This window comes from Actinomadura rugatobispora (genome assembly GCF_042656285.1).
Lineage (GTDB): Bacteria > Actinomycetota > Actinomycetes > Streptosporangiales > Streptosporangiaceae > Spirillospora > Spirillospora rugatobispora.
Genome location: NZ_JBHSON010000032.1, coordinates 57,265 through 104,431, shown reverse-complemented (window position 1 = coordinate 104,431; position 47,167 = coordinate 57,265). Strand labels below are relative to the sequence as shown.

General features: G+C 69.8%; 38 protein-coding genes and 1 pseudogene (1 of these 39 cut by a window edge). 21 read left to right on the top strand and 18 right to left on the bottom strand.

All coding sequences use genetic code 11. The features are described from left to right. Positions 1-185: 185 nt before the first annotated feature. Together ACFPZN_RS23125 and ACFPZN_RS23120 are read left to right on the top strand one after the other, a co-directional pair. A complete protein-coding gene (locus ACFPZN_RS23125) occupies positions 186-1,079 on the top strand; it encodes a transposase (protein WP_378284181.1) in 894 nt (297 codons plus the stop codon). Between the two features lie 331 nt (positions 1,080-1,410). Beyond that, positions 1,411-4,695 carry an AfsR/SARP family transcriptional regulator gene (locus ACFPZN_RS23120; RefSeq protein ID WP_378284180.1) on the top strand — a complete coding sequence of 1,095 codons (3,285 nt, stop codon included), beginning with the start codon at positions 1,411-1,413 and terminating at the stop codon, positions 4,693-4,695. Positions 4,696-5,086: 391 nt separating this feature from the next. Here the strand turns inward: ACFPZN_RS23120 and ACFPZN_RS23115 are convergent, their stop codons facing one another. The 3 genes from ACFPZN_RS23115 to ACFPZN_RS23105 all read right to left on the bottom strand — a co-directional run bounded on the left by ACFPZN_RS23115 (position 5,087) and on the right by ACFPZN_RS23105 (position 8,183). Next, the gene (locus ACFPZN_RS23115) at positions 5,087-5,815 is read right to left on the bottom strand and encodes a D-Ala-D-Ala carboxypeptidase family metallohydrolase (RefSeq protein ID WP_378284179.1); all 729 of its coding nucleotides are present in this window, start codon (positions 5,813-5,815) and stop codon (positions 5,087-5,089) included. Positions 5,816-6,258: 443 nt separating this feature from the next. Then, the gene (locus ACFPZN_RS23110; protein WP_378284178.1) at positions 6,259-6,630 is read right to left on the bottom strand and encodes a hypothetical protein; all 372 of its coding nucleotides are present in this window, start codon (positions 6,628-6,630) and stop codon (positions 6,259-6,261) included. An 887-nt stretch (positions 6,631-7,517) separates the two neighbouring features. Beyond that, entirely contained in the window at positions 7,518-8,183 is a 666-nt protein-coding gene (locus ACFPZN_RS23105; protein ID WP_378284177.1) for a DUF6461 domain-containing protein, read from the bottom strand. 758 nt (positions 8,184-8,941) lie between these two features. Here ACFPZN_RS23105 and ACFPZN_RS23100 point away from each other — a divergent pair. Beyond that, positions 8,942-9,265 carry a hypothetical protein gene (locus ACFPZN_RS23100; RefSeq protein ID WP_378284176.1) on the top strand — a complete coding sequence of 108 codons (324 nt, stop codon included), beginning with the start codon at positions 8,942-8,944 and terminating at the stop codon, positions 9,263-9,265. A gap of 504 nt (positions 9,266-9,769) precedes the next feature. On the opposite strand, the gene ACFPZN_RS23095 is transcribed toward ACFPZN_RS23100, so the two are convergent. From ACFPZN_RS23095 to ACFPZN_RS23075, 5 genes are read right to left on the bottom strand one after another with little or no spacing between them, the layout of a single operon-like run. Continuing rightward, positions 9,770-11,200 (bottom strand): MATE family efflux transporter, encoded by a 1,431-nt coding sequence (locus ACFPZN_RS23095; protein WP_378284175.1) that lies wholly within the window; start codon positions 11,198-11,200, stop codon positions 9,770-9,772. Positions 11,201-11,205: 5 nt separating this feature from the next. Further along, a complete protein-coding gene (locus tag ACFPZN_RS23090) occupies positions 11,206-12,234 on the bottom strand; it encodes a cysteine synthase family protein (RefSeq protein ID WP_378284174.1) in 1,029 nt (342 codons plus the stop codon). A 30-nt stretch (positions 12,235-12,264) separates the two neighbouring features. Next, on the bottom strand, positions 12,265-13,629 hold the full coding sequence (locus tag ACFPZN_RS23085; RefSeq protein ID WP_378284172.1) for a Y4yA family PLP-dependent enzyme: 1,365 nt from the start codon (positions 13,627-13,629) through the stop codon (positions 12,265-12,267). Then, the gene (locus ACFPZN_RS23080; protein ID WP_378284171.1) at positions 13,626-14,642 is read right to left on the bottom strand and encodes an ornithine cyclodeaminase family protein; all 1,017 of its coding nucleotides are present in this window, start codon (positions 14,640-14,642) and stop codon (positions 13,626-13,628) included. Before ACFPZN_RS23080 ends, ACFPZN_RS23085 begins: the two co-directional genes overlap by 4 nt. A 9-nt stretch (positions 14,643-14,651) precedes the next feature. Continuing rightward, positions 14,652-15,668: a TauD/TfdA family dioxygenase gene (locus tag ACFPZN_RS23075; protein WP_378284170.1), complete on the bottom strand. Its 1,017-nt coding sequence runs from the start codon at positions 15,666-15,668 to the stop codon at positions 14,652-14,654. A gap of 346 nt (positions 15,669-16,014) precedes the next feature. On the opposite strand from ACFPZN_RS23075, the gene ACFPZN_RS23070 reads away from it, so the two are divergent. From ACFPZN_RS23070 to ACFPZN_RS23055, 4 genes are read left to right on the top strand one after another with little or no spacing between them, the layout of a single operon-like run. Then, positions 16,015-17,556, top strand: a complete 1,542-nt coding sequence (locus tag ACFPZN_RS23070) for an ABC transporter substrate-binding protein (RefSeq protein WP_378284169.1) — start codon at positions 16,015-16,017, stop codon at positions 17,554-17,556. Between the two features lie 38 nt (positions 17,557-17,594). Continuing rightward, positions 17,595-18,575 (top strand): ABC transporter permease, encoded by a 981-nt coding sequence (locus ACFPZN_RS23065; protein WP_378284168.1) that lies wholly within the window; start codon positions 17,595-17,597, stop codon positions 18,573-18,575. Continuing rightward, positions 18,572-19,399 (top strand): ABC transporter permease, encoded by an 828-nt coding sequence (locus ACFPZN_RS23060; RefSeq protein ID WP_378284167.1) that lies wholly within the window; start codon positions 18,572-18,574, stop codon positions 19,397-19,399. Before ACFPZN_RS23065 ends, ACFPZN_RS23060 begins: the two co-directional genes overlap by 4 nt. Then, the gene (locus ACFPZN_RS23055; protein WP_378284166.1) at positions 19,396-20,841 is read left to right on the top strand and encodes an ABC transporter ATP-binding protein; all 1,446 of its coding nucleotides are present in this window, start codon (positions 19,396-19,398) and stop codon (positions 20,839-20,841) included. Before ACFPZN_RS23060 ends, ACFPZN_RS23055 begins: the two co-directional genes overlap by 4 nt. Before the next feature lie 295 nt (positions 20,842-21,136). On the opposite strand, the gene ACFPZN_RS23050 is transcribed toward ACFPZN_RS23055, so the two are convergent. The 5 genes from ACFPZN_RS23050 to ACFPZN_RS23030 all read right to left on the bottom strand — a co-directional run bounded on the left by ACFPZN_RS23050 (position 21,137) and on the right by ACFPZN_RS23030 (position 27,340). Beyond that, a complete protein-coding gene (locus tag ACFPZN_RS23050) occupies positions 21,137-23,800 on the bottom strand; it encodes an FtsX-like permease family protein (protein ID WP_378284165.1) in 2,664 nt (887 codons plus the stop codon). After that, a complete protein-coding gene (locus ACFPZN_RS23045) occupies positions 23,797-24,489 on the bottom strand; it encodes an ABC transporter ATP-binding protein (RefSeq protein WP_378284164.1) in 693 nt (230 codons plus the stop codon). The genes ACFPZN_RS23050 and ACFPZN_RS23045 overlap by 4 nt, the downstream gene beginning before the upstream one ends. Continuing rightward, positions 24,486-25,181 carry an ABC transporter ATP-binding protein gene (locus ACFPZN_RS23040; RefSeq protein ID WP_378284163.1) on the bottom strand — a complete coding sequence of 232 codons (696 nt, stop codon included), beginning with the start codon at positions 25,179-25,181 and terminating at the stop codon, positions 24,486-24,488. The genes ACFPZN_RS23045 and ACFPZN_RS23040 overlap by 4 nt, the downstream gene beginning before the upstream one ends. Further along, positions 25,178-25,657 carry a hypothetical protein gene (locus ACFPZN_RS23035; protein ID WP_378284162.1) on the bottom strand — a complete coding sequence of 160 codons (480 nt, stop codon included), beginning with the start codon at positions 25,655-25,657 and terminating at the stop codon, positions 25,178-25,180. Before ACFPZN_RS23035 ends, ACFPZN_RS23040 begins: the two co-directional genes overlap by 4 nt. A 372-nt stretch (positions 25,658-26,029) precedes the next feature. Next, positions 26,030-27,340, bottom strand: a complete 1,311-nt coding sequence (locus ACFPZN_RS23030) for a HAMP domain-containing sensor histidine kinase (RefSeq protein WP_378284161.1) — start codon at positions 27,338-27,340, stop codon at positions 26,030-26,032. 67 nt (positions 27,341-27,407) lie between these two features. On the opposite strand from ACFPZN_RS23030, the gene ACFPZN_RS23025 reads away from it, so the two are divergent. The 4 genes from ACFPZN_RS23025 (at position 27,408) to ACFPZN_RS23010 (ending at position 31,130) form a co-directional block, all read left to right on the top strand. Beyond that, positions 27,408-28,100 (top strand): response regulator transcription factor, encoded by a 693-nt coding sequence (locus ACFPZN_RS23025; RefSeq protein WP_378284160.1) that lies wholly within the window; start codon positions 27,408-27,410, stop codon positions 28,098-28,100. Positions 28,101-28,427: 327 nt separating this feature from the next. After that, a complete protein-coding gene (locus tag ACFPZN_RS23020; protein ID WP_378284159.1) occupies positions 28,428-29,063 on the top strand; it encodes a DedA family protein in 636 nt (211 codons plus the stop codon). Positions 29,064-29,264: 201 nt separating this feature from the next. Beyond that, the gene (locus ACFPZN_RS23015) at positions 29,265-30,389 is read left to right on the top strand and encodes an AbrB family transcriptional regulator (protein WP_378284189.1); all 1,125 of its coding nucleotides are present in this window, start codon (positions 29,265-29,267) and stop codon (positions 30,387-30,389) included. A 339-nt stretch (positions 30,390-30,728) separates the two neighbouring features. Then, the gene (locus ACFPZN_RS23010; protein WP_378284158.1) at positions 30,729-31,130 is read left to right on the top strand and encodes a hypothetical protein; all 402 of its coding nucleotides are present in this window, start codon (positions 30,729-30,731) and stop codon (positions 31,128-31,130) included. A 78-nt stretch (positions 31,131-31,208) separates the two neighbouring features. On the opposite strand, the gene ACFPZN_RS23005 is transcribed toward ACFPZN_RS23010, so the two are convergent. Next, a complete protein-coding gene (locus tag ACFPZN_RS23005) occupies positions 31,209-32,321 on the bottom strand; it encodes an alpha/beta hydrolase family protein (protein WP_378284157.1) in 1,113 nt (370 codons plus the stop codon). Positions 32,322-32,604: 283 nt separating this feature from the next. On the opposite strand from ACFPZN_RS23005, the gene ACFPZN_RS23000 reads away from it, so the two are divergent. Beyond that, entirely contained in the window at positions 32,605-32,964 is a 360-nt protein-coding gene (locus ACFPZN_RS23000; RefSeq protein WP_378284156.1) for a hypothetical protein, read from the top strand. On the opposite strand, the gene ACFPZN_RS22995 is transcribed toward ACFPZN_RS23000, so the two are convergent. Continuing rightward, a complete protein-coding gene (locus tag ACFPZN_RS22995) occupies positions 32,961-33,890 on the bottom strand; it encodes a fumarylacetoacetate hydrolase family protein (protein WP_378284155.1) in 930 nt (309 codons plus the stop codon). The two genes, ACFPZN_RS23000 and ACFPZN_RS22995, sit on opposite strands and share 4 nt — an antisense overlap. Beyond that, a complete protein-coding gene (locus ACFPZN_RS22990; RefSeq protein WP_378284154.1) occupies positions 33,887-34,477 on the bottom strand; it encodes a VOC family protein in 591 nt (196 codons plus the stop codon). Before ACFPZN_RS22990 ends, ACFPZN_RS22995 begins: the two co-directional genes overlap by 4 nt. A 465-nt stretch (positions 34,478-34,942) precedes the next feature. On the opposite strand from ACFPZN_RS22990, the gene ACFPZN_RS22985 reads away from it, so the two are divergent. Then, positions 34,943-35,701 carry an IclR family transcriptional regulator gene (locus tag ACFPZN_RS22985; RefSeq protein ID WP_378284153.1) on the top strand — a complete coding sequence of 253 codons (759 nt, stop codon included), beginning with the start codon at positions 34,943-34,945 and terminating at the stop codon, positions 35,699-35,701. Between the two features lie 88 nt (positions 35,702-35,789). Here ACFPZN_RS22985 and mhpA read toward each other — a convergent pair whose 3' ends face one another. Beyond that, positions 35,790-37,337, bottom strand: a complete 1,548-nt coding sequence (mhpA, locus tag ACFPZN_RS22980) for a bifunctional 3-(3-hydroxy-phenyl)propionate/3-hydroxycinnamic acid hydroxylase MhpA (protein WP_378284152.1) — start codon at positions 37,335-37,337, stop codon at positions 35,790-35,792. Positions 37,338-37,821: 484 nt separating this feature from the next. Here mhpA and ACFPZN_RS22975 point away from each other — a divergent pair, with 484 nt between their 5' ends. Continuing rightward, entirely contained in the window at positions 37,822-38,919 is a 1,098-nt protein-coding gene (locus ACFPZN_RS22975; RefSeq protein WP_378284151.1) for a serine hydrolase domain-containing protein, read from the top strand. 653 nt (positions 38,920-39,572) lie between these two features. Continuing rightward, a pseudogene (locus tag ACFPZN_RS22970) lies at positions 39,573-39,938 on the top strand (ISAzo13-like element transposase-related protein); the annotation flags it as partial. Between the two features lie 9 nt (positions 39,939-39,947). On the opposite strand, the gene ACFPZN_RS22965 reads toward ACFPZN_RS22970, so the two are convergent. After that, positions 39,948-41,942: a TerD family protein gene (locus ACFPZN_RS22965; RefSeq protein ID WP_378284188.1), complete on the bottom strand. Its 1,995-nt coding sequence runs from the start codon at positions 41,940-41,942 to the stop codon at positions 39,948-39,950. Between the two features lie 784 nt (positions 41,943-42,726). Here ACFPZN_RS22965 and ACFPZN_RS22960 point away from each other — a divergent pair. The 6 genes from ACFPZN_RS22960 to ACFPZN_RS22935 form a co-directional block, all read left to right on the top strand. Then, complete coding sequence (locus tag ACFPZN_RS22960) at positions 42,727-43,893, top strand: acyl-CoA dehydrogenase family protein (protein ID WP_378284150.1); 1,167 nt, start codon at positions 42,727-42,729, stop codon at positions 43,891-43,893. Further along, a complete protein-coding gene (locus tag ACFPZN_RS22955) occupies positions 43,890-44,339 on the top strand; it encodes a hypothetical protein (RefSeq protein ID WP_378284149.1) in 450 nt (149 codons plus the stop codon). The genes ACFPZN_RS22960 and ACFPZN_RS22955 overlap by 4 nt, the downstream gene beginning before the upstream one ends. Beyond that, positions 44,336-44,737 (top strand): MaoC family dehydratase, encoded by a 402-nt coding sequence (locus tag ACFPZN_RS22950; protein ID WP_378284148.1) that lies wholly within the window; start codon positions 44,336-44,338, stop codon positions 44,735-44,737. Before ACFPZN_RS22955 ends, ACFPZN_RS22950 begins: the two co-directional genes overlap by 4 nt. 38 nt (positions 44,738-44,775) lie before the next feature. Continuing rightward, a complete protein-coding gene (locus tag ACFPZN_RS22945; RefSeq protein WP_378284187.1) occupies positions 44,776-46,434 on the top strand; it encodes a class I adenylate-forming enzyme family protein in 1,659 nt (552 codons plus the stop codon). A 138-nt stretch (positions 46,435-46,572) separates the two neighbouring features. Then, positions 46,573-47,025: a hypothetical protein gene (locus ACFPZN_RS22940; protein WP_378284147.1), complete on the top strand. Its 453-nt coding sequence runs from the start codon at positions 46,573-46,575 to the stop codon at positions 47,023-47,025. Between the two features lie 65 nt (positions 47,026-47,090). After that, positions 47,091-47,167, top strand: partial view of an aldehyde dehydrogenase family protein gene (locus tag ACFPZN_RS22935; protein WP_378284146.1) — the 5' portion only. It continues 220 nt past the right edge of the window; the window shows 77 of its 297 coding nt (coding positions 1-77); it begins with the start codon at positions 47,091-47,093; its stop codon lies beyond the right edge, outside the window.

Genomic DNA, 47,167 nt, shown 5'->3' with positions numbered 1-47,167 from the left:
GCCGGGGCGGCCTGAGTCTCTACAAGATTCTCAAACAGCTCCAAGTGCTGCTCGCCACCTGGAGCGGCCGATGCCCCACATGCCACCAGCACCCACCATGACGAACTAACAAAGCCCTACTAGATCGTTGATGGGTTATTGCTGAACCGGCCGCAAGCATGGTGAAGGGCGCCCAGGATCGGTGTGTGAAGACAGATCTAGACGCCCTTCTGACCGCACTCTACGTGCACCTGGACGACGATGTCCTGCCATCGCGGCGGCTCGGGCCGGGCAGGCCCCGCCTGCTGACCGACGCCGAGCTGATCTGTGTGGCCACCGCCCAGGTCCTGCTGCGCTGTGATGACGAACGCCACTGGCTGCGGCTGGCCCCCGCCCGGATCGGGCACCTGTTCCCGCGGCTGCCGCGTCAGTCGCAGTACAACCGACAGTTGCGGGATCTGGGCCCGGTGCTGCAGGTGGTGGCGCTGTGGCTGGCCCGCGCGGTCCCGACCTGGTACGACAACCTGCGGCTGATGGACGGCACCCCGGTGCCGTGCGGCGCCTCCCGAGTCACGGTGAACCGCTCGGCGCTGGGGGAGATCGCCGGCTACGGCCGCGACACCTCCCACCACGCCTTCTACCGGGGTGCCAAGCTGATGCTCATCACCACCGCCGAGGGAACGGTCTCGTCCTTCAGCCTGGCTCACCCCAAAGAACTCGACGAGCGCAAGCAGGCCCTGCACCTGCTGCACGTCCGCCCGATCGCCGACGGCCCCTGCCCCATCGTGTGCGACAAGGGCTTCGCCGGAGCCGGGATCGAGAAGGCCGCCGCCGACCTGGGGCATGTGCTGATCCGTCCGGTGCGCGATGACGAGCCCGAACCGGCGGTGAAGGTGTTCCCGCCCTGGCTGCGCCAGCGGATCGAGGGCATCATCTGGACCCTGAAGAACCAGCTCGGACTGGAACGCCACAACGCGCGCACCACCGAAGGGCTGTGGGCCCGCGTCGGCCAGCGCGTTCTCGCGCTCAACGCCGCCATCTGGCACAACTGGCTCATCGGCGCACCGGTGAAACGCTCACTGACCGCCTACGACCACTGACCAGCACACACATTTCCCATCAACGATCTAGGACCCGCCGTGCCTGGCCGTAACCGGGCTCGGTCCCGAACTACGGCGGGCATCGCCGACTGGGCGTAGTCCCGCCCGTCGCGTCCGGGCTACCCGCGGGGAACTCCCGCACCCAGCGACTGTTGCTACGCGCAAATGGCCGGATCGGCCGGCGGCTTCGACCGGGCCGCTTTTGCTGCGTCTTCGTAACCAGAGGGGGCTCAGGATGTCTCTGAGGCATGGGAGCTGACATTGTGCTCCCAAACGCGCGGCGGACCAGGTGGCCGTCCAGGTCTATTGTGCGTCCAGCCAAGGAGGCGCGGTGAAATTTGGGATACTGGGTCCGCTGACGGTGTGGCGCGAGGGTGAACAGCTCGATCTCGGCACGCCCAAGGAGCGTGTGCTGCTGGCGGTTCTGCTGTGCCGAGCGGGTAACCCTGTTTCTGAGGATCAACTGGCCGTGGCCCTGTGGGGGAGCACCCCACCGAAGAGCGCCACCAAGAATGTGCAGACCTACGCGCACCGGCTCCGGCGGCACCTGGGCGACCCGGCTCGCGTGGTGCGGCAGGGCTCCGGCTATCTGATGCCGGTGGTCCGGGACGAGCTGGATGCGGCGAGGTTCGAGCACCTGGCCGCCTCAGGGCAGGCGGCGGAGGCCGCCGGTGACCAGGCGGAGGCCGGCCACCGCCTGCACGAGGCGCTGAGTCTCTGGCGCGGGGCCGTGTTCGCCGGCATGACCGACGTCGCGATGCTGGCCGCGGAGGCCGCGCGGCTGGACGAGGTCCGCCTGTCGGTCTTGCAGTCGCGGATCGCCGTGGACCTGAGACTCGGGCGCCACGCCGGGCTGCTGGGCGAGCTGACCGCGCTCACCAACGAGTACCCATTGCTGGAGCGGCTGCGGGCGCAGCTGATGTTGGCGCTGTACCGCTGCGGCCGGCGGGCGGATGCGCTTGCTGAATACACGCGTGCCCGCATGACTCTGATCGAAGAGACCGGGCTGGACCCGACCGAAGAACTGCAGGACATGCATCGGAGCATCCTCACTCAGGACCCCTCACTCGACCTCGTTCTTCCCGTCAGGGCGACGATCACGGGCCCCGCTGGGGGATCGGGCCCGTACAGCGCGGCGGAAACCCGACGGGCCTACCATGCACTCGCTGCGCGCATGTCGGACGAGCTGGGCATCGAGCCGAGCGAGAATGTGCACCTTGCGCATGTCCATGTCCTGGCGGCCGACCGTCCGGTGCTTGCCACGGCGCCGCCGATGCCTGAAAGCCGGGCGGCTCCGACCCCGGCCGAACTGCCGCCGGATATCGCGGATTTCACGGGCCGGGACGGCGAGGTGGCGCACCTCACCGAGGTCCTTACCGAGCCACGGCCGGCCACTGTCGCCATGGCCGGCATCGCTGGTCTGGGCGGCCTGGGTAAGACCACGCTCGCCGTGCACGTCGCGCACCGGATCGCGGGTTCCTTTCCCGACGGCCAGCTCTATGCGGACCTGCGCGGCGCCTCCGCCGACCCCACCCGCCCAGAGGACGTGCTCAGCCGGTTCCTGTTCGCACTGGGCATCAGCGGCACCGGCATACCCGAATCCCTGGAAGAGCGCGTGGCGCTTTACCGGAGCTGTGTGGCCGGACGCAGAATCCTCGTTCTGCTCGACAACGTCGCCGGGGAGGAGCAGGTGCGGCCGCTCCTGCCCGGGGCCCCCGGCACGGCCGTGATCCTCACCGGACGCGTCCGCCTGATCGGTCTGGAGGGCGCGAGCCTGCTGGAACTCGACGTCCTGTCGTCGGCCCAGGCGATGGACCTGTTGAGAAGGATCGTCGGCGACGAACGCGTCCAGGACGACCCGGACACGGCTCTGGAGATCGTCCGGCTGTGCGGCCGGGTCCCGCTGGCGGTGCGCATCGCGGCGGCCAGGCTGCTCGGCAGACGGCACTGGAGTCTGTCCCATCTCGCCGGCGTCCTCGGGGAGGAACGGCACCGGCTGGACGAACTCGTGGCGGGCGACCTCGACGTCCGCGCGGGATTCGAGATGAGCTACCGGACGCTTCCCGCCGGCGCACAGCGGGCGTTCCGGCTGGCCGGGCTGCTGGACGCGCCCGATTTCGCGTCCTGGCCTGTGGCGGCCCTGCTGGATGTGCCGGTGCGGCAGGCGGAACGCGAGATCGAGATCCTGGTCGACGCTCATCTGCTGAACCCCACCGGGACGGACGAGACGGGCGCGCTCAGATATCGGTTCCACGATCTGATCCGGTTGTACGCGCGTGAGCGCGCCCTGCGCGAGGATTCCGAACCCGAGCGCCAGGCCGCGCTCGAGCGGGCCCTGGGTGCGTGGCTGGCGCTGGCGGAGGTCGCGGCGGAACACGTCCCGGGGCCCTGCTACGCACCCATGCACAGCTGTGCGCCGCGCCGGTGGCTGCCCGCGGCGGTCTCCGACCGGCTGCTGGCCGACCCGATGGCCTGGTTCGGCGCGGAGCACGCCGCGCTGATGGCGGGGGTCGCGCAAGCGTGCGAGGCGCGCCTGACCCAATTCGCATGGGATCTTGCGGGGTCCACCGAGACGTACCTCAACGTGCGCGGTTTGTACGACGGCTGGCAGCGCATGCACGAGCAGGCGCTCGCGCTCTGCCGTGAGACCGGCGACAAGCGGGGCGAGGCCGTGCTGATGCGCGGCCTCTTGGAGGTCACCACCTGGACTTCACCGGCGGGCCCCGGACCGGCGATGACACGGATGCGGGCCGGCGCTTCGCAGCTCCTCGACCTGTTCACCACGCTGGACGATCCGGTCGGAATGGCCGACGCTCTGGCGACCCTGGCCTGGGGCACGACGGCGGACGGGAACGGTTCGCAAGCGCTCGCCCTGGCGGAGCGCGCCCTGCGGATGGCCGCCGACGCGGACTACCTCGGCGGCCAGGCGCGGGCCTTACACGTGATGGCGATCATCCACGGCGAGGACGACCCTCAGGGGGCGGTCACCGTCCTGGAGCGGGCGATGCAGGTCGCCGAGGCGCTCGGGAACGCTCACTACACCACGACGATCACCCAGTTCCTCGGCGCGGCGAAATCGTTCTGCGGTGACATCACGGGCGGCCGGGAACTGCTGGAGAGGTCTCTGGGAATGGCACGGCGGTTGAACGACCGCTATCTGGAGACGTTCTCACTGCTCTACCTCTCGAAGCTGTTCGTCGCGGTCGGGGACGAGCGGGCCAGGGCGACCGTCGAACTGACGCTGGCCCACAGCGAGAACGGCAACTTCGGCCATCATCTCGCCGACGCGCTCAGCGTTCTCGGGCAGTTGAACCTGGCCGAAGGAGATCTGCCCGCCGCCATCGCCGCCCTCGAACGCTCAGTCCAGGTCTGGCGAACCCGCGGCTGGATCCCTTACCTCGCGCGGACGCTCCGCTCCCTCGGCGACGCCCACGAGGGCGCCGGCGACCACCGCGCGGCCAGGGACGTCTGGGAAGAGGCCCGCGAACTGTTCCGCGGGATCGCGGACGAGAACGGCACGCGAACGCTGGACGCCCGGTTCGCGCGCGCAGGGCGGCCAGGCTCTTCGGCGACACGTCGCCGTGGACGACCGCCATCTGACGGCCGGCGGTCATAGTTCCGCACCCGATGCTCGAACGTGCCGGCCTGCGATCCATCCGGCGAAGACCCGTGGCCGCAGGCGCGATCACGAATACCAGCACGCCGTACAACGCCGGCTCGGGCAGCAAAGTATGAGTGAGTCGTGCGGGGCGACATCACCGCCTGCTTCGACGAAATCTCGCACCCGGCCTTGATGAGGTACCCGGGCAGAAGCCGAGGGCCCTGCGGGCGATCGCCTGTTACGGCGATCGGCGCGGGGCGCGATCGGCACGCCTTACAAGCGGAAAAGCCGTAGGTTGGGCAGACTCGAGAGGATGTGCAACCGGCACCACACCCAGGTCTGCGCCGCCGGAGCCCCGCGCGGGTGCGCGGGGCCGGCACGTGGGTGGCGGGGTCGGTCTACGGCGTCAGAAGCACTGGCTGGCGGACCAGGTCCTGCTCGGGTCGTTGGCCACGTGGGCGTGATCGCCGTGCCCGGGGTAGCCAGGGCCGAGGATCTCCTCGAACCCGTGGTATCGCGCTTGCCGCACGATCGCGCAGAGCGATGGGGTGCCGGTGAAGTCGGCGGCGTCGCCGTACAGGTGCCGACTGTAGGTGTCACTTGCATCAGGGTTGCAGGCGACGCTCCGGAAGGCGCTGGAGACGACCATCCGCCGGTCGCCGAGGGCGTGGCGCAGCGCCTCCAACTGCCACATGACCCGCAGCGCGTTCGACCGGGCCTGGGCGGCGGAGACCAGCCCGCCCGACCACGTGCTGTTGCACTGGTTCATCTCGCCGTAGGTGAAGTGGATCGGGGTGCAGTCGTCGTCCTGGAGGGCGTAGATGCGGTTGAAGGTCTGCGACCCGGCGACGCCGTTGGCGGTGAGCCCATAGGCGGACTGGAAGCGCCGTACAGCCGCCTCGGTCGCGTCGCCGAAGACGCCGTCGATGACGAGGTTGGAGTTGTAGCCGGGATAACCGGCCACCCGGATCTGGAGTTGGGTCACGGCAGCGCCACGGCTGCCGTTGCGGAGTTCGCCGCTCCACGTGTAGCAGCCATCGGCCGAGGCGGGAGCGGCCGTGGTCAGCACGGTGACGCCGGTTGCGGCGACGGCGAGCATGAGGGTGGCGAGAGCACGTGCAAGTAGGCGCGACATAATTGCCTTTCATTGAATTTGTTCCGCAGCGGGTGCCTGGTCGCTGAGGCCTCCCGCGTGGTTGCCGAGTGCCGGGCAAGCCCTATCGGCGCCGCCCAGACTCGGCAATCATCGAATAAGCCAAAAGCTTGCTGTCATTTATCGACATGGATCTCGGGAACATGAGGGGCTCGGCCGCCGTTCGCGTCCGAGTGGCGTGTCATCGCACCCGACCACCACAACCAAGGTGCCTCCGATCAGGAGCCGTGACCTCGAGTTGGGTGCCATGCCCGGTTGCTTCGCCTCGCATCCGTCCCACATCACCCGATGATCACCAATGCGATCACAAAGGCTGCAAGCCCGAGATCTTCCTGGATCTGCTGTCGGCCGGCATGCTTGTCGGATGCCGGCTCCCCGTAATGCCGCGCGGGTGGTGGCCGGGGAGCCCGCCTTGTCGGGGTCAGTCAGGTGGTGAAGAGGAACACCCCACGTATCGGGGTTCCTCGCCCTTCCCAATAGCTCCGGTATTCGGCCTGGTAGGTGACGTTCTCGGGAATGTCGAGGAGCCTGCAGGTGGCGCCCGGGTGATCGACGTTGTGGTCCCTGATGATGACGGGCACTCCGCCTCCGCCCTGGCGGGACATGGCCACTTCCACCCAGGCTGTCCCCAGGGTGTTGTCCGCCTGGAGGCACATCTGATTGGTGTCGTCGGTGTAGCGAACTGTCCCGTCGCCGATGTCTCGGATAAAATTAACAGCGAAGGCCGGTGGCGCGAGAACGACACTCGCCGCTGCAACGCCAATGCCGATGGTGACCGCTTTGGTCAGGTTCTTCATTGCTCCTCATCTGGAAAGAGAACGGTTCCCCGTACACCGCTCGGTATAGGATGGCTTGTTCAGGGACTTTCCGTCCCTTTCGGACCGGATCTTTCCGCTGGTGGATTGCTCTAAAGCCGAGTGCGAGTTCTGATGCGAGCGGCAATGCCAGCCGTCGCGATAACACGCTCTCCGCCGTCGCGGATCACCTCGCTCGCGCGGCCGTTTCTCGCAACTGGATCCTTGCATGCGCCGGTGGAAGCGTGGAATATGCCGGGAATACCCCGTGGTCGCTGAGCCTTCCCGGTCTCTGAGGGTGTCCGTGCCGGAAGTGTGTCACCTCATGCGACCTGCGAGTACTCATGGATGAGTTCACCGACTCGATCACGGCGTAGGACTCGAATGTCGCCGGGCGGAGGCGGTTGTCCGCGTCCGTTGGGCGGTTGCCGGTTCAGGCTGCGGTGGGGCCGGCGGGCGCTGTAATGATCGGCATACTCCGCCTGGATGGCGACGGCCGGCCCTCCGGATGCACGCTGCTGATCACCACTGAGCCTCGCTCATCCTTTGAGGATGCAGACGAGGCGGGCTTCCCGCTGCGCTTGGGTCACACCGATGCCGCGGAGGAAGCCGATCAGTCCGGACTCGCCTGCAAGGCCGAGCTCGGCCATGGCCCCGTCCTTCTGATGCGAAACGGGCGAGAGGGAGCGGTGAGCTTCCAGGGATGGTCTAGGGAATCGGGTATTCGTCTTAACCCCGTAGCTGTCGGCTGACGGGGTGACCCAGATGATCGCAAGCCAGGAGGCAATGGGTTCGGTCGGGTGTACCGGCGGCCGCACGCACGCCTGCGCGCCCGAGGCGTCGCCGTCGGTGACGTCGTCCAGGAGGGTGTCGGCCCTGGGACGGTCCGGTCACACGTTCTTGGGCTGCGGTCCCGAAAGCGGAGACTGGTCGACCGCACCGGCAAGGAGCAGCCCGTCGATGAGGTCCCGTGTGAACGCCACGCCCGTGACCTCGGCCGCCACCGCGAAAGCGCGCGCGACCCGATCCTCGTAGATTCGGCGCCAGGACGCCTCCCGTGCCGCATCGTCCAGATCCTCGGTCGGAAATCCGAACTTGTTCAGCGCCTCGTTGAGCGCGTCCGGGGCACGGCCCCATCGGCGGGTTGATTTGTTCGGAATGAAGCCGGTGAGGAGTTCGCCGTCGATCGCGTGCACGAAGTGGTCCTCGGCGTAGTCGTGCCGCGAAACCGCAACCATCTCGCACCCGCGGGAGAGCTTGGCCCCGAACTCGGTCAGCGAGGCGTACCAGCCCAGCGGCTCGACGGCCACGCTCCACCCGTCGGCTTGAAGGGCCCCGACGTACCCGCCGCCGTTGCCCGCTCGGGTGAGGTGGGTGAACTCTGCAACCAGGTCCCAGAGTTCCCGCATGCTCATAGCCCGGCTCGTCGCGTCCTCGGGCCCGAAGCGCCGCAAGACCTCGACAGGTGACAGGCCACGGAACAACGAGACACAGAAGATCTCTCCCAGGGCGGAGCGCCCGCTGAGCCAGCGGAAGGGGGATATCGCGTCGGTCATGGTGGGAATTGTGCCCGCCGACTCGGACAGGCCTGCGAGGAGGATCGGAACGGCCGGCAGCGACTCGCCGCCAAGCCCACGAAGCAGGAAGGGCGGCCCTACGATACTGCCGGGACTTCGCCCGCACCGGCTGCGCCGCACCTAGGCCATCCGGCGGCGCCGACTCCGCGCAGGTGAGCTGCCCCGGGTTCGAGGAGGGACTTCAAGCCAGGCTTTTTGCGTTACTGAGACGCCGGAGTCCCTCGGCCTCAGCGGGCTCGGTTCTGTGGTGCTTTGAACATGGCGGCGGCGTTTTGTTGCGCACAGATGAGCTCATGGGTAGAGCGAGGCGTGCCGGTGGGGTCGATCGGCAATGCGGCTGCGAAGATGTGCTGTCGGACCAGCCATCGGCGCAGCTCAGGTATGTCGTAGGCCTTGTCGGCATGGAGTTTGCCGATGCGTCGGGCTCGGCCCTTCTCATTGGCCCGTCTCATTTGGGCTCCGATCCTCGGCTTGAGGCGTGGCTGTCGTGGCCGTTCCCGGCCGAGACGGCGACCAGAAGGGGCAGGCCGTTGCGGTCGGACGGGATGTGCAGCTTGGAACCGGGTTTACCCCGGTCCACGGGACTGGGGCCGGTGTGCTCGCCCCCGTTTTGGCTCGCACGTGTGCCGAGTCGAGGATCGCGCGTCTGCGCGTCGACATCGGCGACACGACATACGGCTTCCAGGGGCTGGCGTTCCCGGTGTCGGTCCTTGTCGCGACGCTGTTCACCGCTGCGCGTGCGCGGCCTGCTGCTCGCGGTCAGCACCTTTGCCTTTGGTATCGCGTGCGAGCCGTACCTGTACGGCCGCGATATCTTCCAGGGCGAGGGCTACACCGCCGCGTCCTTCCAGTGGGATCGACGTCTCCAGCTAGCGCGCCTATTACTACGTGGTGCTGGGATACAGCAGCAACCTGCGGCGATGCCGTCCCTAAGACCCCTCCAGAAAGTCGCTCCCGCAAACCCCAACGGCACCGGCGCCACCCTCGCAAGCAAGTCGCTACTGCCGTTCCGCCCTCCCCAGGGGCTGATGGCCAGCCTGCCCGCGAGCGCCTCAGCATGATTGCCTGACTCGACGCCGGCTCCGCGCGCGGCTCGGCTGCTCATTCGGCCGGGTGCGGGCCCCGGCGGCGTGCTCATGGGCTTGAGCGATCGTGGAGTCAACGTTCACCTGCCAGCCGATCAGCCCGGCCGCATCGGCCCGAGCCTGCAGGGTGGTGAGGACCCGAGCCCACACTCCCTCCCGTTGCCAGCGGCGAAACAACAACTACACCGCATGCCAGGAGCCGTGGCACTCGGGCACATTCCGCCAGGGCGCCCCTACTCGCACCCGCCATCGATGAACTGCCGCTTGGTCCACTTCGAGGGTCGACCCGGCCGCCTGGGCAGCGGCAACGGTGTTTCCAGCACCACCCATTGAGCGTCGGTCAGGGCGAACCGCCTCGTCACCGCGAGGGTGGCCACGAGGTCTCCGGTGTCCGGTTCTTCTTGGTCGATGAACCCTCTGCCCGAGACCTCTCTGTTTCGGCTCAGACACGCCGCTGTTCAGCTCACTTCGGGACACGATCTAGGCGGCGGCGGAGACGGCCGCCGTGTGCGCACGGAGGGCGAAGCTGTAACGCCTGAGGAGGAGTAGGGCGGTGGTGGCCAGGCCGATGAGCAGGCCGAGCCAGATGCCGAGTGTCTCCAGTTGGAGCGCGTAGGCAAGGAGCCAGGCGGTGGGGAGGCCGACGGCCCAGTAACCGATCAGGGTGATCCGGAATCCGCTCTTGGTGTCCTCCAGGCCGCGCAGCAGCCCGACGCCGATGTTCTGCGAGCAGTCGAAGAACTGCAGGACGGCGGTGACCATGAGCAGGTGGGTGGCGATGCTGAGGGCCTGCTCGGACTGGGGGGCGCCGGCGTCCAGGAACGGGCGCAGGACGAGGTGCGGCACCGTCAGGTAGAGGATCCCGACGCAGGTCATGACGGCGGCGGCGCAGGCGAGCGCGGTGTTCTTGATGCGCAGGGCGCGATCGGTCCGGCCCAGGGCCAGCTCGCGGCTGACGTTGATGGACGCGGCGTGGGACAGGCCCACGGCGACCTGGAAGACGATGTAGACGAGCTGGTTGACGGCGGTGTGCGCAGCCAAGGCTGCGGGGCCGAACGACCCGGCCATCAGCGCGGTGACGGAGAAGAACCCCGCCTCCGAGCCGTAGGTCGCCGCGATCGGCACGCCGAGCGCGATGATGCGCCTGACGGTGGCGGGGTCGGCCTTGGCGATGTTCAGCGACAGCAGCGGCGCCAGCCGTGAGTCCCTCTTCGCCGACACGTACAGGGCGAGGAAGGACAGGAGATACACGGTGGAGGTGGCGACGCCGATGCCGGTCAGGCCCAGTTGGGGCAGCCCCCAGGTGCCGTGGACGAGAACCCAGTTCAGGCCGGCGTTGACGGCGACCGAGACGATGGTGATCTGTAGCAGCGCCTGGGGGCGGCGCATCCCGACGGTGAACTGCCGGACGGCCTGGAACCACAGGCAGGGCAGCAGCCCGGGGGCCAGGGCGAGCAGCATGGTCTGGGTGGATTCCACGACGGCGGCGTCCTGGCCGAGCCAGGTCAGCGCCTGGCCGATGCCGATCATCAGCACGGCTCCGGCGATGCCGGCCAGCGTCGCCACGGCCAGGCTCGCGCGGACGATCGCGCGGACCTCCGCCGAGCTCTCCCGCGAGCCCTCTCCCTCCCCGCCGGCGGCCTGCTCGACCCGGGCCGCGGCGGCGGCGATCTGGTTGCCGACCGCCGTGACCAGGCCGACCCCCATGGTGCGCAGCTGGTTGAAGATGACGATGGCCAGGCCGCCCGCGGCCAGCTCCTGGGTTCCGAGCAGCCCCATCATCACGGTGTCGGTCGTGGTCAGGGCGACCTGGGCGAGTTGGGTGAGGATGAGCGGGACCGCCAGGGCGGCGAGGGCGCGGCCGTCGCTCAGCAGCAGGGCCGCCTTGGCGGTGGGCAGGGGGGTGGGCATGTGGGTCACCGGCTCCCGCGCAGTTTGGCGAGCAGTTCTTCGATCTCTTCCTCGGTTTCGGGCGAGAGGAGATCGCGGGCCCGCATCCAGTCGTCGTTGAAGACCGTGTCCATGTACTTCTCTCCGCCGTCGTTGACCAGGGCGACCATAGTGGTCCGCGGCGGGAGCCCGGGCAGGCGGGTCAGCGCCTGGTGGACGACCCCGCCGGCGGAGCCGCCGATGAGCAGCCCCGTTCGGGCGAGGGCGCGGCAGGTCGCGAAGGCCTCGACGTCGCCGACCTTGACGCCCTCGTCGATGAGGTCGAAGTCGACCAGGGCGCCGATCTCGGCTCCTTCGGGAGTGCCGGTGCCGGACTGGTGGTAGTCGTGGGCGGGCCCGCCGAAGGCGGTGGACCCCTTGGGCTCCACCCCGATGGTGGTGAGACGGGGGACGCGTCTGCGCAGCTCGCGGGTGGTGCCGCAGAGCGCGCCGCCGGTGCCGACGGCGCCGATGAGCACGTCGATGTCCTCGTCGAGGGCGTCGGCGAGCTCGTGGGCGAGGGGGACGTAGCCGACGCCGTTGCTGGGGTTGTTGTGCTGCTCGGTGAAGACGGTGTTGTCCTGGCCGCGGGCCATCCGCTCGGCGAGTTCCTCGCGTGCGGCGGTGGCCAGGCTTCCGGTGCCGTCGTCGGTGACGTACACCAGTTCGGCGCCGAGGGCCTTCATGCCGCGCAGCTTGTCCGGGCAGGAGTGGCCGTCGACGACGGCGGTGAAGGTGTAGCCGCGTTCGGCGGCGATGACCGCCAGCCCCAGACCGGTGTTGCCGGAGGTGGATTCGACGATGCGCCCGCCGGGGCGCAGCCGTCCCTGGGCTTCGGCGTCGGCGACCATCTGCCGGGCCATGCGGATCTTGGCGGTGCCGGTGGGGTTGAACATCTCCAGCTTCAGCAGCAGCCGGCCGCCGGTTTCGGTGGTGGCCAGCTCCAGGAGGGGCGTGTGGCCGATGAGATCGGAGACGCGGGTGACCACGGCGGGCCGCTGGGGTGATCCGGGCATCGGTGACTCCTGAGGGGGCGCCGGGGCGGGTCAGGTGAAGTGGCGGTCCAGCCGCCAGCGCGGACGCGGGCGCCCGGTGCCGTCGATGACGACCTTCGGGGGGAGGGGCAGGTCGTGGAAGGAGGATTCGTTGGAGTCCATCTGGTAGCCGGCGGTGTTGGGGTAGACCAGCAGGTCGCCGGGACGGGGACGGCGAGTGAAGGGGATCTTCCGCCAGGTGAGCATGTCCGATTCCAGGCAGGTCGCCGCTCCGATGCTGGCCGGATGGACGCCGCCGCGACTTCGAGGGTCCCGGGGCAGTAGGAAGGGGTCGGGCAGGTACTCGCTGCCGAACCACTGCTCGGACAGGCTCAGGCTGGTGCCGTCGACCGTGACGATCTGGTAGCCCTGGCGGTCCTTGACGCCCTGGACGGCGAACACGGTCGCGCCGGCCTTGTCCAGCAGCGCCCGTCCGGGCTCCAGCACCAGTTCGGTACCGGAGTCCCGGAGCACTTCGCGGAGGGGCCGGTCGCCTCCCGAGGGCCGGGCCTCCAGCAGGGCGCGCAGTGCCCCGCCCCCGGCGGCGGGGGAGTGGTAGGGGTAGAAGTCGTCGGCGGTGAAGGTCCGGCCGGCGTGGTAGTGGTCGCCTCTCTGCTCGGCGAGGAAGGTCCGCCAGCTGGCGGCGTCGGTGTAGCTGACGGCCAGGCCGCCGCCGACGCTGATCCGCCGGGCGTGCAGTCCCGCGGCGCGGGCCTTGAGACATCGGGCGACGAGCCGTCCGGCGAGGTCGGTGCGGGGCTGGACGGCATAGCCCGCCAGGTGGAAGCTGAACCCCTCCATCCGGACGGTGACGCCGGCCTGGACGCAGCGTTCGAGCGCGGTGGCCAGTTCGGCGTCGTCCATGCCGAAGCGGCTGTGGGGCTGGCCGGGTGGCAGGCAGCGCAGCAGCAGCCGGGCCGGGCGCCCGGGTCCGGTCGCCGCCACGGTGATCAGCGCGTCGAGTTCGCCGAGTTCGTCGACGGCGATCAGGGCGCCCTGCCGGACCGCCAGGCCGAGCAGGGCACGGCTCTTGGCCGGTCCGGTGACCATGAGGTCCTCGCCGCGGACGCCGTGCCCCAGTGCTTCACGGAGTTCACCGGCCGAGGACACGTCGACGCCGGCGCCACCGGCGGCGCATCGCTCGACCCACACCGCCGCCTTGTTGGCCTTCTTGGCGAAGTACACCGACCCGTCCACGCCCGCCCGGGTCAGCGCGGCGCGCAGCGCCCGCAGGTTGGCGTCGAAGGCGTCGGGAAGCAGGAAATGGAAGGGCCCTCCGAACGCGTAGGCGAGTTCCTCCAGCAGGCCGCTGCCGAGGATCGCGTCCGTTGCGGGGTCGGGCAGGACGGGCAGGGTCGGCCATGCCGGTGCGCTCACCGCCATAGCGCGACCTCGGTGCCCAGGCCCTGGGCGATGGCCAGCTGCGCGAAATGGTGTCCCAGGGCGATGTCGGTGACGACCAGGCCGCTGTTGTAGGCGAACACCCGTTCCTCGGGGGAGCGGCGCCCGGCTGCGGTGCCGGCGATCACGGGCGCCAGCTCGGCGTCGACGGGCCGGAGGTTGCCGTCCGCGTCGGCCATGTCGGTCCCGGTGATGTTCATCTGCGCCTCGCTGGTGGCCACGACCCGGTCGGCCGCGCCCAGTGCGGAGGGCGCCAGCCCGTGCCCGACCAGGATCGACAGCGCGCCGGGTTTGAGGTGGGCGGCCTCGATCGCGGCGGGTGTGCGGGGGCCGGCGGTGGCGATGACGACGTCGGCGTCGCCGGCGGCGGCCCGCCAATCGGTGACGATGTCGACGTCCCGGTCAGGGAAGTGCTCGGCCAGCCGCGCGCGGACCGCGGCGACGCCGTCGGGATGGGTGCCGAAGAGCATGAGCCGATCCAGCCGCGGCAGTGTGGTGAGCAGGAACGGCAGCGCGAGGCGGCCCTGCGTCCCGGTGCCGACGACCAGGGCGGTGCGGGCCGCGGGTGCGGCGCACTCGCGCGCCAGCAGCGCCGAGACGGCCGGGGTGCGCAGGGAGCCGATGCGCGAGCAGTCCATCATCGCGACCGGCAGGCCGGTGACGTCGTCATAGATGGTCAGGGCCGTGTAGTAGTGCTGGTCGTCACGGCCCCGGTCCACGCCGTGCTTGTAGGAGGTCTTGATCGCGACGACCTCGCGGGAGCCGTCGCGGCCCAGCATCGCGTAGGCCACCGAGTGCCCGTCCGGTGGCTTGACGGTCAGCTTGCGGGGGTTGTCGGACCGGCCTGCGTGCAGGGTGCGGTAGGCGCCCTCCACTGTGGCGACGACCTGGTCCAGGGAGATGTCGAGTCCGGCCAGGTCGCTGGTGGACAGGATCCGCAGGTGCTTGCCGTCGCCGGTCACCGGGCCGCCGGGAAGGGGGGAGGTCATGGGGACTCCTCAGAGCTTGGGGGTTCGTGCGCGACCGGGGCGGGCAGTGAGGACGGCCTGCCCGTATCCGTGTTCGCCGGCTTCGGACGGCGGGCGCGTGCGGCGGCCGGGGACACGGATCGAGGCGCGCTTGAGCCAGCGGTCGGTGCCGTCGTAGCGGGGCTGGAACGGCACCCGTCCATGCACGGCCAGGTCGTTGTCGACGACGAGGGTCTCGCCGGGCTCCAGGATCACCGCGACCGAGACGCGGGCGAGCTCGGCATGGAGGCGCCGGTAGGCGTGCTGGTAGGGGACGTCGGCGTCACGCAGCGGGGTGTAGGCCGGGTCGAACCGTAGTGTCAGGCCGTCCTCGGCGGCGAACAAGGTGGGCACGGCCGGGGACGGCTGCCGGGCGTAGCCCTGCGCCTGGGTGTAGGCGTCGTCGGGGAGGATCGGCACGGTGGCCCGCGTCAGGGCCTGGACGTCCTGTTCGGCCAGGTGCGTTTTGCGGACGCTGGCCGCCGTGGTGGCGATCCGGTCGTGATTGCGCATGCAGCCGAGCATCAGCAGATGGGCCCGGCCAGGGTGGAAGGCGTCTTCGGTGTGCGGGCTGAGCAGGACGGTGCTGCTCGCGCCGGTCTGCTCGGTCTCGTGCCCCGGCGAGGGCACGATGTTGTGCACGAACCGGCCTTCCTGCTGGCCTTCCCAAGCGATGGGGTGGCCCATCACGCTCGCCAGGAGCAGCAGCATGATGTCGTGGACGGCTCCGTTGTCTCCGGCGGTGGCCCAGCCGGTGGGCGTCGCGCCGAGGTCGTCGGCGTCGACCCGCAGACCTCGCAGGACGAACAGTCCGTCCGCGGTGTCGATGGGGCGGCAGTGGTGACGCAGGCGGCCGCTGGACTCGCCTGCGGCGCGGGCGAGGTTGTCGAACAGCCGCGGTGACGCGGCCGAGGTTCCGCACGCGTTGAGGATCTGCTCTGCCGACCGCCGGAGCCAGCGGACGGAGGCGTCATCGAGGTGGCGGACCGGTACGGGTGCCGTGGGCATGGCGAAGAGCTCCGTTCCGTGGGGGGGCGGGAGACAGGCGTGGTGCGGGCCGCGCCGAGAGGGTCGCGGCGGGTCGAAAGGCCAGGTCATGCGGCTGCGGGCCGCGCCGACGTCCGATCGGAGGGAGGGCGGTGGCGCCAATGCATTTACACGCTTGTAGAAGTTAGCATAGCCTTGCCTAACCATCTAGATCATCCGTTGGCGGCCGATCCGGAAGGCAGGTGCGCGGCGCGATGGCGCAGCGGAAACGCAGCGGAATCGCGAGCACCTTGCGGAACGGGGTTCCGTTAGGGTAGGCAAACCTAAATAAATATCCGATATCTGGCCTATTGAAGGGCGCGTGCACGTGAGAAGGCGTCAAGTTCTGGCAGCCGGCGGAACCGCGCTGGCCGCCGTCGCGGTGTCGGCGGCATGCTCAGGCGGAGGTATCGACGATCAGACGGCCGGAGCGGGTACCAAGCCCAAGAAGGGCGGGACGCTGCGGATCGGCGCCCTCGGCCGGGCCAACGCCATCACCCGCGACCCGCACGGCACCCAGGGCAACGAGAGCGACTACCTCATCCTCGCCCTGATCTACGACACGCTCACCAGGCCCGGCGCCGACAAGAACACCGTCGGGCGGCTGGCGGCGTCCTGGGAACCTTCCAGCGACCTCAAGACCTGGCGTTTCACGCTCGCCGAGAACGCGACCTTCCACGACGGCACGCCCGTCACCCCCGAGGACGTGGTCTGGTCCCTGCGGAGGCTGCGGGGCACCCCGTCGGGCGAGGCCCGGCTGCCGGGAATCCAGGCGCGCAACATCACCGCCGACGGCACCCGCACCGTCGTCCTCGCCTCCGACTACGCCAACGCCGAACTCCCCCTCCTCACCCGCCTGACGACGTTCGTCCTGAAGAAGGACACCCCCGACCAGGCGCTGGAGAAGGCTCCGGGCACCGGCCCGTTCAAGCTCGAGTGGTACCGCGGCGGCAACGCCCGCCTGGTGCGCAACGAGAAGTGGTACGGCGGGGCGGCGCACCTCGACGCGATCGAGGTGACCATGTTCGAAACGCCGCAGGCGATGGCCAACGCCGTGCTCGCCGGGCAGATCGACGTGGCCTCCAACGTCGGCGCAATCGCCGCCCGCACCGCCGGTGCCCGCAAGGGCCTGAAAGTCCTGCGCCGCCCCAACGACATGTCCATGCCCATCGTCATGCGCACCGCGAGCGGGCCGTTCGCCGACGTCCGTGTACGGGAGGCGATGCGCCTGGCCGTGGACCGCCAGGCGATGGTCAGGCAGGTCCTGTCGGGGTACGGGACCGTCGCCAACGACATCATGGGCACCGGTGACCCCGCCTACGCCAAGGACATCCCGCAGCGCGCTCGCGACCTCGCCAGGGCCAGGCAGTTGCTGGCCGAGGCCCGGTTCGACCTGTCCAAGACCTACGAGCTCATCACCACCGAGGACATCTCCGGCCTCGCCGAGTCCGCGACCCTGTTCGCCTCCCAGGCCCAGGAGGCCGGGATCAAGATCAAGGTCGTGAAGCAGGAGTCGGGCCTCTTCTATGAGAAGACCTGGCTCAAGGGCGACCTCTACACCAACTACTGGGGCACCAACGACTCGGTGGTGTTCTTCGCCTCCAAGACGATGGTGAGCGAGGGCGGCCAGAACGAGTCGGGCTGGTCCGACAAGGACTTCGACGCCGCGTACCGCAAGGTCCTGGGCACCGCCGACGAGAAGGCGCGCGCACAGGCGCTGCGGGAGGTGCAGCGGCTCCAGCACGAGCGCTCCGGTTACCTGCTGTGGGGCATGGCCGACGGCATCGACCTGGCCCAGTCCAAGGTGCAGGGACTGCCCACGCTCCCCGGCTACGGCCGGGTCCAGCTCGAGAACGTGTGGCTCACTTGAGCCCGACCGCCCAGGACCACAAAGTCACAGAGCGTACGGTGACCGCCGAGAAGGGAGCGCTCACCGTGCGCGGGCGGGCCGCGGCGGCGGCCGTGGCCGTGGCCGGTGCGCTCGCGCGCCGTGCGTTGATGCTCGCCGTGCTGCTCGCCCTGGTGTTCGGCGCCGTGGAACTACTGCCGGGCGACGCCGCCACCGCGACCGCCGAACGCGGAGAGAGCGCCGCTGACCTGCAGGCCCGACGGCACCTGCTGGGCCTGGACCGCCCGGTGTGGGAGCGCTTCTGGGACTGGATGACGGCGCTTCCCACCGGCGACCTGGGTACCTCGGCCCACGGGCAGCCCGTCACCGGCATGCTGGCCGACCCGTTTCCCAACACCCTGCTCCTCGGTCTGAGCGCGTTCGTCCTGACCGTGGCCGCCTCGCTGGCCCTGGGTTGCTGGGCCGCCGCCCGCCCCGGCCGCCTGACCGACCGGATCATCGGGCACACCGCCACCTCGGCGTTCGCGCTGCCCGAGTTCGTGGTCGCGGTCGCCCTGCTGTTGCTGCTGTCGCTGTGGACCGGCTGGCTGCCCGCCGTCACCGTCACCGGCGCCGACGGCGCCCCCGCCTCGTGGACGATGCTGATCATGCCGGTGCTGGCGCTGGCCATACCGCAGACGGGCTGGAACACCCGGATCGTGCGCGGCGCACTCGCCGACCAGGACGCGGCACCGCACGTCGAAGCCGCCCGCCTGGACGGTCTGCCCACCCGCAGAGTGGTGCTCCGCCACGCCCTGCCGGGCGCGGTCCCCGCCATCGCCGCCGGCGTCGCGACCTCCACCGGCATGCTGCTGGGCGGCGCCGTGGTGGTGGAGGCGCTGTTCAACTACCCCGGTATCGGCAACCTCCTGGCCGGTGCCGTCGCCGACCGCGACACCTCGCTCATCGCCGGGGTCGTCACCTGCGCCGGCGCCGCGATCAGCATGGTGCTCCTCGGCTCCGACCTCATCCGCGCCCGCGTCCTGGGACGGCGCCCGTGACCTCCGCGGCGGCGTCCCGCAGGCGGCCGCAAGCCCGTGCCCTCCGGCGGATCGCCCCCGGCCTGCTCCTGATCCTGGCGGCCCTGGCCGGGCCCTTCCTGGCCCCCCACCCCATCGACACCCCGGTCGCCATCCCCTTCGCGCCACCCGGCGGGGACGCCCTGCTCGGCGGGGACCAACTGGGACGCGACGTCCTCAGCCGCCTGATGAGCGGCGGCGTCGCCCTCATCGGCAGCGCCCTGACCGTCGCCGTGATCGTCACCACTGTCGCCGTGTGGCTCGGCTGCCTGGCCGCTCTGAGCCCCGTCGCGGGACGGTTCGTCGAACGCGCCGCCGACATCGCCGTCCTCCTGCCGCCCGTCCTGGGCATCATGCTGATAGCCCTCGCCTGGCCCGGCGGCGGGCGGTTCGCGGTCATCCTCGCCACCATCGTCCTGGGCGTCCCCTACACCACCCGCGTCGTCGCCGGCGCGGCGGCGCCGCTGGTGACGGCCGGGTACATCGAGGCCGCCATCGCCAGCGGGGAGAGACTCACCTACGTGACGGCGCGCGAACTGCTCCCGAACCTGCGCTCCACGCTCCTGGCACTGTTCGGGCTGCGCTTCGTCGAAGCCGTCTACATCATCTCGATGGCCGGCTTCCTGCAGATCGGGCCGCAGCCCCCGGCGGCGGACTGGGCCCTGATGATCCGCGAGAACGCCGGCGGCATCCTGCTCAACCCGTGGGCCGTCCTCGCACCGAGCGTGGCCATCGCCGTCCTGGCCATCAGCGTCAATCTCGCCTCCGGTTCCCTCGCCCGACGACAGGGGGCGGTACGCCCATGACCTCCACCACCGCGCTGCTGACCTGCACCGGCCTCGAGGTGTCCCTTCCCAGCGGGCCGATTCTGCTGCCCAAGACGAGCCTGACCGTGCACGCCGGGCAGATCACCGCCCTCACCGGTGCCTCCGGCTCGGGCAAGACCACACTGCTGCGCGCGTTCCTCGGCCACCTGCCCGCCGGTGCCCAGGTCACCGGTGGCACCCTTGACGTGCTGGGCCAGGACATCCTGGCCCTGCCACCCCGGGCACTGCGGGAACTGCGCCGTACCCGCATCGGCTATGTCGGCCAGGACCCGGGATCGGCCCTCAATCCCCGCATGAAGATCGGCCGCCTCATCGCCGAGACCGCGGTCGACAGGAGCCGCGAGGCGATCGAGGGCCTGCTGGAGGAATGCCGCCTGCCCTGTGGTGACGGCCTGCCCGACCGGCGCCCCACCGCCGTGTCCGGTGGCCAGCAACGCCGTGTCGCCCTCGCCCGCGCGCTCGCCCGCAAACCCCAGATCCTGCTCCTGGATGAGCCCACCGCCGGACTCGACCGCGCCCTCCGGGACGACATCGCCGACCTGCTGCGCAACCTCGCGGCCAAACGGAATCTGGCCATCGTGATGGCCTGCCACGACCCCGAACTGGTGCACGCCTGCGCCGACACCACCATCGGCCTCACCACTCCTGCGGCCAAGGGCAAGGCCCCAAGGCCGCGGTCCGCCCCGCCGCCGCGCGTGTCCGTGGAGCCGACGAGGCCGGGACTGGTGGCGCAGGGAATCAGTGTCACCTTCCCCAACGGATCGACCACCCAACGGGCCCTCGAAGCCGTGGACATCACCGCGCCGCCGGGCTCGGCCGTCGGCCTGGTCGGCCCGTCCGGCTCGGGCAAGACCACTCTGCTGAGAGTCCTGGCCGGCCTGCAACCCCCTTCGACGGGCTTCCTCACCCTCGATGGCGCGCCCCTCGCACCCCGCGCCCGCCGCCGCCCGCATGAGGCACAGCGACGCATACAGCTCGTGCCACAGAATCCGCTCGACGCACTGAACCCCATGCGAACGGTGGGGGCGGCCCTCCGCCGGCCTCTCCTCCGGCTGAGCAAGCTGAGCAAGGAGGAACTCGACGCACGAATCATTGAACTCCTGGAAGAGGTCGGCCTACCGGCCGATCTCACGGGCCGTTACCCCGCCGAACTCTCCGGAGGTCAGCGGCAGCGCATCTCCATAGCCCGTGCCTTGGCGGCGGACCCCGACTTCCTGCTCTGTGACGAGATCACCTCGGCCTTGGACCCCGGCACCACCGCGGACATCATGGCCATGCTGGACCGGCTGCGCACCGAACGTGAAATGGCACTGGTCGTGGTCAGCCACGAGACTCACCTGATCCGCGCCCATACCGACACGGTGCACCTGCTCGACGAAGGCAGAATCATCGACCACGGCGGAGTTCCCGCACGGATCTGAGCCCGGCGTACAACGGTGTTGACGGCCACGTTGGCTTGGGTCTCGGCGACCCGGCCACACCGTTCCCCGCCCCTTCGCCGACCTCCTGTGTTCACCCGGAGCGCGGGGCGGGGCGGGGCCGAGGACGAAGGGGATCCGGCCCGGCGGATCGTGGAGGGCCTACGCCGCCGCCTTGGACGGCGCCCCACGGCGGGAGACAACACCGTTGCCTGGCGGCTGGCGTCGTCGAGCTGTTGAACGAGCGGTTCGGGTTGCTGGTCGAAGATCAGCACGCTTGCCGATCTGCTCGCGTGATTCAGGAGTACCTTCGCAGGTCCTCGGTGGAGGAGAGGCGGCGGGCGGCGTGCAGGGTGAGGGCTCCGGCGCCGATCAGCGCGGCCAGGGCCAGGGCCCCGAGGGCGGTCAGGTAGCCCCAGGGGATGGCGGGGGCGGCGGGTGGCGGGTCGAACACCCCGGTCAGCAGCTTGATCAGCATGGTGGACAGGAGCCATCCGAATGAGGCGCCGAGGGCGGCGGCGCCGAGGGCGAGGGCGGTGATCTCGGGCCAGACGAAGGCTCCGAGCTGTCGGGGCCGGGCGCCGAGGGCCCGGATCAGGGCGAAGGTGCGGCGGCGCTCGGTGAAGCCGAGGCCGAGCAGCAGCCCGGTCGAGGCGATGGTGAGGGCCAGGGCGTAGCCGAGTTCGATGCGGGTCAGGCCGTTCAGGTCCACGGCGGTCAGGCTGGTGCCCACCACGTGCCGGGCGGAGTTGATGTCGGTCACCTGTGCCCCTGGGCCCAGATTCTTCCGCAGTGCCGACGCGACCTGGCCCGGGGAGTGCCCGGGGGTGGAGACCAGGAACGAGCCCACGGTGTCGCTGCCGGTCTGGGAGGCGATGTAGTCGGCGTTGGCGACGATGAAGCTGTCGCGGGGGGCGGTGGGGAACTCCTTGACGATGCCCGCGTAGTGGAAGGCGACCGTGCGGTACTGCTTGGTGCGGCCGTTCTGGAGGCGCAGGCGGAGCAGGTCTCCTGGGTGCAGTTGGAAGTCGTGGACGGTTTCCTGGCTGACCAGGACCGCGTCGGGTGTCCTGGCGAGCCTTGCGAGCAGCGAGCGGGCGGTGCCGCCGCTGAAGTAGGCGTCGGGCAGGTTGACGGCCGTGCGCATGCTCGACGGGTGAATCCCGTACAGGTCCTGCAGGTCGGCGCCCACGTAGGCGAAGCGGTGCTGGAGCGGCTCCACGCGTGAGGCGCCGGGCACGGCGGCGATCCGGTGCTGCTCGGAGGGCGGTACGTAGGCGCCGGGGGATTCGGTGACGGTCACGTCGGCGCCGTTGGTGAGCTGGGCGTCCACGGACGCCTGGGTGCGGTAGGTGGCGGCGAAGACCGAGGTGGAGACGGCGAACATCATGGTGAGCGCGGCCAGCGCCACGGTGCGGGCGATCGGCCCGCGCTGCCGCGACAGGGAGGCGGCGACGGTGTCGGACAGGCTTCCGGCGAACGGCCGGGCGAGGCGGCGGACGAGGGGCCGTCCGCGTCCCAGCAGGGCGTGGGTGAGCCGCAGGCACAGCAGCCCGGCGGCGATCCAGGCCAGGGCGGGGGCGGCGAAGGCCCAGTAGCTGACCGAGAGGGTGGGCAGTCCTTCGGGTACCAGCACGATCTTGTACCCGTTCCTGCCGGCGGCCCAGAACACCAAGGCCGCGGCGAGGGCGAACCAGGCGTCCAGCCACCAGCGCATCCACAGGGGCGCGCTGCGGGCGGGCCCGACGGCGCGGCTCGCGGTGGTGACGGTGAGCTGCCGGGCGTCGCGGGCGGCCGGGGCCAGGACCGCGGCGGCGGCGATGGCCAGCCCTGTCGCGGCGGCGCCGCCCCACCACAGGGCGGTGGCCGTCGGGGCGGCGCCGAAGCCCGCCGTGCCGAAGGTGATCCAGCCGGTGAGCGCGGCGAGCCCGAGCCCGGCCAGGGCCCCGGCGGCGCCGACGATGGCGGCTTCGGCGCCGGCCAGGGTGAGCAGGTGGCGCAGCGTCGCGCCGCGGGTGCGCAGCAGGGCCTGTTCGGCGCGGCGGCGGGGGGCGCCGGACGCGCTGACGAAGGCGGTGATCAGTCCGGCGAGGATGGCTCCCGGCGCGCCCAGGAAGAGGAAGAGCGCCTGGGCGTAGAGGGCGTCCTCGCGTGCCGCGCCCAGAGCGGCGCCGAGGTTGTCGCCCACCCGGCCGACGCCCGCGAGGCGAACCTCCAGATTGCGGGCGTGACCGGTGACGGAGCTGTAGGCGGCGGCGGGGTCGGCGGGCAGGCGGTGGTCCAGCCGTACGTGGAACTGGGTGCGGACCTGGTCGGGCCGGGCTGCCGCGACCGGGTTGAACAGCCGGTGCCATTGGGCCGACGGCAGCAGCAGCACGTTGTCGGGGGGAGCCGAGGGCTGGGCGCCGGGCGGGGCGCCGACCGTCTGGAACAGCGAGTCGGCGGCCGGGAGGTCGACCACACCCGCCACGGTGACCTTGGCGTCGGGCCGGCCCGCCCGGTGGACGGTCACGCTGGAGCCGGGGGCGGCGTGCAGGTTGGCCGCGGTCTGCTGCGCCAGCAGGACGCCGTCGGTCCCGCCCGCGCCCAGCAGGGGCCGCAGCTCGCCGGGGAAGGTGGCGGCGTAGCCGGAGGGCAGCCCGAGCACCTGCCCGGCGCCTGTGGTCAGGGTCTGGCCGGAGGCCCGCACCTGGAACCCGGGGGTGGCGGCGAAGTCGACCCGCTGCCACTGCTTGACGCGCGGGTCGGTGCGCAGCGTCCCGGCGATGCCCGGGTCGCCCTGCACCTGCCAGTCCACCGGGACCCGGTCGATGGAGCGGTGCGTCATGGTCGACTTGGCCGCTGCCAGGAACGTGCCGAGGGACGCCAGCAGCGCGACCGCCGCGGCGATGGCGGCCGCGGTCGCCGCGAGCCTGGCGGTACGGCGCGCCACGAGCCCGCGCGACCAGAGCAGGGTGATCATGCTGTCACCTCGTTCAGGGTGCCGTCCCGCATCTCCCAGCACCGGTCGAGGCGCTCGGCCATCCGGGGGTCGTGGGTGGCCAGCAGCAGGGTGGCGCCGAGTTCGCCGGCGGCGCGGACGAGCAGGTCGACCACGGCCAGGGCGTGGCGGGTGTCCAGCCGCCCGGTCGGTTCGTCGGCGGCGATCAGCCGCGGTGCGGGCGCCAGCGCCCGGGCCACGGCGACGCGCTGCGCCTGGCCGCCCGACAGCTCCTCGGGGAGCCGCTGGGCCAGCTCGGCGATCTCCGCCTGCTCCAGTGCGGCGCGGGCCCGCGTGACGGCCTCGCCGTAGGGGCGGTCGGCCAGCAGCAGGGGGAGCGCGACGTTCTCCAGCACGTCCAGCGCGGGCAGCAGGCTCGCCCCTTGGAACACCAGGCCCACCTCGCCTGGATGGTCGAGGGGGTTCCCGCCGAACTCGGGCCAGCGGACCTCGCCCGCGGTCGGCTTGTCGAGGCCGGCGATCAGATGCAGCAGGGTGGTCTTGCCCGATCCGGAGGGCCCGGTGATCGCGATCCGGTCGCCCTGCAGGACCGTGCAGCCGACCTCGTGGAGGGCGACCATGGCGGCCCGCCCGCGCCCGAACGTTCGGGCGACCTGGCGCAACTCCACCAAGGGCGTTTCGACCGGCTGCCTTCCCGCCAGGTGCGTCATCGCCGCGGCTCCCCGGAGGTCATGATCCGGCCATCGCGCAGGTGGACGGTGCGGTCGGCGGCCAGGGCCACGGCCGGGCTGTGGGAGGCGACGACCACGCCGACGCCCGACTCGGCCAAGCCGCTCAGCAGGGCCAGGACCTCGCTCTCGGTGTGCGCGTCCAGTTCCCCTGTGGGCTCGTCGGCCAGCACCACCGGGGGACGGGTGGCCAGCGCGACGGCCAGCGCGGCGCGGGCGGCCTCCCCACCCGACAGCGCGGCGGGCTCGGCCCCGCCCCGGGCCGTCAGCCCCAGCTCTCTCAGCAGTTCCTCGCGCCAGGCCCGGTCGGGCCTGGCGCCGATGCGCTGGGCCAGGTCGATGTTGCGCCGGACGGTGAGGTGGTCGATGAGGTTCCCGGTCTGCGTCACGACCCCGACCAGGCGTGCGCGCAGTCGCGCCCGTTCCCGTTCGGGCCGGTGGCTGATCGGGGTGCCGTCGAGCCGGACCGTGCCACCGTCGGGCTCGTCCAGCCCCGCCAGGCACGACATCAGGGTGGACTTGCCGGAGCCCGAGGGGCCGGTGACGGCGATGAACCCTCCGGCCTCCAGCGTCAGGGAGACGCCGCGCAGGGCGATCGTCTCCTCGCCCTCGGCGGCCCGGTAGAAGCGGTAGAGCTCGTCGGCCTCCAGGACCGTGGCGGCCACTGGAGTCATGGCAGCCACCGGAACGAGTCCGACACGGTGTGCCAGGGGTCGACGTTGTCGGCTCCCACCGGCCCGCCCAGCGTCAGGACGGCCTCGTGCCCGGCCCGGTAGAACTCATACCGCTCGAACCGGTCGCGGACGACCTTGCCGGTGACGGGATCGGCCGGGCTGTCGGCGTCGTAGACGATCCGGACGGCCTGGCCGCCGCCCCGCGAGATCATCTCCACGCCGCGCAAGGCGAACTTGGCCGTCGTGGACTGGAGCGCGGGCACCTCTGTGGCGCGGGTCGAGGCGATCGTGGGGGCGGTGCGCGCCGGAACCACCTCGACGCGGATGGTGTTGAGCTTGTCGGTCAGGCTCGCCCCCGTCGGCAGATCCGACCGGGCCCACCCCTCGGGAACCTTCACCTGGTAACCGTGCGCCCGGTAGGCCACGAACTGGGTGTTGTCGGGGATGTCGCCCGGCGGGTTGGACTCGGTCGGCACCGGTCCCGGACGCGACCCGGACGAGGCCGACGGTGGCGCGGCCCCGCCCCCGGACGGCGCGGACTGGGGCGACGACCCACACCCGCCGACGACGGCCCCACTGAGGGTGAGTGCCCCGACAACCGCCAGGGTGTAGGGGAGGACATTCATGCGCCTGCCTCCTGCTCTCCTTAGGCGCCAGTGAATGCCCACCGTAGAAAGCCCCTGGTGAGCGATGGATTAGTGGCGGGTTACCGCCCCGCTTACCTCCTTCCTGTCTCGTCCATTTGTCTGGGAGCCCGCCACAAGTTCACCCGCACCCTCGCGATCGAGTGGGCCCACCCGGCACTCGGCCTGGACAGTCGGCCACGCATCACCCGCCTGGCACCGGGATCATGTGTACGCCTCGCTCGCGGAGCCGGGCAGCAGCAGGGTGAAGGTGGTGGGCGCCGAGCCGCGCAGTACCAGCCGTCCTCCCTCGGCCTCGGCCAGCGACCTGGCCAGGGCGAGGCCGATGCCGTGCCCTTCGCCTCCGGCGGAGCGCCGTTCGAAGACCGACTCGGCGTCGAGGGGGCCGGTGCCCTCGTCGGTGACGTCGATGGCCAGGGCCCCGCCGATGTCGGAGGCCAGCACGGTGATCCGGCCTCGGCCGTGCCGGGTGGCGTTGTCCACCAGCACCTCCAGGATGTGCTGGACCGCCGACGCGGCGGCCGCGACCTCCGGTAGCGGCTCCTCGGCCTCGACCGTCAGCGGACGCCCCTCGGCCGCCAAGCGTCCGTGCCATTGCGCCTCAAGGTCGGCCAGCAATCCCGCGACATCGAGAGGGCCGCGCTCGGGACCGGCGTCGCGGGCCAGCAGCAGCAGATCGTCGATGATCTCCTCCAGGCGCCGGCCGCGCTCCAGCGCGGTGCGCAGGGCGGCCGAGTGGTCCGCGCCGGGCCGCTGCAGGGCGCCCTCCAGCCCCAGCAGCAAACCCGTCAGCGGCGTCCGCAACTGGTGTGAGACGTCGGCGCTGAACGCCCGTTCCCGGTCGAGCATCTGCCCGAGCCGCCGCCCGGTCGCCTCCAGCGCCACGCCGGCCGTGTCGGCCTCCCGGATCCCCGAATGCCGGGTCCGGACGCTGAAATCGCCCTCGCCGAGCGCCTGCGCCGCCTGGGTGAGACGCTCCAGTGGAGTGGCGAGCCGGCTGGCCTGGCGTCGTGCCAGCCCCACCGCCAGGGCCAGCACCGCAACGGCCAGGCCGGCCATGGTCAGCCAGGCGCGTTCGACGCGGTCGTGGACCTTGTCGACGGGCATGCTCACCCGCACGGCCAGCGCCACCCCTTGGTCGGAGGGGACCGGTGCCACCACCGCCAGGTCCACGCCCTCGACGGCTTCATGCAGCCGGCCGTCGGCGGCGTGAGTGGCCAGCGCTGAGCCCACCGGGCCGCTTCCGGCCAGCCGCTGCCCGCCCGTGCGGTAGACCCCCACATCCAGTCCCGATCGCAGCCCTGCGGGCGGCCGCACGGAACGGGGCCGGCTCAGCACGTCATCGGGCGTCGCCGCTGCGACCACGGTCGCGTCGCGCTCCAACTCGGTGACCGCCTCGTTGCGGTAGAGCCGCTGCACGGCGACGCCCAGCGGCAAGGCGAACAACATGATCGTCACGGCGGCGATGCCCGCGATCGCCACGAGCAACCGCCGCCTCAGGGGCGTGGACTCCATCTCCCCAGCCTTCCACCGCCTTCGCACCGAACCCGGCGTTGACCCGGTGCCGTCTACGATCGAGGGCATGCTGACGGCATTCGTGCTGGTCATCGAGGACGACCCGACCATCGGGGAGGAGCTCGTCGAGGCGTTGACCGGGCAGGGCTACCAATCGGAATGGGCTACCACCGGAGCCCAGGCCCTGGAGTACGTGCAGGAGAGAGCACCCGACCTGGTCCTGCTCGACCTCGGCCTGCCCGACATGGACGGCGTGGTGCTGTGCCGACGCCTGCGCTCGATCTCCCGCGAGACGGTGATCGTCGTCCTGACCGCACGCACCCGGGAGTTCGAAGTGATCGTCGCGCTGGACGCGGGCGCCGACGACTACCTCACCAAACCCTTCCGGCTCACCGAACTGATGGCCCGGCTGCGCGCCCACCTGCGGCGCAGCGCCGCCCAGCCCGATGAAGACCGCTACCTGACGGTCGGCCGCCTGCGCTTGGACCTGGCCGCCCGGCGCGCGACGATCGCCGACACCGAAATCTCCCTGCGTCCCAAAGAGTTCGATCTGCTCGCCTACCTGGCCGGCCGCGCCGGACAGGTCGTGACGCGCGAAGACCTGATCGACGAAGTCTGGGACATCAACTGGTTCGGCCCCACCAAGACCCTCGACGTGCACGTCTCGGCACTGCGCCGGAAACTCGCCCAGCACGGTGACAACCCCCGCCGCATCACCACGCTGCGCGGCCGCGGCTACCGCTACGAGATCGAACCGTAGGTAAACCTCATGCTTACCTTCGCTTAGCCGGCGTTAAGGCATTCGTCCATAGCCTTCCGGAGAACCCAAGGTCAAGACCATCGCTGGAAGGAAGGTGAACCGGGAGTTGTGCGGGCCCCGCGCCGGGGCGCCGTCGGCGGTCACCGTTCTGGTCCTCAGCAGCCGGCCCCGGATCGCGCTCTGCGCCAAAGGGGGCCGGCACATTGGTCGCTGCTCCTCGCCGACGGGCCTGCGGCGCCTTCCCGGACTTCCGGTGCACTCCCGGTGGCCCCAGCCATGAACCCTGACCCGCCCGCCGACACCGACCGCTGACCCGAGGAGCCGTCCATGTCCGTGCTCGCAGCCGTGAACCCGCTGGACGCCGGCTCGCTACTGGCCACCTTCGGCACGGTCGGAATCGCCGCGGTGCTGTTCGCCGAAACCGGGCTCCTGGTGGGCTTCTTCCTGCCAGGCGACTCGCTGCTGTTCACCGCGGGCCTGCTGTGCACGGTGCACGGGGCCGACCGGCTCTCGCTGCCCTGGGTCCTGCTGGCCTCGGCCATCGGGGCACTGGTGGGAGCCCAGTGCGGCTTCCTCCTGGGGCGCCGTGGCGGCGCGGCCCTGCTCGCCCGCACCCGGAACGATCACCTGCTGCGCGGCGCGGTACGAGCTGAAGAGATCCTCGCCCGCTACGGCCACGGCAAAGCCATCGTTCTGGCGCGATTCGTGCCGGTCATCCGCACCGTCCTCAACCCCCTCGCCGGGGCGGTCGGAGTGCCCGCCCGGACGTTCGCGATCTGGCAGATCGCAGGCGGCCTGATCTGGACTACGGGGCTGGTGGTCGCCGGCTACCTCCTGGGTTCCACGGTCCCGAACATCGACCACTACCTGCTGCCCGCCATAGCGGTGATCGTGGCTTTGTCCCTCCTGCCCTTCGCCTCCAAGGCCCTTCGGTTGCGGCGCCAAACGAGTTCAGACCAGTGACAGCACCAGGGGCCGGGAAGGCGGGTCGGTTCGGCCCTAAAGGTGGCAGACCACCGCGTCCGGGCCGACCGAGTTCGGCGGCGAAAACGTACCGGCGCCCTTGAGGACCTCATCGGCCCGATTTACGCTTCCGCGCCCTGCGTTTGCGACACGGTTACTCGGTTTAGTTTTCCGCTAACCCGGCCTTCATACCCTCTTGACATGCGATTTCATCAACGTCTCGGCGGTCGCGCATGGCGGCGGGTCCTCGGACCGCCGGCCTGGGCTGCGGTTCTGTCGGTCATGGTGGGGGCGGGGGAACTGGGCGAGTCGGCCATACCCTCATCGCACATGCTGGTGCCGTTGCTGGGCGGGCTGGTGGCGGCGACCACGGGACTGGTGCGCCAACGTCCGCCGGCACTGCTCAGCCGTGGTTCGCAGTCGCTGCTGGGCGTACTGATGGGGACCTACCTGAGCACGTCCGCGCTGGGCGGTGTGGCCGGTTCGGCCGCGCCTCTGATCGTGGTGACCGTGGCCACGCTCCTCATCTGCCAAGGGGCCGCCTGGGTCATGGTCCGGTTCAGCGGTGTGGACCGGGCCACCGCCACCCTCGGCATGATCGCCGGAGGATCGGCCGCCGCGGTGGCCTCCGCCGAAGATCTCGGCGCCGACAGCCGCGTGGTGGCGTTCATGCAGTACCTGAGGTTGGGCCTGGTCGTGGCGAGTACGCCGTTGCTGCTGAACTGGGTCCTTTCCCGGCCGCGGGACGGCGCGGGCCCCTCGGTCGCCGCCGGTCCCTGGCATCTGGTCAGCGGTCACGATCAGCCGGGCGGCCTGGTCACGCTCGCGATCGTCGCATCGGCGGGCCTGATGGCGGGGTCCCGAATGAGGCTGCCCAGTCCGGCCATGATGGGCCCGATGCTGGTCTCCGCAGCGCTCACCGCGACCGGCGCGGTGCACGGGTTCGCCCCCAGCGGGACGCTGCGGACCCTGCTGTTCACGATGATCGGGCTCGATGTCGGCCTGCGGTTCTCCCGCCAGACCCTGTGGCGGCTGCGCCGGATCCTTCCGCTCGCCCTGGTCGGCAGCGTGACCGTCAGTGCGGCCTGTGGAGCGTCGGCATGGGCCATCTCTGCCGTCACCCGCATACCGTTCGCTGACACCTACCTGGCCACGACGCCCGGCGGGATCAACGCGGTGGTGGCGACGGCCACCTCCACACATGCGAACCTGCCCCTGATCTCAAGCGTGCAGAGCCTTCGGCTCTTCGGGATGGCCTTCCTGGCCCCACTGCTGATCCGACTGACGCTCGGTAGACCATCGCGCGACCCGTCGGCGACGCCGTGACAGCGGCCCGGACCATCTCAGCGGAAACGGCCTCATACGTGGGCCTTGGACGACCCGATCATCGCCCAGATCGCCGCCGGCCACGCGCCAGGCGGCGAAGTGGTGCCGGGAAGCCGGCCGCTGTCGATGAGGTCCTGCCTGCGCCACACGTAGATGCGCCGCCTGCCTGCCCTCTCTTTCCTGTCCCGAACTGACGCATCTGCCAAAGCCCGTCGCCACCGAACGCCAGCGGCTCCGCCGAATCGCCCGCCGCACCGAGCCGCCCGCCACCTGGGCGCGGGCCGCGACTCCGACCGCCTGAGGCTGTTCACCGGCTTGGGCGCCGACGAGGTCGTGTCCTTGAACGGAGAGGACGCCGACATCGCCCACGGCCTCGGCAAGGCCGCAGCCGACTTCGACGTCGACTACCTGTGGGGGCGTCCGGCCGAGCAGGCGATGCCCGCCCTGGCCAAAGCCGGCACCGACCGGGCCAGGCGCCTGACCTGGATCCAGATCGGCTCCGTCGCCGGCCCCGACATCGACCTTCCGTCATACCTGCTACGAGCCGCGAACCTGCAGATCATGGGCAGCGGGCAGGGATCGATCACCACCGCAGGGTTCCTCGCCCAACTCCCCGCCCTGGCCACTCAGATCTCCAGCGGCGCCCTCACCATCGAACCACTACCAATGCCCCAGGCGAAGGTCGAACAGGGCTGGACCGCGCCCACCGGACCCGGCCGGCGCCTTGTCCTCACCACGTGAGATGTGGCTGATGTCGTTGTCGGTGGCCATCAGTGGCTCGGCCTGCCATGCCGGGCAGGATCGTCGGTCGCGTCTGAATCAGCTGCGACTGAGCCGGGCACGGAACCAGTCGCCGACGAACTCCGTGCGTTCGGCGGAATGGTTGTAGATGGTGTGCTCGCCGTCGTCCCAGACGCGCAGCGAGGACTGGGACGACAGCCCCAGGAACGCCTTCTGCTGGTCGAGCGTGATCAGGGGGTCGTCGGCGCCATGCAGCACCAGCAAGGCCGCTGACATCCGGTCGACGTAGGGGTCGAGCCAGAGCGTGCGAAAGATGGTCGCGACGTCCTCGTCGCTGCCGACGCCCAGGAGCGCCCGCGACTGCTCGCCGGCCGTGCGGAACGGTGCCGGCACCGGTCGTGCGGGCGCTCCGTTGACGCAGCAGGCACCGAAGCGGCTGTCGTGAACCGCGGCGCGCGCGGCCATCAGGCCTCCGAAGCTGTTTCCCCAAACGCCGAACGGGCCATCGAAACCGGTGCGCTTCTGCACGAGGTCGAGCGTTGCGCTGAAGGCACCGTCGGAGTGCTTGTCGAAATGAAGACCGTTGACGATTCGCGTCTCGCCCTGACCGGGGGCCTCGAGTAGCACGGTGGACATTCCGCGTCGGGCGAGCGCCTCGGCCTGGCGGTGGTAGGCCGGGCCCCATCCGCTCTGACCTCCCACGATGACGACCGTGGGTTCCGGACCCTCCGTCCTGGGGCGGACGAGCCAGGCGTTGCAGTGGCTTGTGCCGAACGGCACCGCTAGGCGTTCGACACGCAGGTCGGTGTCGAGTTCGGCCGCGTCCTGGTAGGCGCGGGAGAGTCGCTCGTACAGCGAACGCTTCTCGGCAGTGTCGTGGTTGTAGGCCATCTGTGCGAAGACCAGGGCTGCGGTCGCCCGACGGTAGCAGCTGACCGCGGTTTCGACGTCGCCTCGCGCGGCGGCCGCTTGCGCCCGCTCGAGCTGGGTGTCGGCCAGCAGGGCCGCGGCCTCGTCCCAGGCCTGGGACGCCGGGGCGCCGGTCAGCTCGGTGGCGTCCCAATGATCCATGCCGTAGTCCAGCATTCGTGTCAGGGGCATGGATCGGAGCAGAGCGGCGCGCTGCTTGGCCGCGTCCTCCATCTCATCAGGGGTGCCCATCAGGACGTCATCCGGCTCGGTGACACGCACGAAAACTCCTAGGGTTGGCGAGGAATAGCATGTGCTCCGTTGCATCGGCGGAGCAGCGCATCGACGCGCTGCGCTTCCGCTCGACCTCCAAGGGCCGGCGACCTATGCCGACTAGCCGAAGCTGTTGCCAGCCGAGCTCGATCCTGTACGAAACCATCGTCGGCGGCCGCCGGTCTTCGCAGGCGGGACTGGCACGGACGGTCGAGGGACGAGGCTGCCTGGGAGTCGCTCCAACGTGGTCATGCGCTGCAGGCCGCTGGTGCGCCCTGCACTACGAGCGGGAGTGCCGGACGGGGCGCGCGAGAATGCGATCCTGGCCGTCGCGGCGCAGCGGGACGCCGACTTCGAGCGGTTCGCTCACGAGCCCATCGCCCGTTCGGTCGGCTTGACCGGAGGGCAGCTCTTCGACATCCGCGTCGGCGATTGCTCTCTGAACGCCCATGAGGCCCTTGTGGCGGACGCCGTGCGCAGGGCGGACGACGGGGACCTGCCGGTCCTGACATTCGACGAGCTCCACCGCACCATCGGCCTCGCGCGGCTGTTCGAGCTCACCACCTTGGTGGGGCACTACATCCTCCTCGCGCTCCAACTGCGCGTCCTCCAAGCCCCCGCTCGCGGCCAGGTCGAGCCGAGCCACCACTAGGGACGGTCCAGCGGATGCACAGGGTCGGCGTCGACGATCGTGTTGCGCAGGCTTCCGAGTCCTTCGATGGTCGCGACCACCTCGTCACCCGGCTTCAGCCACGGGTACTTCTCCTCGCCGTGCGTCCGCGACAGCTCGAGGATGCATCCTGTGCCGCACGTGCCCGAGCCGATGACATCCCCCGGCCGGACCTCGGTTCCGCGTGCGGCGTACGCGACCATCTGCGGGAAGGACCAGTGGACATCGGACCAGTTCGCCTCGGCGTACAGACGCCCGTTGACCGTCAGGGTCATGGCGCGGTCGAAGCCGGTGGCGGTGGCGTACGGGGCGAGCTCGTCCTTTGTCACCAGGTACGGGCCTAGGCCTGTCGCGGTGTCCTTGCCCTTGACCGGGCCCAGTGACAACGTCATCTCGCGATGCTGAACGTCACGGCCGCTCCAGTCGTTCAGCACGCAATAGCCGATGATGTGGTCCTCGGCCTCCTCGACGGTGAGATTCGAACCAGCCTTGCCGACGATGGCGGCCACCTCCAGTTCGAAGTCGAACTTCGACGCTCCCGGGGGCATCGGAATGTCACCGTCCGCCCGGAAGGCGTAGGGGTTCGAGAAGTAGAAGACGGGGATCTGGTACCACGTCGGGTCCATCTCCAGTCCGCGCCAGGCCCTGCCCGCGCGAACGTGCTGCTCGAACGCATAGAAATCACGGAAGGTAGGTGGGGTTGCGAGCGGCGAGAGGATCTGCGTCTCCGCCGGGTCGACCTCCTCACCGGCCTTCTCGGCCGCGCGGCCTGCGTCCAGGAGCGCGCTTTCGCCGGACTCGATCAGCGGGAGCAGGTCTTCGACGCCGGCGAGGACGCGGAAGCGGTCCCTTACAACGACTGCCACCTGGATCCGGTCGTCAGGACCGGAGAATCGGACGAACTTCACTTGGTTGTCTCCAATGTGGTGACGACATCGATCTGGCCTGCCTGGTCACGTGTCCAACGCACGTAGCTCTCCTCGGTGAAGCCGCTCGCACCGAACTTCTCGACCGAGGCACGGATGGCGTCCATCAGCTGGTCTGCCGGGGTCTCGATGTCGATGTTCTCGATGAACGGCTGGCGCGCGACGAGCCCTGTCCGCCAGTAGACCTCGGCCCGGTTGCCTTCCGGGTCGAAGAAGTACACCCCGACGGCATTGCCGTGAGACACGATCATGTCGAACGTCGCCCCATACTCCTTCAACTGGCGGTACAGGCCGACAACGTCCTCGAAGGTCTCACAGCGGAAGGAGATCTGCTGGAGAAGCAGGCCGTCCGGAGCGACGTCACGCCCCTTCGCCAGCAGGAGTTCGTGGTGCTCGGCGTCAGGACGAGCGGAGAGGAAGTAGTTGCCGAGGGCGGGGTCGCGATCGGTGACGACCAGTCCCAGGACCTCGGTGTAGAACTCGAGTTGCTTCTCTACGTCGAAGCATCGAAGGCCGACGTGGCCGAGTTCGGCGACCTTCCGCCGGACGGAGCTTGCGGTCTTGTTCATGCCACTGGCGTCCTTCCGCCATCGATCCTGCTGGTGCGCTGGGTGCTACGGCGATGGGCCGGTCGGGCTGGCGAGCTGAACCTCAGAACGCTGCGGCTCGGCATTGCCGGTACGCCACGGCTGAGCTCTGTCGATATTCTGTCCTACGGTCTATGTTCTTCGCAACAGAACTTCCTGCGCGCGTTTCGCAGGTGCCGGGCCGCGTCGTCCTGCCGCGAAAGACCCACGGGCTCGGCGCCACGGCCGTCTCCGCCGGCCGGACAGCGCTCTGCGCCTGCGTCAGATTCCGAAGCCGATCGTCCCCTCAGGCATATCCTCAAAGGTCGGCACGAGCGTCCGTCAGGTCTGCCCCATAGACAGGTCGGCCAGACGAAGTTCTGCAGTGCGGAACGAATCGGCCGTCTCGTGATACTCTGGTGCGGCCACCGCGTCCGTGGCGTTCCTTCTTCACGACCAGGGGGCCCCATGTCGGCGCCGGCGAACTATCCGATCGAGTCGGTCGAGAACGCCGCACGTGTTCTGTTGATGCTTCGCGATAGGCGCGACCTGCGGGTGGCCGAGGTCGCTGTGGAACTGGGCATCGCGCGATCCAGCGCCCACCGCATGTTGACGACGCTTCAGTCCCAGGGACTGCTGCAGCAGAAGCCCACGCGTGTTTACGCGGCGGGCCCGCAGCTCGTCCAGATCGGCGTGGCGGTCATCGGCGCGACCGACCTGCGGGCCGTTGCGCGACCCACGCTCGAGCGGCTCCGCCAGCACCTGGGCGAGACCATCCACCTCATCATCCTGGACGGCTCGACGATTGTGTTCCTGGACGGCGTGGAGGGCACCTTCGCCATCCGGGCCGCGGAACGCACTGGTGATCGAGCGCCCGCGCACCCGTCCGCCGCCGGGAAGGTTCTGCTCGCGGCGCTGACCCGCGAGCAGCTACGGGAGCGCTACCCGAGCAGCCGGATCCGCGGAGGCACGACCGCGGCCAAAAAGAGCCGGCGCATGCTGGAGGACGAGCTCGAGATCGTCCGGAGTCAGGGTTATGCCATGAACCTCGGCGAGAGCGAGATCGGATTGCACGCCCTAGCCGTTCCGGTGCGCGATGCCGCCGGCAACGCGCGTGCCGCCGTCAGCATCTCCGGACCGTCGGTGCGCCTGACAGAGGACAAGCTCGCCGAGCATGTGCCAGTGCTGCTGCAGGCCGCCGACCAGCTAGGCGCGTCACTGAGTTAGATCGTTGCAGGCCGCCGGCACGGAGTCGAAGCAGACGGTGCCGGCCATGGGTCGAACTGGTCCGTGGCGAAGTCCGGTCGGCGGATTCTCAGGTCAGTGACAGCGCTGGACGGAGAGACGCGAGCAGGTCGGGCAGTTCATCGGCCTCGGTCGCGGTGCCGTAGACGTAGAAGTCCGGACGGACCAGCACGGCCACGACGCCGGCCTCCTTCATCCAGCCGCTGAGCGCTTCGCCCTCCTCCTGAAGGCCCCGCACGGTGCCGACGACCGCCGTCCGCAGCCCGATCGCGTCTTCCAGCCCGGCGGCCAGGGCCCTCGTTGCCTCGTCGAGATCCACGAGGCTGAACAGGGTGAACCCAGTCCCCAAGACGTCGTCAGCCCGCTTGATCGTACCGTCGTCCGTGTGCAGGAGCGGCTGGACGCCCAGGCGCCCCGCCAGCGCCTGCCCGGCGATGAAACCCGCCCCGACGGGCGGCTCGAACGGGGGCGGGAGCTCGGTGGCCGACTGCAGGGACTTGCGACGCTCCGCCGCGCGGACGGGGTCCGTCTCGCAGACGACCGTCCCGATCCGCACCGACTCCTCGATGTAGGCCGTGACCTGCGGCCGCCGGGAGGCCGTGTACAGGTCGAGTAGCCGCGGGGCCGCGGAACCGCTCAGCACGAGATCGAACATCCACGCGAGGGCCGCGGCATCGCGGATGCCGGAACTCATGCCCTGCCCGAGGAAGGGCGGCATGACATGCGCGGCATCACCGGCCAGCAGTACCGATCCGGCGCGGAACGTGTCGGCCACGACGGACCTGAACTGGTAGACGGTCTGGCGGATCAGCTCTCCCTCGTCCGGACCGATCCACCGTTCGAGCAGCTTCCAGACGTGCTGCGCCGTCACCACCTCGGCGGGGTCGTCGCCGTCGACGAGCATGAACTCCCAGCGGAAGTAGCGCTGCGCGACACGGCCCATGTGGTTCGGCCTGGCCGGGTTCAGAACCTGGCCCGTGTGCGGGATGTCCAGTGGGCGGGCGCCCGGCCGCGGGCGGACGTCGACGACCAGCCAGTCGCCCCGGAAGCCGAGGTCCTCGGTGCGGATCTCGCAAAGGCGGCGGACCGTGCTGTTGGCGCCGTCCGCGCCGACGACGTAACGCGCGGTGACGACCGCACCGTCCTCCAGGGTCGCTGCCACGTGGTCGGTCTCCTGGCGGAGATCGACCACCGCTGCACCGAAACGCACGTCCACCGTGGGAATCTCGCGGATGGCCGCATCCAGGATCTCCTCGAGTTCCGGCTGGTAGAAGTGGTATGACGCGTCCCATCCGGACGGAGCGTCCCACTCGCGCGGCAGGCGCGCGAGCACCTCTCCGCCGGGGTCGAGGAACTCATACAGCCGCGCCGGGTCGGCGATGCGTTCGACCTGGTGGGCGATGTGCAGGGACTGGAAGATGCGCATGATCTCGTGATCGAAGTGGCCCGCGCGGGGGGTCTCATAGCGGCCCTGTCGTCGTTCGCACACGATGACGCGATGTCCGGACGTCCCAAGGAGGCCGGCCAGTGTCTGGCCCACGGGGCCGAACCCCACGATGAGCACGTCGGCGTCCGCGTGGGGGGACACATGGGTGCCGGAGTCCCCGGGGAAGGTCATGTCCGCAGCCTTTCGCCTTGCCGTCCATCGACTGAACCCGCAACCGATGGGCCGCGGCGAGCTTGCGCCACGAGGTCCTCGGGCTAAGCAGCATTGATTCTGTTCAACAGACTTTGTTCTGTCAAGCAGATCGCCCGGCCATGACACACGGCCCAGGGGTGAACGACCTGGAAGGCTTGTGTCATCCTAGGGTAGTGATCTACGTTACAGATCACGTTCTGGAGAGCAGACCGGTGACCCACAATTTCGGGTGCATCGAACGGTGCTCGGTCGCGGGACTTCCGCGTCCCTGAGGACCAAGGAGCGGCGCTGAGAACGCAGCGACGACGCTGCTACGGGAACCGGCGGTGCTGATGGCCTCTGCGGCGCCGGACTCGTTGAAGTCGCGTCGGCCACCCTGGTCCGATCCCGATCCACCTCGACCCAGTAGTGCTACGACGAATACAGCCACGTGACCGCGACGATGAACAGGATGGAGCCCACGATGGGCAGTGCAGTGCGAAGCGCGATCGACGAGGCGCTCTCCAGCGGCGAGGTGGGTTTGCAGGTCGCCGTGTATCACCGCGGTGAACTGGTCCTCGATGTCAGTGTCGGTGAGATGTCGGTGGGCGGGCGAAAGGTCGACTCCGACACGATCTTCTGGGTCGCGTCCGCGGGCAAGGTGTCGACGGCCACCGCGCTCCATGTGCAGGTCGAGCGCGGCCTGATCGACTACGACCAGACCATCGCGTCGATCTGGCCGGAGTTCGGCGCGCAGGGCAAGGATTCGTTCACGGTTCGCGACGCCCTTACGCATCGCGTCGGTCTGGCCGGGCTCCCCGGCGACGCCACTCCTGAGCTCTTGGGTGACTGGGAGTGGATGGCGGACCGGTTGGCGCGCTCAGCGCCGAGCGACGATCCGGCCCAGCGCAGCACTTATCACGCACGAACGTGGGGCTACGTCGTCGGAGAGATCGCCCGCCGGGTGGACCCGGCGGGCCGGTCGTTCGAAGATCTCGTGCGCGACGAGGTCCACGAGCCCCTTGGCGTCTCGGGGGTGTGGCACCGGCTTCCCGGCGGTGTGGAGCATCGCCTCGCCGTCATGCGGGGCGACATTCTCAGCGGCGAGCCGATGACGTTCACGGTCACGGCGGATCACGAGATCAATACCCCCGAGTACCGGGATCGGATCGACCCGAGCGGTGCGTGGGTGACCGCACGAGAGGCTGCGCGATTGTGGGCCGCGTACGCCCAGGGCGGTGAGCTCGCCGGAACGCGTCTGCTGGCCGCCGACCGCATTGCGACGTTCCTCGATCGTCGGGCGTGTACCTTCGAAGCCGGATCGATCGCCGGTCCGCGAGCGGTGATCGGGGCCGGCGGACTCATGGTGGGCGGATCGGTTCCCGCCTACCGCGAGGTCCTGGGGTTCGGAGGCGGCCGCGTCCTTTGGCACCCCGGAGCCGGGGGAGCTCTCGGCTTCGCCGACCTGGACGCGGAACTCGCCGTCATGATCTGCCACAACGAGTTCTTCGACGAACGCCACCACAGCCAGCACCCGTTCGCGCCGCTCGTCCGTGCGGTCTATGCCGATGTCGCCGGGTGACGGCTGCGTCGAGGCGAATCGTGACGATGGCTCCTCAAGGTCCCTGCGGACCAGCGAAGGAGGGCCTGCACCTCAAGGAGCGCACTCATGACCAACGACCGAGCCAACAGCGGTAGTAACACCCAAAAGGATTTCGAGACCGAGCAATCGCCCACGAACTGAAAAGAGCCGTCCGGTCGCTGAACCGGGCCGTCGGTGAACCAGGCGGCTTCACCGGTGGCGACCGTCCACCCGGTGTTGGACGCCGTCTCGGCAGCCGCCTCCGGCCTTGATCAACCCTACGCAAATCGAGCGCTTCCTGGCGTGCCAGCACGCGGACGGGCGCCTCGTCCATGACCCTGGCGCGAATCTCGAGGAGTCGCTCGGCGCCTTCAGCCGCTGCATCCTTCACGCTCGTCTGTGGCGAAGCGGTCAACCAAGCGCGAAGCGCGATCGACCATGTCCGCGGCGCGGGCCTGCCGCTGGCGGCCGGTGCACCGCCGTCCCGCAACATCGCCGGCGAAACGGCACCCACGGCCTCGGGCAGAGGGCGAGATGGTTCAACAGCCTAAGGAAGGGGGTCTGAGCCATGAAGCAGATGAGCCAGGAGGAGCTTCTCGCCCTTCCCACCACGATCAGCCTCGAGACCGCCGCGCGTGCCATCGGGCTTGGTCGAGATCGACCCGGGGCCGCGACCGGCGTTGCCGGCCCGGGTGGAACTGGACATGCGCGGGGACCCGATGTCGCCGCTTCGCTGGACGACGCTGTCGTTGGCCAGGGCATTGACCGACCAAGGCCACCAGGTCTGCGCGGACAGGGTCGTTGACCTGCTGCGGGAAGAGGGGTTCAGTCTCCAGAGCAGCGTCAAGACCTTGGAGGGCAAGCAGAACCCGGACCGGGACGCTCAGTTCCGTTACCTCAACGAGCAGGTCAACGACCACCAGAGGGCGGGGCAGCCGGTCATCAGCGTGGACACCCAGAAGAAGGAACTGGTCGAGGTGTTCACGACCGCGGGCCGCCAGTGGCGTCCTGCGGGTCGGGCGAAGAGATCAGCCGGCTGGTTTGGGATCGGCAGTCGTGGTCTCAAGTTTGATGACGTGGAGAATCTCTTGGTGGAAGCGGTCCATGGCGGTGTCGACGCTGCGGACGAAGCCGGTCTCTTCGATGCCGCGCTTGGTGCCCATGCCGGTTGCGAGAGTCAACCGGAAGGAATCGATCTGTTCGGCGTCTTCGGGGACGAGCAGGCCTGGTTCGGCGATGAGGTTCTTCAGCAGGTCGCAGGGGCCGGTTCTGTGACCAGGGGTGAGGGCTTCGACGCGGAGCTCGGGTGGGGCGTCGTTCAGCTGACGTAGCAGCCACTGGACGCGGGTGAGGGAGCGGGCGCGTTCAGCCGCGGGGATCTCGACGGTGGTCTCGATATGACCGGTGCGCAGGTCGGCTTCCAACAGGACGGGGCCGCCGGCGTTGGGGATGCGAATCTCGGCGCTCATCCTCCCGTTCTCCACCAGGGAGGTGACGGTCTGCAGACGGCGGACCGAGGCGTCTCCATCGCGTCGTTTGCGCAGGACCGGGGCGATGGCCAGGCCGGTCTGCCCGCTGAGGCGCAGGCACAGCTGGCGGATCAGCTTCTCCCAGCTCTCGGCCACGTGCAGGGCGCGCCGGTCACCCAGCCGTAGGGTGTTGGAGGTGACGGCGTTGCGGACCGGGACCCAGGCGGCGCCCATGTCGCGGAAGCCCTGACAGCCGGCGTTGTCCTGGCGCAGGTAGTACAGCAGTTCGCTCAGCAGCCAGGCGTGGACGGGGTTGGCGACGCCGTCGTGGAGGCAGAGCATCTCGGCCTCGTGGGCGACCTCGGCCCACGACAGGTGGCGTAGGGACACCTTGCGCAGCAGCTTCTTGTCGACCTTGAGCGGGTGCTCGTTGTCCAGGGCCAGGTCGTTGGACAGGGTGATCACGGTCTCGTAGCCGTGCCGGGCCGCCACCTCCAGATACGCCTCGACCTGGTCGGCCTTGAGGGGGTTGCCACCGGTCTTGGTCTCGATCAGCGCGGTCCAGATCCGGCCGGCCCGTGCCACGCGCAGCACGCCGTCGGGCCGTACCTTGCCATCGCCGTGCTTGAAGGAGGCTTCGGCGAAGGTTTGGATCGTCCCGGCGGGAGCGTTGAAGCGGGCGGTGAGACGGCGGCCGAACTCGGGCACCTGTGCCATCACCGCCAGCAGCGTTGCGGTGGCGCGCGCCTCGCGTTCCTGATCGTTGCGCAGCCCGGTGACCGGGAACAGACGGGCGTGCTGCCAGGAAGGGTGCTCGGCCAGGTTGACTTTGGCGGCCTTGGGGACGGTGGTCTTCCTTTTCTTGGTCGTCCGCACCCGCTGGGGGCGCTGCTCGACCGTGACCGGCGCTTGAGGGATGGGCGCGGCCGCTTCTGCCGTAGGAGTCGGGGGCTGAGGCTGGTCGGTGTCGGGTGTGGCGGGTGGCCGGGGCTGTGCCTGGGGTGCGTCTTCCTCGTCGCTGTCGTCGACGTTGATGCCGAAGTCGCCGGCCAGGCCGGCCAGGCCGGACCCGTAGCCCTGGCCGATCGCCCGGAACTTCCAGCGCTCGCCCCGGCGGTACAACTCCCCGAAGATGAATGCGGTCTCGGCGTCGGCGTCCTTGATATCGAAGGCCAGCAGCGCTTCTCCGGTGCTGTCGGAGACGGCCAGGCGCAGATCGTCGAGGCCGCCGAAGGTCGCTGCGGCGTAGCGGCTTGCGGCGATGACCACGCGCTGCACCTCGGGCCGCACACTGGTCAGGTCGACCAGGATGCGATCCTCACTGCCGGTGGCAGTAGGCGTCTTGCCCAGCAGCCGCACCGACTCATCGAGGGTCGCCGGCTGGTTGTAGAAGACGAAGTCGGCGTCGCTGCCGACCCTGCCGTCGGCGCCGACCAGCAGCACCGACACATCGGCCTCGCCCTCACCGGAAGGATCGGTCCAGCTCAACGCCACGGTGAACGGTCCTGAAGCCGTGGTCAGGCCGGACAGGTCGATGTTGGCGCCCTTGGACATCTGCTGCACTACCAGGCTCCTCGGCTCGTGACGACCTCACGCACAGGGGGAGCGATGACCAGCCACAGGACCGCACGTTCACGGCAGGTGGTGCCGAGCGACGGACAGCGATCATCTGAACGCGGAATGCCAGCGTACGATGAGCACCTCCTGTAGGGGACCGTTCGTATGCGAGGGGCCACACTCGGCCACCGGCCACGAGGGAGCCGAGCCGTATCGCGGGCCTGGTGGTGCCGGATCAGTTGCAGACGCCGTGTTCCTTCCGCCGCTCCCGGCAACTTTCCCGGGTACGGCATCCGGATCGAGCGTGGCGCCGTGTCCGTCGCCGCTGGAAGTCACCCCGGCGATGAAGGCCGACCAGGCCCGGGTGTTCGTGCGGCACCGGGCGATCTGTGGCTCGGCGATGGGCCGGGTCCCGGGCGAACTGGCGCGCCGGACCTGGTCCGCCCGGTCCCTCCACCCGCGGGTCGATTCGGTGCACTCGAGCGAACCTCCGGCAAGGTCGCCGTCGTGCCGTGAGAGGGGCGGGTTCCGGTCCCGGTGGTGTCGGCCGCCTCAGCGCGGCTCACCGCCGGGTAGCGGCGTCCAACGGCGGCCGTCTCCTTCTTGACCAGCGTTTTCTTCGTGCAATCGGCCCGAAGGCGCACTGGAGAGTCCGGCGTGGGAGACGTTTCACCTGCCATGTGCCGAGCAGGGCGAGCGATCTGCCCTACCAAACGGTTGTCTGGGCGGGTAGACTCCGAGCCGGCAGGACCGGAGCGCGATCGGATGAGAGGCGTTGGCAGTGGACTTCGAGCTCAGTGAGCAGCAACAGCTCTTTCGCAAGACCGTGGACGAGTGGGTCGACCAGGAGGTCCCCAAGGAGTGGGCGCGGGAGTTGGAGAAGGACGAGCACAATTTCCCTCACGCCCTGTGGGACAAGTTCACCCAGGCGGGCTTCCACGGCATCGGGCTGCCGGAGGAGTATGGAGGCCAGGGGGGTGACATCCTGACGCAGATGATCCTGGCGAGGGGGCTGGCCCGGTCGCTGGCCGGTCTGACCTGGGTCTGGGGGATCACCTCGTTCGCCGGTGGCAAGTCCGTCGGCATCTATGGCACCGATGAGCAGAAGCGCACGCATCTCACCGCCATCGCCGAGGGGCGAGAGAAATGGGCGATCGGGTTCACCGAGCCCGGCGGTGGGACGGACCTGCTCGGCGGGATGCGCACCCGTGCGAAGAAGGTCGAGGGCGGCTGGGTGGTCAACGGACAGAAGACGTGGAGTTCGATGTCTCACGTCGCCGACTACATTCTGCTGCTGGCCCGGACCGACGAGTACACCGCGAAACGTCACCAGGGCGTTTCGCTCTTCATCCTTCCCGCGAAGAGCGAGGGCGTGACGATCCGGGAGATCCCCAAGGTCGGCATGCGGGCCCTGGGCTCGTGCGACGTGTATCTCGACGACGTCTTCATCCCGGAGGAGAACCTGCTGGGGGAGGAGAACAAAGCCTGGTACATGCTGCTGCCGACGCTGAACAACGAACGGATCATGCTCTCTTCCTTCTGCGTCGGGATCATGGACGGCGTCCTGGAGGACGCGCTGCGCTATGTGATGGAACGTGAGGCCTTCGGAGGCCCGATCGGCCGGTTCCAGGCGTTGCAGCACCACATCGCCGACATAGCCATGTGGCGTGACCAGGCCGAACTGATGGTCAACCGTGCTGCCTGGCTGCAGTCGCTGGGCCGGGACTGCGGGCAGGAGGCGAACATGGCCAAGGTGGTGGCCTCCGAGCTCGGCGGGCAGGCGGCGGATCTCGGCCTGCAGATCCTCGGCGGCATGGGGTACTCGGCGGAGACGGACATGCAGCGCTACTGGCGGGATGTCCGCCTGTTCCGGATCGGGCCGGTCACGAACGAGATGGCCCGTAATGGCATTGCCGAGGGCCTCGGCCTGCCCCGGTCGTTCTCATGAGCGCTCCCGCCGCCGCGCATCCCCTGGCGCACCTTGTGGGGAAAACGATCCCGGACGGTGTGTGGCGCCTCGCCGACTACGAGAACTGGCTGGGGCACGATGCGCTCTATTCGACGCCGGAGGAGGCGCCGCACCCGGTGATGGCATTCGTCGCGGCCCAGCGTGGACTGGGGGTGAGCGTCGCCGAGCTGTTCCGGATGTGGGGGACGGAGATGTCCGACGGACCGATGCTCACCGAGTCGACTCTGGAGTTCCCGGGCGAGTTCGAGGCCGAGCTGGAGTACCGGGTGACCGGCACGGTCGAATCGGTGGTGCGCAAGTCGGGGAGGACGATGGGGGAGTTCGACCTGCTCACCGCGCGGTTCGAACTCGTTCGGCCGGGGGGCGGCACGGATGCGGTGGTCCGCAACGTCTACGCCTTGCCGAGGCGAGGAGAGGGTGGATGACTCCAGAGACCGAAGAGCTGCCGGACTGGGTGCTTGCCGAGGTCGACGCGGAGAAGATGAAGGTCCTGGCCCTGCTGCTGGCCGACCCGAATCCGCTGCACTTCGATCCGGAGGTCGCGCCGCGGCTGGGCATCGCACAGCGCCAGGTCAACCAGGGGCCGTCGACGATGGCGATGCTGGCGAATCTCGTGCGGACCGCGTTTCCCGATGGACGGCTGATCCGGCTGTACGTGCGGCTGAGTGGAAGCGTCGTCGCAGGGCAGAGCGTCCGCGCACACGGGCGGGTCACCGGACGGGAACGTGGCGCGGCGGGGGAGAAGGTCCGGTGCGAGGTCACCCTGGAGGCGGAGGGGCGCGTCGTCGTGGAGGGCGACGCAGAGGTCCTCTTGTCGGCCTGAGCGGGCGACTCGACAAGGTTTGAGCGGGAGACGTGATCATGCAGGACACCGTTCTGACGGTTCCGGGGCTCATCGAGCGAGCGGCACGGGAGCACCCGGACAACGACAGCTTGATATTCCCGGAAGCTCGGCAGGACTATCGCGGGCTTGAGGAGTCGGCCACCATGGTGGCCCGCGCGCTCACCGCGCTCGGGATCGGGCGGGGTGACGCGGTCGGCACCCTGATGCCCAACGGCCTGGACTTCGTCCACACGATGCTCGGTACCGCCATGGTCGGCGCGCTGTTCGTGCCGATCAACGCGCGGCTGGCGCCACGGGAGATCGCGCGCGTGGTTCCGGACTCGGGGATGAAGGTGCTGTTCACCACGGATGCGGTGGACGAGCACGTCGATTACGTGGGTCGGCTCCATCAGGCGTTCGCCGGACTCGCGGCGGGTGAAGCGGGCCGTACGCCACGGCTCGACGGCGCGCCTCAGTTGCGGTGCGCCGTCGTGCTCGGAACGCGCTCGGCGCGCGGTTTCCTGACCCGCGAGTCGTTCCTGGCCCTCGGCCGTGACGTCGACGCCGAGTCGGTGCGGGCGGCCGCCAGGTCGGTGACCCCGGACATGCCTTACATCATGATGTACACGTCGGGCACCACGACGGCCCCCAAGGGCTGCCCGCTCACACATGAATCCGTGGTGCGCCTGGGGAAGGCGGTCGGCGAGGAGGTCTTCCAGGTCACCGAGGCCGACCGGATGTGGAATCCGCTGCCGATGTTCCACGTGAGCGCGCAGGCGCCCATGATCGGAGTCTTCAACGCGGCCGCGGCATGGGTGTCGATGACCCACTTCGAGCCGGATGCGGCGCTGGACATGATCGAGCGGGAGAAGGTCACCCTCCTCTACCCGGCCTATCCCACGCTGACCGGCCCGCTGCTCAACCACCCCCGCTACACTCCGGACACCTTCCGCCGGGTACGCGCCATGCTCACGGTCGGCCCGCCTGACCAGCTGCGCGTCTTCCAGGAGAAGCTGCCCCACACCACCCATGTCAGCTGCTACGGCTCCACGGAGTTGGGCGGTGTCGCCATCATGGGCCGCCTTGACGACCCGCTGGAGGAACGGATCACCTCGGGCAAGCCGTTCACCGGTGTCGAGGCCCAGGTCCGCGACCCGCTCACCGACCGGGAAGTCCCGCCAGGGGACGTGGGTGTGATTCACGTACGCGGGTTCAACCTCTTCCAGGGCTATCACAACGACCCCGAGAAGACCGCCGCGAGCATTGACGGCGAAGGCTGGTTCAACACCGGCGACCTCGCCTCCATCGATCACAACGGCAATCTGACCTTCCGCGGACGGACGAAGGACATGCTGAAGGTCGGCGGGGAGAACGTGGGCTGCCTGGAGGTGGAGGCATATCTGACCACGCACCCCGACATCCAGGTCGCTTCGGTCGTCGGTGTGCCGGATCCGAAGTACGACGAGGTGCCGGCGGCCTTCGTGGAGGTGCGCACGGGGGCGAGCCTGACCGAGGAAGCGGTCATCGAGTTCTGCGGCCAGGGCCTGGCCAAATACAAGGTGCCCCGGCATGTGCGCTTCATCGAAGAGTGGCCGATGTCCGCCACGAAGATCCAGAAGTTCCGGCTCAGAGACCGGTTGATGGAGGAACTGGGGACCGCCGGAAGTTCGGGACCGGCTGTCACGACCGTGGGTTGACCATGGCGGCCGTCAGCGGCGTCCGCTCCGACCGCGACCGGTGGCGGGAGCTCGTCGGGCGCCTGGTCGCGCCCCTGGAGATCAACGCCGATCGGGAGGCGCCGCGATCGGTGCGAGCGCGGTGGACGACATCCCCTCATGCGGATCGTGTCGGTTGCAGAGCGGGTACGGCTGCCGGCAGGCGCGCTCCGGCGTGATCGAATTCTTGTCCAGCACAGCGGACGCGCCACCATCGATCAGCAGGACGGACGCACGATCCTTCCACCACGTGCCCTGACCGTCTACGGCACCGCCCGGCCCTACGGCGTGATCGAGCACGGGGACTTCATGGCGGACGTGGGTCTCGTGCCACGCGAGCGGCCGCCGCTCGGCGCAGAGGAGGTCGCGCCGAGCCCGGTGAGCATCGAACGGGGGCCGGGCGCACTGTTCCGAGCGGAGTTCAGGCCGACGCCGAGCGTGCCCGGTGCCGAACCAGGGGACCGGGACCGCCACCCGCGGTACGTGCGTGCCTGCCGCGCCGGTGCGGCCATGCCCGGAAAGGCAAGATATCGGACGCGCAAATCCAACTGTTCTGTGAGTCAGCTCTCATAGCATCGGTAACAACGTCCCGTTGCGAGGCATATCGACGTACATAGACGGCGCAGAGGAGCGTATCCGTGACGGCGAGCTCACTGGAACCCGTGATTCGGAGACTCAACCGTTTCCACCTTGGAGGGGAGTGGGCCGCTCCACG

Bases quoted from the DNA above. Each gene is read 5' to 3' on its own strand.
- ACFPZN_RS23105 (WP_378284177.1), bottom strand. From the start codon at position 8,183: ATGACCGACGCGATATCCCCCTTCCGCTGGCTCAGCGGGCGCTCCGCC.
- mhpA (WP_378284152.1), bottom strand. From the start codon at position 37,337: ATGACCTTCCCCGGGGACTCCGGCACCCATGTGTCCCCCCACGCGGAC.
- ACFPZN_RS22975 (WP_378284151.1), top strand. From the start codon at position 37,822: ATGGGCAGTGCAGTGCGAAGCGCGATCGACGAGGCGCTCTCCAGCGGC.
- ACFPZN_RS23040 (WP_378284163.1), bottom strand. From the start codon at position 25,181: ATGACTCCAGTGGCCGCCACGGTCCTGGAGGCCGACGAGCTCTACCGC.
- ACFPZN_RS22940 (WP_378284147.1), top strand. From the start codon at position 46,573: ATGCGGATCGTGTCGGTTGCAGAGCGGGTACGGCTGCCGGCAGGCGCG.
- ACFPZN_RS23075 (WP_378284170.1), bottom strand. From the start codon at position 15,668: ATGCCCACGGCACCCGTACCGGTCCGCCACCTCGATGACGCCTCCGTC.
- ACFPZN_RS23045 (WP_378284164.1), bottom strand. From the start codon at position 24,489: ATGACGCACCTGGCGGGAAGGCAGCCGGTCGAAACGCCCTTGGTGGAG.
- ACFPZN_RS22965 (WP_378284188.1), bottom strand. From the start codon at position 41,942: ATGTCCAAGGGCGCCAACATCGACCTGTCCGGCCTGACCACGGCTTCA.
- ACFPZN_RS23090 (WP_378284174.1), bottom strand. From the start codon at position 12,234: ATGCCCGGATCACCCCAGCGGCCCGCCGTGGTCACCCGCGTCTCCGAT.
- ACFPZN_RS23055 (WP_378284166.1), top strand. From the start codon at position 19,396: ATGACCTCCACCACCGCGCTGCTGACCTGCACCGGCCTCGAGGTGTCC.
- ACFPZN_RS23080 (WP_378284171.1), bottom strand. From the start codon at position 14,642: ATGACCTCCCCCCTTCCCGGCGGCCCGGTGACCGGCGACGGCAAGCAC.
- ACFPZN_RS23030 (WP_378284161.1), bottom strand. From the start codon at position 27,340: ATGGAGTCCACGCCCCTGAGGCGGCGGTTGCTCGTGGCGATCGCGGGC.
- ACFPZN_RS22985 (WP_378284153.1), top strand. From the start codon at position 34,943: ATGTCGGCGCCGGCGAACTATCCGATCGAGTCGGTCGAGAACGCCGCA.
- ACFPZN_RS22945 (WP_378284187.1), top strand. From the start codon at position 44,776: ATGCAGGACACCGTTCTGACGGTTCCGGGGCTCATCGAGCGAGCGGCA.
- ACFPZN_RS23095 (WP_378284175.1), bottom strand. From the start codon at position 11,200: ATGCCCACCCCCCTGCCCACCGCCAAGGCGGCCCTGCTGCTGAGCGAC.
- ACFPZN_RS23115 (WP_378284179.1), bottom strand. From the start codon at position 5,815: ATGTCGCGCCTACTTGCACGTGCTCTCGCCACCCTCATGCTCGCCGTC.
- ACFPZN_RS22990 (WP_378284154.1), bottom strand. From the start codon at position 34,477: ATGAACAAGACCGCAAGCTCCGTCCGGCGGAAGGTCGCCGAACTCGGC.
- ACFPZN_RS23050 (WP_378284165.1), bottom strand. From the start codon at position 23,800: ATGATCACCCTGCTCTGGTCGCGCGGGCTCGTGGCGCGCCGTACCGCC.
- ACFPZN_RS22950 (WP_378284148.1), top strand. From the start codon at position 44,336: ATGACTCCAGAGACCGAAGAGCTGCCGGACTGGGTGCTTGCCGAGGTC.
- ACFPZN_RS23015 (WP_378284189.1), top strand. From the start codon at position 29,265: ATGCGATTTCATCAACGTCTCGGCGGTCGCGCATGGCGGCGGGTCCTC.
- ACFPZN_RS23020 (WP_378284159.1), top strand. From the start codon at position 28,428: ATGTCCGTGCTCGCAGCCGTGAACCCGCTGGACGCCGGCTCGCTACTG.
- ACFPZN_RS22955 (WP_378284149.1), top strand. From the start codon at position 43,890: ATGAGCGCTCCCGCCGCCGCGCATCCCCTGGCGCACCTTGTGGGGAAA.
- ACFPZN_RS23110 (WP_378284178.1), bottom strand. From the start codon at position 6,630: ATGAAGAACCTGACCAAAGCGGTCACCATCGGCATTGGCGTTGCAGCG.
- ACFPZN_RS23025 (WP_378284160.1), top strand. From the start codon at position 27,408: ATGCTGACGGCATTCGTGCTGGTCATCGAGGACGACCCGACCATCGGG.